General features: G+C 63.1%; 48 protein-coding genes (2 of these 48 running past the window's edge). 22 read left to right on the top strand and 26 right to left on the bottom strand.

From position 1 onward, the window contains the following. From BLW71_RS02280 to BLW71_RS02265, 4 genes are all read right to left on the bottom strand, one after another. Positions 1-781: the 5' portion of a competence/damage-inducible protein A gene (locus BLW71_RS02280; protein WP_091792859.1), read on the bottom strand. The gene continues 56 nt to the left of window position 1, outside the view; the window shows 781 of its 837 coding nt (coding positions 1-781); it begins with the start codon at positions 779-781; its stop codon lies off the left edge, out of view. A gap of 30 nt (positions 782-811) precedes the next feature. Continuing rightward, the gene (locus tag BLW71_RS02275; RefSeq protein ID WP_091792858.1) at positions 812-1,645 is read right to left on the bottom strand and encodes an EI24 domain-containing protein; all 834 of its coding nucleotides are present in this window, start codon (positions 1,643-1,645) and stop codon (positions 812-814) included. 201 nt (positions 1,646-1,846) lie between these two features. Continuing rightward, the gene (locus tag BLW71_RS02270) at positions 1,847-2,845 is read right to left on the bottom strand and encodes a sterol desaturase family protein (protein WP_091792857.1); all 999 of its coding nucleotides are present in this window, start codon (positions 2,843-2,845) and stop codon (positions 1,847-1,849) included. Positions 2,846-2,903: 58 nt separating this feature from the next. Further along, positions 2,904-3,923 carry a YVTN family beta-propeller repeat protein gene (locus BLW71_RS02265; RefSeq protein ID WP_091792856.1) on the bottom strand — a complete coding sequence of 340 codons (1,020 nt, stop codon included), beginning with the start codon at positions 3,921-3,923 and terminating at the stop codon, positions 2,904-2,906. Between the two features lie 592 nt (positions 3,924-4,515). Between BLW71_RS02265 and BLW71_RS02260 the strand changes: the two genes are divergently transcribed. Next, entirely contained in the window at positions 4,516-7,287 is a 2,772-nt protein-coding gene (locus BLW71_RS02260; protein ID WP_091792855.1) for a YadA family autotransporter adhesin, read from the top strand. A 260-nt stretch (positions 7,288-7,547) separates the two neighbouring features. Here the strand turns inward: BLW71_RS02260 and hrpA are convergent, their stop codons facing one another. Beyond that, positions 7,548-11,942 (bottom strand): ATP-dependent RNA helicase HrpA, encoded by a 4,395-nt coding sequence (gene hrpA / locus BLW71_RS02255; protein ID WP_091792854.1) that lies wholly within the window; start codon positions 11,940-11,942, stop codon positions 7,548-7,550. A 23-nt stretch (positions 11,943-11,965) separates the two neighbouring features. On the opposite strand from hrpA, the gene argA reads away from it, so the two are divergent. The 3 genes from argA to proP all read left to right on the top strand — a co-directional run bounded on the left by argA (position 11,966) and on the right by proP (position 15,966). Next, on the top strand, positions 11,966-13,354 hold the full coding sequence (argA, locus tag BLW71_RS02250) for an amino-acid N-acetyltransferase (RefSeq protein WP_091792853.1): 1,389 nt from the start codon (positions 11,966-11,968) through the stop codon (positions 13,352-13,354). A 109-nt stretch (positions 13,355-13,463) separates the two neighbouring features. Continuing rightward, positions 13,464-13,736: an oxidative damage protection protein gene (locus tag BLW71_RS02245; RefSeq protein WP_007181244.1), complete on the top strand. Its 273-nt coding sequence runs from the start codon at positions 13,464-13,466 to the stop codon at positions 13,734-13,736. A gap of 727 nt (positions 13,737-14,463) precedes the next feature. Further along, positions 14,464-15,966: a glycine betaine/L-proline transporter ProP gene (gene proP, locus BLW71_RS02240; protein WP_286162033.1), complete on the top strand. Its 1,503-nt coding sequence runs from the start codon at positions 14,464-14,466 to the stop codon at positions 15,964-15,966. 72 nt (positions 15,967-16,038) lie between these two features. Here proP and BLW71_RS02235 read toward each other — a convergent pair whose 3' ends face one another. From BLW71_RS02235 to BLW71_RS02220, 4 genes are all read right to left on the bottom strand, one after another. Next, positions 16,039-16,527: a metallophosphoesterase family protein gene (locus tag BLW71_RS02235; protein WP_091792852.1), complete on the bottom strand. Its 489-nt coding sequence runs from the start codon at positions 16,525-16,527 to the stop codon at positions 16,039-16,041. A 138-nt stretch (positions 16,528-16,665) separates the two neighbouring features. Next, on the bottom strand, positions 16,666-17,475 hold the full coding sequence (locus tag BLW71_RS02230; RefSeq protein ID WP_177204953.1) for a hypothetical protein: 810 nt from the start codon (positions 17,473-17,475) through the stop codon (positions 16,666-16,668). Positions 17,476-17,681: 206 nt separating this feature from the next. After that, entirely contained in the window at positions 17,682-18,098 is a 417-nt protein-coding gene (locus BLW71_RS02225) for a VOC family protein (RefSeq protein ID WP_091792851.1), read from the bottom strand. Next, positions 18,095-18,637 (bottom strand): helix-turn-helix domain-containing protein, encoded by a 543-nt coding sequence (locus tag BLW71_RS02220; RefSeq protein WP_091792850.1) that lies wholly within the window; start codon positions 18,635-18,637, stop codon positions 18,095-18,097. Before BLW71_RS02220 ends, BLW71_RS02225 begins: the two co-directional genes overlap by 4 nt. Before the next feature lie 489 nt (positions 18,638-19,126). On the opposite strand from BLW71_RS02220, the gene BLW71_RS02215 reads away from it, so the two are divergent. After that, entirely contained in the window at positions 19,127-21,547 is a 2,421-nt protein-coding gene (locus tag BLW71_RS02215; RefSeq protein WP_091792849.1) for a glucose/quinate/shikimate family membrane-bound PQQ-dependent dehydrogenase, read from the top strand. Between the two features lie 358 nt (positions 21,548-21,905). Beyond that, complete coding sequence (locus BLW71_RS02210) at positions 21,906-22,079, top strand: hypothetical protein (protein WP_286161915.1); 174 nt, start codon at positions 21,906-21,908, stop codon at positions 22,077-22,079. Positions 22,080-22,220: 141 nt separating this feature from the next. Here the strand turns inward: BLW71_RS02210 and BLW71_RS02205 are convergent, their stop codons facing one another. From BLW71_RS02205 to BLW71_RS02195, 3 genes are all read right to left on the bottom strand, one after another. After that, entirely contained in the window at positions 22,221-22,754 is a 534-nt protein-coding gene (locus BLW71_RS02205; protein WP_091792847.1) for a hypothetical protein, read from the bottom strand. A 102-nt stretch (positions 22,755-22,856) separates the two neighbouring features. After that, positions 22,857-24,008, bottom strand: a complete 1,152-nt coding sequence (locus BLW71_RS02200) for a branched-chain amino acid ABC transporter substrate-binding protein (protein WP_091792846.1) — start codon at positions 24,006-24,008, stop codon at positions 22,857-22,859. A 124-nt stretch (positions 24,009-24,132) separates the two neighbouring features. Beyond that, complete coding sequence (locus BLW71_RS02195; RefSeq protein WP_091792845.1) at positions 24,133-25,380, bottom strand: NAD(P)/FAD-dependent oxidoreductase; 1,248 nt, start codon at positions 25,378-25,380, stop codon at positions 24,133-24,135. Between the two features lie 343 nt (positions 25,381-25,723). Here BLW71_RS02195 and BLW71_RS02190 point away from each other — a divergent pair, with 343 nt between their 5' ends. The 9 genes from BLW71_RS02190 (at position 25,724) to BLW71_RS02150 (ending at position 35,645) form a co-directional block, all read left to right on the top strand. Further along, positions 25,724-27,136, top strand: a complete 1,413-nt coding sequence (locus tag BLW71_RS02190) for an aminotransferase-like domain-containing protein (protein ID WP_091792844.1) — start codon at positions 25,724-25,726, stop codon at positions 27,134-27,136. Between the two features lie 206 nt (positions 27,137-27,342). Then, positions 27,343-27,651 carry an EthD family reductase gene (locus BLW71_RS02185; protein WP_091792843.1) on the top strand — a complete coding sequence of 103 codons (309 nt, stop codon included), beginning with the start codon at positions 27,343-27,345 and terminating at the stop codon, positions 27,649-27,651. A gap of 392 nt (positions 27,652-28,043) precedes the next feature. Next, a complete protein-coding gene (locus BLW71_RS02180) occupies positions 28,044-28,760 on the top strand; it encodes a FadR/GntR family transcriptional regulator (RefSeq protein WP_091792842.1) in 717 nt (238 codons plus the stop codon). 50 nt (positions 28,761-28,810) lie between these two features. Continuing rightward, positions 28,811-30,523 (top strand): IlvD/Edd family dehydratase, encoded by a 1,713-nt coding sequence (locus BLW71_RS02175; RefSeq protein WP_091792841.1) that lies wholly within the window; start codon positions 28,811-28,813, stop codon positions 30,521-30,523. A gap of 26 nt (positions 30,524-30,549) precedes the next feature. Further along, on the top strand, positions 30,550-31,458 hold the full coding sequence (locus BLW71_RS02170; protein WP_177204952.1) for a dihydrodipicolinate synthase family protein: 909 nt from the start codon (positions 30,550-30,552) through the stop codon (positions 31,456-31,458). A gap of 341 nt (positions 31,459-31,799) precedes the next feature. Beyond that, positions 31,800-32,639 (top strand): ABC transporter permease subunit, encoded by an 840-nt coding sequence (locus BLW71_RS02165; protein WP_091792840.1) that lies wholly within the window; start codon positions 31,800-31,802, stop codon positions 32,637-32,639. After that, entirely contained in the window at positions 32,636-33,379 is a 744-nt protein-coding gene (locus BLW71_RS02160) for an ABC transporter ATP-binding protein (RefSeq protein ID WP_091792839.1), read from the top strand. The genes BLW71_RS02165 and BLW71_RS02160 overlap by 4 nt, the downstream gene beginning before the upstream one ends. A gap of 35 nt (positions 33,380-33,414) precedes the next feature. Continuing rightward, positions 33,415-34,419 carry an NrtA/SsuA/CpmA family ABC transporter substrate-binding protein gene (locus BLW71_RS02155; RefSeq protein ID WP_091792838.1) on the top strand — a complete coding sequence of 335 codons (1,005 nt, stop codon included), beginning with the start codon at positions 33,415-33,417 and terminating at the stop codon, positions 34,417-34,419. A gap of 11 nt (positions 34,420-34,430) precedes the next feature. After that, positions 34,431-35,645: an acyl-CoA dehydrogenase family protein gene (locus BLW71_RS02150; RefSeq protein WP_091792837.1), complete on the top strand. Its 1,215-nt coding sequence runs from the start codon at positions 34,431-34,433 to the stop codon at positions 35,643-35,645. Positions 35,646-35,693: 48 nt separating this feature from the next. On the opposite strand, the gene BLW71_RS02145 is transcribed toward BLW71_RS02150, so the two are convergent. Further along, on the bottom strand, positions 35,694-36,755 hold the full coding sequence (locus BLW71_RS02145; RefSeq protein ID WP_091792836.1) for an LLM class flavin-dependent oxidoreductase: 1,062 nt from the start codon (positions 36,753-36,755) through the stop codon (positions 35,694-35,696). 419 nt (positions 36,756-37,174) lie between these two features. Here BLW71_RS02145 and BLW71_RS02140 point away from each other — a divergent pair, with 419 nt between their 5' ends. Continuing rightward, entirely contained in the window at positions 37,175-38,431 is a 1,257-nt protein-coding gene (locus BLW71_RS02140) for a cation:proton antiporter domain-containing protein (protein WP_091792835.1), read from the top strand. Positions 38,432-38,519: 88 nt separating this feature from the next. Here the strand turns inward: BLW71_RS02140 and phoU are convergent, their stop codons facing one another. After that, positions 38,520-39,227 carry a phosphate signaling complex protein PhoU gene (gene phoU, locus BLW71_RS02135; RefSeq protein WP_091800274.1) on the bottom strand — a complete coding sequence of 236 codons (708 nt, stop codon included), beginning with the start codon at positions 39,225-39,227 and terminating at the stop codon, positions 38,520-38,522. 68 nt (positions 39,228-39,295) lie between these two features. Next, complete coding sequence (locus BLW71_RS02130) at positions 39,296-39,736, bottom strand: hypothetical protein (protein WP_091792834.1); 441 nt, start codon at positions 39,734-39,736, stop codon at positions 39,296-39,298. A 402-nt stretch (positions 39,737-40,138) separates the two neighbouring features. Here BLW71_RS02130 and BLW71_RS02125 point away from each other — a divergent pair, with 402 nt between their 5' ends. Continuing rightward, entirely contained in the window at positions 40,139-40,336 is a 198-nt protein-coding gene (locus BLW71_RS02125; RefSeq protein ID WP_091792833.1) for a DUF3562 domain-containing protein, read from the top strand. Between the two features lie 156 nt (positions 40,337-40,492). On the opposite strand, the gene BLW71_RS02120 is transcribed toward BLW71_RS02125, so the two are convergent. Further along, entirely contained in the window at positions 40,493-41,416 is a 924-nt protein-coding gene (locus tag BLW71_RS02120) for a LysR family transcriptional regulator (protein WP_091800272.1), read from the bottom strand. Positions 41,417-41,520: 104 nt separating this feature from the next. Between BLW71_RS02120 and BLW71_RS02115 the strand changes: the two genes are divergently transcribed. Then, the gene (locus BLW71_RS02115; RefSeq protein WP_091792832.1) at positions 41,521-42,264 is read left to right on the top strand and encodes an SDR family oxidoreductase; all 744 of its coding nucleotides are present in this window, start codon (positions 41,521-41,523) and stop codon (positions 42,262-42,264) included. A gap of 61 nt (positions 42,265-42,325) precedes the next feature. Here BLW71_RS02115 and BLW71_RS02110 read toward each other — a convergent pair whose 3' ends face one another. Beyond that, positions 42,326-44,077, bottom strand: a complete 1,752-nt coding sequence (locus BLW71_RS02110) for an IlvD/Edd family dehydratase (RefSeq protein WP_091792831.1) — start codon at positions 44,075-44,077, stop codon at positions 42,326-42,328. Positions 44,078-44,377: 300 nt separating this feature from the next. On the opposite strand from BLW71_RS02110, the gene BLW71_RS02105 reads away from it, so the two are divergent. The 4 genes from BLW71_RS02105 (at position 44,378) to arsH (ending at position 47,108) form a co-directional block, all read left to right on the top strand. Further along, a complete protein-coding gene (locus BLW71_RS02105; RefSeq protein WP_091792830.1) occupies positions 44,378-44,710 on the top strand; it encodes an ArsR/SmtB family transcription factor in 333 nt (110 codons plus the stop codon). Positions 44,711-44,839: 129 nt separating this feature from the next. Further along, a complete protein-coding gene (gene arsB / locus BLW71_RS02100; RefSeq protein WP_091792829.1) occupies positions 44,840-45,925 on the top strand; it encodes an ACR3 family arsenite efflux transporter in 1,086 nt (361 codons plus the stop codon). Further along, on the top strand, positions 45,922-46,344 hold the full coding sequence (arsC, locus tag BLW71_RS02095; RefSeq protein WP_091792828.1) for an arsenate reductase (glutaredoxin): 423 nt from the start codon (positions 45,922-45,924) through the stop codon (positions 46,342-46,344). The genes arsB and arsC overlap by 4 nt, the downstream gene beginning before the upstream one ends. Further along, positions 46,344-47,108: an arsenical resistance protein ArsH gene (gene arsH / locus BLW71_RS02090; protein WP_091792827.1), complete on the top strand. Its 765-nt coding sequence runs from the start codon at positions 46,344-46,346 to the stop codon at positions 47,106-47,108. The genes arsC and arsH overlap by 1 nt, the downstream gene beginning before the upstream one ends. An 89-nt stretch (positions 47,109-47,197) precedes the next feature. Here arsH and BLW71_RS02085 read toward each other — a convergent pair whose 3' ends face one another. From BLW71_RS02085 to BLW71_RS02045, 9 genes are all read right to left on the bottom strand, one after another. Further along, the gene (locus tag BLW71_RS02085) at positions 47,198-48,424 is read right to left on the bottom strand and encodes an HlyD family secretion protein (RefSeq protein WP_091792826.1); all 1,227 of its coding nucleotides are present in this window, start codon (positions 48,422-48,424) and stop codon (positions 47,198-47,200) included. Further along, positions 48,425-49,945 carry an efflux transporter outer membrane subunit gene (locus tag BLW71_RS02080; RefSeq protein WP_091800270.1) on the bottom strand — a complete coding sequence of 507 codons (1,521 nt, stop codon included), beginning with the start codon at positions 49,943-49,945 and terminating at the stop codon, positions 48,425-48,427. 56 nt (positions 49,946-50,001) lie between these two features. Further along, positions 50,002-50,988 carry a glycosyltransferase family 2 protein gene (locus tag BLW71_RS02075; RefSeq protein WP_091792825.1) on the bottom strand — a complete coding sequence of 329 codons (987 nt, stop codon included), beginning with the start codon at positions 50,986-50,988 and terminating at the stop codon, positions 50,002-50,004. 10 nt (positions 50,989-50,998) lie between these two features. Then, the gene (locus BLW71_RS02070) at positions 50,999-52,519 is read right to left on the bottom strand and encodes a DHA2 family efflux MFS transporter permease subunit (protein WP_091800267.1); all 1,521 of its coding nucleotides are present in this window, start codon (positions 52,517-52,519) and stop codon (positions 50,999-51,001) included. A 134-nt stretch (positions 52,520-52,653) separates the two neighbouring features. Next, on the bottom strand, positions 52,654-53,985 hold the full coding sequence (locus BLW71_RS02065) for a glycosyltransferase (protein WP_091792824.1): 1,332 nt from the start codon (positions 53,983-53,985) through the stop codon (positions 52,654-52,656). 10 nt (positions 53,986-53,995) lie between these two features. Continuing rightward, positions 53,996-54,565 (bottom strand): methyltransferase family protein, encoded by a 570-nt coding sequence (locus BLW71_RS02060; RefSeq protein ID WP_091792823.1) that lies wholly within the window; start codon positions 54,563-54,565, stop codon positions 53,996-53,998. Between the two features lie 14 nt (positions 54,566-54,579). Continuing rightward, entirely contained in the window at positions 54,580-55,542 is a 963-nt protein-coding gene (locus tag BLW71_RS02055; RefSeq protein WP_091792822.1) for an alpha/beta fold hydrolase, read from the bottom strand. A 433-nt stretch (positions 55,543-55,975) separates the two neighbouring features. Continuing rightward, positions 55,976-57,145 carry an acetylornithine deacetylase gene (gene argE, locus BLW71_RS02050; protein WP_091792821.1) on the bottom strand — a complete coding sequence of 390 codons (1,170 nt, stop codon included), beginning with the start codon at positions 57,143-57,145 and terminating at the stop codon, positions 55,976-55,978. Further along, a protein-coding gene (locus BLW71_RS02045) for a DUF1028 domain-containing protein (RefSeq protein ID WP_091792820.1) crosses the window boundary here: on the bottom strand, positions 57,138-57,671 show its 3' portion. 144 nt of this gene lie beyond the right edge of the window; only the last 534 of its 678 coding nucleotides appear in the window; its start codon lies off the right edge, out of view; the stop codon is at positions 57,138-57,140. The genes argE and BLW71_RS02045 overlap by 8 nt, the downstream gene beginning before the upstream one ends.

Below are 57,671 nucleotides of genomic sequence, written 5' to 3'. Positions count from 1 at the left end.
CCAGCAGGTGCACCCCCTCGCGCAGCTTGACGAACGCCGCCGCTACCGCCTCGGGCTCGCCCTTCACACCCAGATCGATGTGATGCCGCGCGTACACGCCGCCGCGTTCCGCATCGCCCACGCTCGGCAGGCTGAAGACGCGCACGCCCGGGAAATCGTGTTCGATCTTTTCCATCAGCGGCGTGACGCGCGACTCCGGCAACTCGAACACCAGTAGCGACTTCTCCGCGTGCGGCATGGCGTGATGCAGATGCGCGTACTGCGTATCCAGCACCCATTCGATCATCGGCCACGCCATGACCGGAAAGCCCGGTACGAAGTGATGCTGGCGAATCGAAAAGCCCGGGATCTTGTTGTAGCCGTTCGGAATGATCGACGCGCCCTGCGGATAAGTGCCCATATTCAGACGATGCAGGTTCTCCGGCGACTGCAGATCGAGCGGCGCCGCCGAGTTAGCCGGATGCATGTCGCGGATGCGCTCCTGAATCAGCCTCGCGGCCTCCGGGTGCAGTTCGAGCGGCACACCGAGCGCGGCCGCCGCGCATTGGCGCGTGTGGTCGTCCGGCGTGGCACCGATGCCGCCCGTGGAGAACACGATATCGCCCGAAGCGAACGTGCGCCGCAGCGTCGCCGTGATGCGCTCGGGGTCGTCGCCGATGTATTCCGCCCAGCCGAGCGACAGCCCACGCGCGCCGAGCAATTCGATGACCTTCGGCAGATGCTTGTCGATACGCCTGCCGGACAGGATTTCATCGCCGATGATGATGACGCCAAATGCCATTGCCGCCTCTTCTGCTTAGTCAGTAATTCATCAGTAAGGAACCGGCGCCGCGTGCCGCACGCCGCCGTGCTCTTCCGCGCGCATGCGTTGCAGCGCGCGCAAACAGTAGTAGCCGAACCACAGCGCCGAGAACACGAGGATGAACGCATAGATCCAGATCGTCACGGCCGTGATCACCGGGAACAGCACGATCAGCCAGACCGACGACGCCCACAGCAGCGTGGGCAGCGAACCCAGCAAACCGCTCGCAATGCCGATCAGCAGCAGCGGCAGGCGGAATCGCCGCACCAGCGCGCGCCGCTCGTCGCGCGTGGCATGCAGCGCGAGCGCGTCGTAGGTCATCACACGATACGTGAGCCAGCCCCACAGCAGCGGCGGAATCAGTGCGAAGAACGGCGGCACGAGCCACAGCGGCAGCGTGACGATCAGCAGCACCAGACAGACCAGCGTGGTCCATAACGCCTGAGCGAGGCTACCGTACCACGTTCCGCCGCGACGCATTTCCAGGCTGGGGAATTGGCGCGCGGACAGGAAGCGGATCACCGAGGGCATCGACAGCGTGGCGATCAGCAGCAGCACGGTGACGACGATCAGCGGAATCGCCATCGCGATCACGATAAACGGCGCGATTGCCGTGTGCAGCGCCGCAAAACCCAGCCAGTCGAACAGATGATAAAGCGTGAGCGTGAACGACCAGCCTTCGAGCCAGGTGCGGGTCGCGCCGATCAGCGTCTGCCAGGAAAACCACAGGATCACGCCCCACCCGACCGTTGCCGCGAGAAACGGCATGAAGGTCAGCCAGAGCATGCGCGGGTGGAGCGCGCTTGCGAGCGCGCGCCCGAACGAGCGCAACAGATCATTCATGCGAGCCAGTGCCGGTGAGCGAAACAGTGGAACAAAGAGAACCGCGCGACGAACCGGCCATGCGGCCCGCCGCTCGCCCCACGCAGGGACATCCCGTGGCGCGGCCCTCGAGGGGATTTACCGCGGGACGTGCGCAAACGTGAACAGGATAAACCACGTGACGCGCCGCCGGGGAAACCGGCGGCGTGGGAGGAGGCGCGCTCAAACGGCGGCGGCGTCGTTACTTTCGGTGCGGCGCTTCGGCGAAAGGCGCCCGGCGATGCGCACAAAGGCGAGCCAGTGCTGCGCCCAGAAACCGTCGCCATAGCGGCGGCCTTCGAGCTGATCGCTGATGCCGGTCGGCTCCATCTCGCGGCTCCAGGACACGCTGCGAAACAGCATGTCCCACCACGGAAACAGCACGCCGAAGTTGCAACCGTATTTCAAGCCTTCATGACCGTAGCCGATGGCATGGTGACGGCGATGGAAGGTCGGACTGACCAGCAGACGCTCGCCGAGCCAGCCGAAATACAGACGGATATTCGCATGCTGGACGCTCTGCGCGAGATTCGTGATGGCCACCAGCACGACGAACTGCGACGGCGGCACGCCGATCACCAGCGCGATCACCGCGAAGAACGAGGCCTGCAGCAGACCGTCGAGCAGATGGTTACGGTCGTCGGACCACAGCGACATCTGCTGCTGGCTGTGGTGCACCGCGTGCAGTTCCCACCACACGCCGATCCGGTGTTCCCAGCGGTGATACCAGTAACCGGCGAAGTCGAGCACGAGCAGATACATCACGAACGTGACGAGCGGCTGCGTGGTGACGCCCGGCCACAGATTGTCGAACTCGATATTCGAGATGTTGTGCAGCCGCAGCCACGCCTGCACGTTGTCGAAGAACGGCTGCAGCGCGAAGAAAAAGAACAGGTTGAGAATGCCGAGCTTGGCGATCCACGTGTAGATCACGTCGACGCGCACCGCCTTGCGGCTCTCCCACTGCTCCACCGGACGCAGCGCTTCGAGCGGGCGCAGGATCGCGTACATGGCCAGCACTTCGAAAACGCCCACGATCACCCAATACAGGCTGTCGTAAGTGTCTTCGTCGTAGTCCATCAGGTTGAAGCGGAACAGCAGCGGCTGCACCACGTCGACGTACAGCAACGTCTGCACGGCCGAGACGAAGCTGTCGAGAGAAGAAAAAATCAGATGGAACATGGTGCTGGCCTGTTACTTCATCCGTGTCGGTTCGCCTGGTGCAGCGTGAGCCCCTGCATCAGGCGCCGTTCGGCGCCATGATCGGCGCGCGATTGAAGAAATAGATGCCGTGCGGCGAGCGGCCTACGGCAATCGTCTGGATCAGCTTACGCGTTGTCAGGTCGATGATGCCGACGTGCTTGGCGAAGCGGAACGTAACCCACAGATAGCGTTTGTCGGCGGAAAGTTCCATGTCGTCGGGTCCGGGCATCAAGCCGGTGATGTCGCCGACGTTGGTAAGCGAGTCTTCGTCGATGATGCTGATGGTGCTCGCCACGCGGTTCGACACCGCGACGTGCTTGCCGTCGGCCAGCGAACGGAAGTTATGCGCGCCGTTGCCCGTGTGGATCGTCTTGACGATCTTCTGGTTGCGCCAGTCGACTACCGCGACGTAATCCGCGCCGGTCATACCGATCAGCAGGTATTTCTCGCCCGGCGTCATCCACAGGCCCGCCGGCACCTTGCCGACCTTCATCTTCCACTTGACGGTTTGCGTGGCAAGGTCGATCGCGGCCAGTTCGCCCGAAACCTGCAGCGTGACGAAGACCGTCTTGCTGTCGGCCGTGAACGCCATATGGCTCGGCATGACCGCGAGCGGCAGGCGCGAGGCCAGCGTCATCTGGTTCTTCTGGCCGTCGTAGTGATAGATATCGAGACGGTCCAGACGCAGGCCGGTAGTGACCAGCCATTTGCGGTCAGGCGAGAAGCCGATCTGATAGGGATCTTCGATGTTTTCGACCCAACGCTGCACCTGGCCGGTTTTCGGATCGACGAACATCAGATTGTTCGACACCGAATTCGCGACGATTAGCGACGAATTGTCCGGCGTGGCCATCAGGTGATGCGGCTCCTTGCCCGTGGGCACGGTGCCGATGACCTGGCGGCTGGTCTCGTCGATCAGGCTCAGCGTGGCTTCGCCGGAGTTGAGCACGATCACGTTGTTGGCGTGGGCCGCCGGAGAAAAAAAACCTGCGGCAGCGACCAGCGCCGTAGCCGCGGCGAACGTGGCAGTCAAGCCGGGAAGAAAAAATTTGCGCATGAAAACTCACTTCGGAGAACAGCCATCATTGTAGAACGTTTGCCAGGGCCAGCGGTTGACGTAGGTCGCTATCCGCGCACAAGAGAAATCGGGGACGCGATGCCGCCTACCGCCGCTCGCCGGGCGCCATCGCGATGGGCGCTCAAGTCATTCTGAAACGATCGTCAATGAGCAGCGCGCTTGAGATTTCGAATCTCACGAAAGACGTATAAATACAAGAACACACTCAGATTATAAAAATAATTATCAGATCGAATGCGACCATTCCTTGTTTAATTTATTTTCCCACACCAGCGAATCGAGCGTTAAACACACAAAAGGATTTTTCCTCGCTGCCTTCGGATTTAACTGAATTCTCGCCGCACCGCCGGATTAGACAATCCCGCAGCCTCATCGCCCACGCAATCAGCCCGGTGGACGCGCAGGCATGTCGCGGGCGTTTCGTGCGCGCAAAAACTCAAGGCATTGCCAGGAAAACCGAAACCTGCGGGCCTTTATTTTTTGTGCAATTTATCAGGGCGATGAATCCTTAATTGGCTCCCCCGCGTTGATGCGCCGTCCACTTACGCAATACCGCGGAGTTTCTAAAACAATGAATTGCAATAACCCATTGACCTGGTGTGACGCGACGCAAACGTCGCTGGCGGCACCGGCGCCGGCAAGATCCAAGACAAAGCGAGTAACGTCCCGGAAGAAAGCGATTGCCCAGGCAGTACTGCTGCTGACGGTATTGGCAGCGGGCGCGCCGGCGGCGCATGCCGCCACCATCTATTTCGCGGCGGCGCCGTTCAATCCCGCTACGGACACGAATGCGATGGCCATCGGTGCAGGCTCGATTGCAGCGGGTATCGCGGCACAGTCGGTGGGCCCCTATTCCATTGCCTACGGCATGCAGGCGAACGCGGGCGGCAGCCATTCGGTAGCACTCGGCGCGGGCTCGCAAGCGCTGAACGAAAGCTCGATTGCAATGGGCTTTCAGGCCACGGCGGCAGCCACCTTCTCGATTGCAACGGGCGTGCAGTCGAACGCGCTGGGCTTCGGCTCGATTGCGACAGGCGTGCAAGCGAGTGCGCTGGGCGACAAATCGAGCGCGATAGGCCTTCAGGCCGACGCCGAGGGCGACAGTTCCGTCGCGACAGGCGCGCAAGCGAGGGCGATCGGTACGAGTTCTGTCGCGATCGGCTACCTGTCGACCGCGCTCGGCACGAGTGCCTTCGCGGGCGGCAATCTGGCGCTGGCGGCGGCTGACTACAGCACGGCGATCGGCAATCAGGCCTTCGCGAACGGCGTGGGGGCGATGGCATTGGGCGCGTTCGCGCAAGCGACCGGCGAGAACGCCACGGCGCTCGGCGCCAGTTCGAGTGCCTCGGGAACCGGCTCAGCTGCGCTCGGGGTTAATGCCTCTGCCTCAGGAGCAGGCTCGGCCGCGCTCGGCGCCAATTCCTCTGCCTCAGGACCAGGCTCAGCTGCGCTCGGGGTTAATTCCTCTGCCTCAGGAGCAGGCTCGGCCGCGCTCGGCGCCAGTTCCTCTGCCTCAGGAGCAGGCGCGGCAGCACTCGGCGCCAATTCCGCAGCCGCGGGAACAGGCGCGGCCGCGCTCGGCTCCTACGCATCCGCAGCGTCGGCCGGCAGCATCGCGATTGGTTACGCCGCCGTTGCCAACAACGCCGACTCGATTGCGCTCGGCCGTGACGCGCATGCGTCGGCGGACGGTTCGGTCGCCTTGGGCCAGGGTTCGCTGGCCGACCGCGCCAATACCGTCTCAGTCGGCTCCGCAGGCAACGAACGGCAGGTCACGAACGTCGCAGCCGGCACCCAGGCGACCGACGCCGTCAACCTGAGCCAACTGCAAGCCGTTAGCGCAAACGCGTCACGCTATTTCAAGGCAAACGGCCTGAACGACGGAACCGACGACGCATCGGCCACCGGCGCCAACGCAGTCGCCATCGGCAGTGCGGGGCTCGCCGCGGGACAAGCGAGTGTTGCCGTCGGCACCGGTTCGCAGGCAAACGGCGATTTCAGCACGGCAATCGGCGGCTTCGCCACCGCTCAGGCGGACGGTTCCACTTCTATTGGCAATCAGGCGAGCGCAATGGCGGCCAACTCCAGCGCGCTTGGGTATCAAGCCACGGCCTCAGCAGTCAATTCCACCGCGCTCGGTTATCAAGCCACCGCCTCAGCCACCAACTCCACCGCACTTGGCTATCAAGCCACCGCCTCAGCCGCGAATTCCACCGCGCTCGGCTATCAATCCAGCGCGGTAGCCGCCAACTCCGTCGCAGTCGGCCAGGGCTCGATAGCCGACCGGGCGCGCACCGTCTCCGTGGGCGCCGCCGGCCAGGAGCGCCAGATTACGAACGTCGCGGCGGGTGCCGCCGACACCGACGCCGTCAATGTCGCGCAATTGAAAGCCGTGAGCGCCCAAGGCGCGGCCACCGCCGCGAAGCTCGACGGCGCGGTGATGTACGACAAGAACCCCGACGGCAGCGTGAACCGCAACAGCGTCACCCTCGGCGGCGACAACTCGGGCGGCGGCACCGTGCCCACCAGCTTCGCGGCAGGTCTGAACGCGGCGAGCGGCGGCACCATGATTCACAACCTCGCGGCGGGCGTCGCCGGGACCGACGCGGTCAACGTGGATCAGCTGAACGCGGCCATCTCGGGCGCCGTCAACAACGCCGTGGTCGAAGCCGCCGATCCGTTCTTCAGCGCGCAAGGCAATCGCGATACCGAAGCCGCCGTGTCATCCGGCGCGCACGCCGTCGCCATGGGTGCGAGCGCGCAGGCCACCGGCTCCAACGCCATCGCCATGGGTGCGAGCGCTCAGGCCACCGGCTCCAACGCCATCGCCATCGGCGCAAGCTCGGTTGCCAACGGCAACAACGCCACCGCGCTCGGCGCGGCGGCGAATGCCGGCGCCGACAACTCCGTCGCGCTAGGCCAGGGCTCGGTCGCCGATCGGGCGAACACGGTGTCGGTCGGCGCGGCGGGGCAAGAGCGTCAGATCACCCAGGTCGCAGCCGGCGTGCAAGCGACCGACGCCGTCAACGTCAGCCAGTTGCAGCAAAGCACCAGTGGCGCGGTCAGCCAGGCGAACAGCTATACCGACGACCAGATCCGCTCGGCGCGCCGCGACGCCTACGGCGGCACGGCATCCGCCATGGCCATGGCCGGCTTGCCGCAGGCTGTGCTACCGGGTCACGGCATGGTCGCCATGGCCGGCGGCACCTATGCCGGCCAGTCGGCGTTCGCCATTGGCGTATCGCAGCTCTCGGAAACGGGCAAGTGGGTATACAAGCTGCAAGGCACCACGGATTCGCGCGGCCAGTTCGGCGCGTCGATCGGCGCCGGCATGCACTGGTAGGCCAAACCGGCAGGACGAGTCCGGTCAAAGCTCATGGCGGCCATGGGCCGGGGATCGATCTAGCGGGTGTCTCAGGCGCGGGTCCGAACAAAGGCCCGCGCCTTTTGCGCGTGACGTCATTCTCAAAAGGCATGGCGTCGCGCGCCTTTTTATCCGTGCCGCGACCGCGTGCCGGCGCCACGTGAGCCGCCACCTCAGCCGCCCGCGAGACGTCCGCGAGGCGGAGCAGGCATGGCGCCCCGCCCCGCTAGTCGCGGCGATCAGCGCTGCATCGACTCCCACACCTTATGAAGGCGCTTCACCGACACCGGCATCGGCGTGCGCAATTCCTGAGCAAACAGGGAGATGCGCAACTCCTCCAACAGCCAGCGGAATTCCGACAGACGCGGATCCAGCACGCCGCCACGCTGCGCCACCGCGCGCTGATAGTTCTGCAACAGCGGCTGGAACTCGGCGAACTGACGGGCGTCGCGCGCGGGGTCCGCTTTCAGCTTGTCGATGCGCAGCGCAATCCCTTTCAGGTAGCGCGGGAAATGCGCCAGTTGCGTGTACGGCGTATCGACCACGAAGCGCTTGCCGATCAGTCCGTCGAGCTGATTGTGCAGGTCCGCATGCGCCGCCGTGAACGACTTCGCCTGCACCAGCTTCTTGGTCACCGTCGCGTATTCGCCGAGAATCTGTCCGACCAGCCGGGCAATTTCCTGAGCCAGCAATGTCAGGCGGCTGCGGCCCTCGTCACGGCGCGTGTGGAAAGTGACGTCGTCGTCGGGCAACGGGTCTTGCAGGCAGGCACGGTCGAGCGCGGTGTCGATCAACTGATCGCGCAACTCTTCCTGGGTGCCGCGCGGCATGAACTGCATCGCCATTTCGCGCAAGCCCGGCAGATTCTTTTCCAGATACTTGATCGGTTCCTTCAACTGCAACGCGAACAACCGGCGCAATCCCGCGCGATGGATCCGCGCGGCTTCGTCGGGTGAATCGAACACTTCCACGTCGCAATGCGTGGCGCGATCCACCAGCGCCGGATAGCCGAATAGCGTCTGGCCGCCGCGACGGATTTCAAGCAGCTCGGGGAGCTTGCCGAAGTTCCAGGTCGTCAGCTTTTCATACAGCGCCGTGCCCTGCGCACCGTCTTGCGGCGCGGTCTGCGGACCCGACGCCGGAGCGCCCTTGCCGCGCTGCGCCGCGGCGTTTGCCAGGCCAGACGCTTGCGACGGCGTCGCGACACTGCCGCCGCCCGCGTCCGCCAACGCCGCGCCCGCCGCGCTCGAAGCGATCTTCTGGAAATGCTGCTGCGCCTGGCCGCCGAGTTCGGCGCGCAGTTGCGACAGATTGCGGCCCATCGAGAGCTGACGCCCATGCTCGTCGACGACCTTGAAGTTCATGAACAGATGCGGCGGCAAGGTCTCCAGCTTGAAGTCCGATTGCTTCATCGCGACCTGGGTCTGCTCGCGAATATCGGCGATCAGGGACTCGAGCAAGCCGCCCGCGCCGAAGCGCGGACCACTATGCCGTTCGACGAAGCCCGCCGCGAACTCAGGCAGCGGCACGCAATGACGGCGCAGTTTCTGCGGCAGGGATTTCAGCAGCAGCTGCGCCTTCTCCTTCAGCATGCCGGGCACGAGCCATTCGCAGCGGCGCGCGTCGACCTGGTTCAGCGCATACAGCGGCACGGCGAGCGTGACGCCGTCGCGCGGCGAACCCGGTTCGAAGTGATAGGTGAGCGCCATCTCGACGCCCGCCATCGTCATCCGTTTCGGGAACAGGTCGGTGGTCACGCCGGCGGCTTCGTGCCGCATCAGATCGTCGCGAGACAGGTACAGCAGGCGCAACTTGTCTTCCGGCTGACCGCTCTTTTTCACCTCGTCGCGATACCAGCGCTCGAACGACGCGCCGGTGTAGATGCCCTTCGGCAGCGCCTGATCGTAGTAGGCAAAAATCAGCTCGTCGTCGACCAGCACGTCCTGACGGCGCGACTTGTGTTCGAGCTGCTCGATATCGGCGAGCAGCTTGCGGTTGTGCGCGAAGAACGCGAGCTTTGTATCGAACTCGCCTTCCACCAGCGCGCCGCGAATGAATAGTTCGCGGGCGCGTGCCGGATCCTGTTTGCCGAAGCTCACGCGCCGCCGGTGATAGATCGGCAGGCCATACAGCACCGCGCGCTCGAATGCCGAGACCTGCGCCGCGCGCTTTTCCCAATGCGGCTCGGAAAGCGACTTCTTCAACAGATGCGAGCCGATCTTCTCGATCCACTCCGGCTCGATCTTCGCGATGCAACGCGCGTACAGCCGGCTCGTCTCGACCAGTTCGGCGGCCATCACCCACTTGCCGGCTTTCTTCACCAGCGCCGAGCCCGGCCACAGATAAAACTTGATGCTGCGCGCGCCGAGGTAATACGGTTCGTCGTCGGCTTTCAGGCCGATGTTGCCGAGCAAACCGGTCAGCAGCGCGAGATGGATCTGCTCGAAGGTCGCTTCCGCTTCGTTCAAGCGCCAGCCGTGCTCACGCACCACTGTGAGCAGTTGCGAGTGCACATCGCGCCACTCGCGAAGACGCAGCTGCGACAGGAAGTTCTTGCGGCACTCCTCGTGCAACTGTTTGTTCGACTTCTTGTGCGCGATCGCTTCTTCGAACCAGTTCCAGATTTTCAGCCATTGCAGGAATTCCGAACGCTCGTCGGCGAACCGGCGATGCGCCTGATCGGCCTGCTCCTGCGCTTCGATCGGCCGGTCGCGCGGATCCTGCACGGACAAGGCGCTGGCGATGATCAACACTTCCTTCAGCGCCTGCTGGTCGCGGGCGGCCAGAATCATCCGGCCGACGCGCGGGTCGAGCGGCAAGCGCGCGAGTTCGCGGCCGAGCGGCGTGAGCTGGTTGTCGTCGTCGACGGCGCCGAGTTCGTTGAGCAGCTGATAACCGTCGGCGATGGCACGGCCCGGCGGCGGTTCGATGAACGGGAACGTCTCGATCGCCGTCAGATGCAGCGACTTCATCCGCAGAATCACCGAGGCCAGAGACGAGCGCAGAATTTCCGGATCCGTGAAACGCACGCGGCCCTGGTAGTCGCTTTCTTCGTACAGGCGAATGCAGATGCCGTCGGCGACCCGGCCGCAACGCCCGGCCCGCTGATTGGCGGCGGCCTGCGAGATCGACTCGACCTGCAACTGCTCGACCTTGTTGCGATACGAGTAGCGCTTCACCCGCGCGAGCCCGGTGTCGACCACGTAGCGAATGCCCGGCACCGTCAGCGAGGTTTCGGCGACGTTGGTGGCCAGCACGATACGCCGCGCGTTCGACGTGCGGAACACGCGCTCCTGTTCGGCCGCGGAAAGACGGGCGAACAGCGGCAGAATTTCTGTATGCGGCGGATGGTGCTTGCGCAGCGCCTCGGCGGCGTCGCGAATTTCGCGCTCGCCGGGCAGGAACACGAGCACGTCGCCCGGACCTTCGCGGCAGAGTTCGTCGACGGCGTCGACGATGGCTTCCATCAGATCGCGATCGGTTTCGCGCTGGGTTTTCGGCCGCTCGCCTCGCGAGGCGGAAGACGGCGCGCTGCCTTCCGCGGCTTTCACGGCGGGGCTGTCTTCCGCGACGGGGCGGTAGCGCACCTCGACCGGATAAAGCCGCCCGCTCACCTCGATCACCGGCGCGGGCTTCTCTTCGCTGCCGAAGTGGCGCGCGAAACGGTCCGCGTCGATCGTCGCCGAGGTCACGATCAGCTTCAGATCGGGACGCTTGACGAGGATTTCCTTCAGATAGCCGAGCAGAAAGTCGATGTTCAGGCTGCGCTCGTGCGCCTCGTCGATGATCAGCGTGTCATACGCTTTCAGCAACGGATCGGTCTGCGTTTCGGCGAGCAGGATACCGTCGGTCATCAGCTTGACGGAGGCGCCCGGCGACAGATTGTCGGTAAAGCGCACCTTGTAGCCGACCACCTCGCCGAACGGCGTGCCGAGTTCTTCGGCGATGCGGCGGCCCGTCGCCGAAGCGGCGATCCGGCGCGGCTGCGTGTGGCCGATCAGACCGGAGCCGCCCGCACCGAGCCCGCGGCCGAGTTCGAGGCAGATCTTCGGCAGCTGGGTGGTTTTGCCGGAGCCGGTCTCGCCGCAGACGATCACGACCTGATTCTGTGCGATCGCCTTGGCGATTTCCTCACGGCGGCCCGATACGGGCAACGCTTCCGGATAGGTGATCGGCGGAATCGGATTGGGCTCGACGACACGCGCTGCGCGCGCGGCGCGGGGCGGCGCTTGCTCGCGGCGCGACCCGCCGTCTCGCGAGTCCGCTTGACGTGGCTGATCGCCACGAGCGGCGCTTTTCTGCTGGTTCGCGCCAGACGCGCTCTGCTGCCGCGCACGCCCGGGGTTGTGGTCTGACCTTCGGCCTTCCCTGCCCTCACGCGGCTGCGGCTCGCCACTTCCAGTGGGTTTTGCCACCTCGCCACTTTCATGATTGCGGGCTTCGCGGCGCGGATGATTTCTCTGCGCTGACGCTTGCGCATTTTCTGCGGCGCGCCGCGGCTCGCGCGCCGTGTGCGGCGCGTTCGGTTGAGCGTCCGGTGCTGTGCGGCGTGCGGCGTCGCCGGCCTTCGGTTGATCGGCGGCCGGCGCCGGATTCTCGTTCGCCGCAGCGGGACTTTTGGGTACATTCGACATGGGGGCGCATTATAATCCCCGGCATGAATTCCCAAACCGACCTCGTCCCCGCGCCCGCGAGCGCTCCGGCCCCCGCCGGAGCAACGGAAAACCTCGCACAGCACGCGCAATTCGTCGACTGGATGCGCTCAGTCGCCCCTTACATCCATGCATTCCGTAACAAGACGTTTGTTGTCGGTTTCGGCGGCGAGGTGGTGCATCAGGGGCTCCTGAATGCGCTCGTGTCCGATATCGCGCTGCTGCAGGCCATGGGCATCCAGATCGTACTGGTGCATGGCTCGCGGCCGCAGGTCGAAGAGCAGATGAGCCTGCACGGCGTGGAGTCCGAGTTTTCGCACGGCATGCGCATTACCGACGCGCGCGCATTGGAGTCCGCAAAAGAGGCGGCAGGCGAAGTGCGTCTGGATATCGAGGCCGCGATCAGCCAGGGTCTGCCGAATACGCCCATGGCGCACGCGCACATCAGCGTGGTGTCGGGCAACTTCGTGACGGCGCGGCCGGTCGGCATTCTGGACGGTGTCGATTTCGCCCACACCGGTGTGGTGCGCAAGATCGACGCCGATTCGATCCGTCACTCGCTCGCGAGCCGCAAGCTGGTGCTGCTCTCGCCGCTCGGCTTCTCGCCCACCGGCGAGGCCTTCAATCTGGCCATGGAAGACGTCGCGTCCGCCGCGGCGATCGCGCTGCGCGCCGACAAGATCGTGTTTCTGACCGAGACGCCGGGCCTGATGGAAGCCGGCGAAGACGGCCCCGTACTGGTGCGCGAACTCTCGCTCGACGACGCCTACAAGCTGCATGAAAGCGGCGAGGTCACCGGCGACGCCGGCTTCTATCTGAAGCACTCGATTCGCGCCTGTCGCGGCGGCGTGGCGCGGGCGCACATCATCCCTTACGCGCTCGACGGCAGCCTGCTGCTCGAACTGTTCCTGCATGACGGCGTGGGCACGATGATCTCGTACGAGAATCTGGAAAGCCTGCGCGAAGCCACGCCGGACGACGTCGGCGGCATTCTCGCGCTGATCGAGCCGCTCGAATCGGACGGCACGCTGGTGCGGCGCGGCCGTCATCAGATCGAGCGCGACATCGACCATTTCTCGGTGATCGAGCACGATGGCGTGCTGTTCGGCTGCGCGGCGTTGTATCCGTACACGTCAGAGCGCATCGGCGAAATGGCGTGCCTCACGGTCTCGCCCGAAGCGCAAGGCACCGGCGACGGCGAGCGCCTGTTGAAGCGCATCGAGCAGCGCGCGCGGGCGCGCGGCCTGACGCGCATTTTCGTGCTCACCACGCGTACCGAGCACTGGTTCCTCAAGCGCGGTTTCGTCAAGGTCACCGTCGACGATTTGCCGGAAGACCGCCGCAGACTCTATAACTGGCAGCGCAAGTCGCTCGTGCTGATGAAACAGCTCTGAGCGGCCCTATATAGCAACTGCCTGTCCCGGCATCGACACATCAACCCATTTTTACGGGACCGGAGTCAGTGCTGAAGCACTCACCCGGTCGACAAAGGAGAAGCACAGCATGACTCGTATGGTTCAATGCGCGAAGCTCGGCAAGGAAGCCGAAGGCCTCGATTTCCCGCCGCTGCCGGGCGAACTCGGCAAGCGGATCTACGAAAGCATTTCGAAGGAAGCCTGGCAGGCCTGGTTGAAGCAGCAAACCATGCTGATCAACGAAAACCGCCTGAACATGGCTGATCCGCGCGCACGCCAATACCTGATGAAGCAGACCGAAAAGTTCTTTTTCGGCGAAGGCGCGGATACAGCGCAAGGTTACGTGCCGCCTTCGGCCTAATCGCGCTCTTTCGCGCTTCAGGCCGCATCACCGAAATCCGCGCCACGGGCGCGGATTTTTTTCGTCCGCGCCGCTGCAAATCTGCTCCATCACGCAACGTTTGTTTGATCGCTCGAACGAAGCGGCAAAATTCTCCAAACGGTACATTTCAGGCCATTTTTAAGCCGCTTCTTCAGACCGCCAGGATCCGCGCAATCCCCCGCCCCGCAAGGGATTGAATGCCCCCACCGAGGTCCCTCGCGGACACCCGGTTTGCACGATCCTCCGTTATCGTGCTATTATGTGCATCGTTCCAACAGCATTTCACCTTCATTCACGTTCTCTTCAATCTGGCGCGCAGTGCGTACATAGTGCGCATGGCAATGTGTTGCCACTCCGAATTGAACAGTTTTTATACAAGAAGGCTTGTCGGTCGTTTCCCGTCCCATGCCTCGGCATGAGCGGCGAATACAGCACCGGCCTTTTTCGTTTCAAGCCTTCCAGCGGCGCGTGGGCCAGCTTTCAGCCACCCAGCGTCCTCATGCATCTGCCCCCCTTCCACGGCCACGCAGGTGCAACAGTCAGCACAATCTAGACGAGTGTTTTTTCGCGACCTGTCTCGCGAGGCACGGGCGTTGTGTTTTTTTCGCGCCCAACTCTGTTGCCCTTCGACGGTGACGAAGACGCCTTTCGCCTTGCTCGCGACACTTCACTTCCCAGCAACCGTGGCGGAACGTTCATGCGCATCATGAGTTTCGTCGCAGTCATTGGAGTTTTCACCTTGACCGCTTCCAGCAACGGCTTCTGGCGACATCACAAAGAAGAACAACGCCTCTCTCTGGACGACATCACCGTCGTCGACAAATCTCTCCTCAAGCGGGCCGTCGGCGCCATGGCGCTCGGCAACGCGATGGAATGGTTCGATTTCGGCGTGTACAGCTATATCGCTGTCACGCTCGGCAAAGTGTTCTTTCCGTCGGCGAGCCCCGCGGCGCAGTTGATCGCCACCTTCGGCACGTTCGCCGCGGCGTTCCTCGTGCGGCCGGTCGGCGGCATGGTGTTCGGGCCGCTCGGCGATCGCATCGGCCGACAACGCGTGCTGGCGATGACCATGATCATGATGGCACTCGGCACCTTCGCGATCGGCCTGATCCCCAGCTACACGAGTATCGGCATTTTCGCGCCGGTGCTGCTCTTGGTGGCGCGTCTGGTGCAAGGCTTCTCGACCGGCGGCGAGTACGGCGGCGCGGCGACCTTCATCGCCGAATTCTCGACGGACAAGCGCCGCGGCTTCATGGGCAGCTTCCTCGAGTTCGGCACGCTGATCGGCTACGTGCTCGGCGCGGGCACGGTGGCCGTGCTGACCGCGACGCTCTCCAACGAGGCGCTGCTCTCATGGGGCTGGCGTGTGCCGTTCCTGATCGCGGGTCCGCTGGGTCTGGTGGGTCTGTACATCCGGATGAAGCTCGAAGAAACGCCTGCGTTCAAGAAGCAGGCGGAACAACGCGAAGCCGAAGACAAGGCGCTGCCCAAGCAGTCGTTTCGCGAATTGCTCATGCAGCAATGGAAGCCGCTTCTGCTGTGCGTTGGCCTCGTGCTGATCTTCAACGTCACTGATTACATGGCGCTTTCGTATCTGCCGAGCTATCTGTCGGCCACGCTGCACTTCAACGAAACGCATGGCCTGTTCCTCGTGCTGCTCGTCATGGTGCTGATGATGCCGATGACGCTCGCCGCCGGCCGCCTGTCCGACACGATCGGCCGCAAGCCGGTCATGCTGTTCGGTTGCGTGGGTCTGTTCGCGCTGTCGATTCCCGCCCTGCTGCTGATCCGCATGGGCACGGTGCTGCCGGTGTTCGGCGGCCTGATGATTCTCGGCGTGCTGCTGTCGTGCTTTACCGGCGTGATGCCGTCGGCGCTGCCGGCGCTGTTCCCGACCAGGATCCGCTACGGCGCGCTCGCGATCGGCTTCAATGTTTCGGTGTCGCTGTTCGGCGGGACGACGCCGCTCGTTACGGCGTGGCTGGTGAACAGCACCGGCAATCTGATGATGCCCGCGTACTATCTGATGGGCGCTTCGCTGATCGGTGTCGTCTCGGTGCTCGCGCTGCGCGAGACCGCCCGTAAGCCGCTGCTCGGCTCGGGCCCGTGCGTGGCGACGCGTGCGGAAGCGCATGCCGTGCTGCGTGGCGAGCGTGAAGCCGCGGAGATCGACGAAGGCTATGCGGCAACCGCCACGGCGCGTGCCTGAGCACGCGGTGCGCCCCGGTTAGCGCAAACTGAGTTGTGAGAACGGGCCGGCAAATCTTTGCCGGCCCGTTTTTTATGGCACCAGCGAATCGAAGCTCGCGCTTGCGCTCGCCCCTTCGACGATCAGGATTGCGGCCGAAACCGGCAGTTTGAAACGCCGTGGCCCGGCGCTGCCCGGATTGACGAACAGCACGCCGTCGCGCTCGCTGATCGACGGTTTGTGCGAATGGCCCGTCACCACCACGCCGATTCCCCGGCTGCGCGGATCGGCACCCACATCGGCGATGTCGTGCACGACGAGAATCGCCACCTGCTGCACGGTGAGCGTGACGTGAGTCGGCAGCGACACGGCCCAGCCGCCGGTGTCGTTGTTGCCGCGCACGGCCGTGACCGGCGCAATTTGCGTTAGCGCTTCGAGCACGGCCGGGTTGCAGATATCGCCCGCGTGGATGATCGCGTCGCAACCGGCAAGATAGTGCAATGCCTCCGGGCGTACGAGGTTGTGCGTATCGGAAATCAGGCCGATTCTTGTGCGGGTGGAGGGTCGATCGCGCGAAGTCATGTTGGCAGTATCGGGCAAATGGGTGAGACGTGTGCGCGGTCGTTTTGCTCATGCGGAGGTGGGCCTTGAACCGCTCCGAACGCAACGAGCGGCTAAGAACTGCGATGACCCGCCGCAAGTCTCGGCGAACCCTCGCGCTCAATCCGCCGCCTGCCGCTCCACGATCTCACGCGCCGCAACCTGCGCCGGCCGCGTCGCGTTGAGCATCCGCCTCGTCGCGCCATGCACGAGGATCGAAACCACCGCCGCGCACAGAAAGCTCAGCCACACGCCGTACCGCGGCAGCATGCTCGCGGTCACGGCGAAGAATGTCGCGAACGACGCACGGCCGATTACCATGCCGCGCATCAGCAACGCGACGAAGTCCGCGCCGTGCGCGCGCTGCGCCGAGACCGCGAGCACGATGCCGAGCAAAGGAAACACTGAGAGCAGTCCGCTCCATGTCGCGCCCATCGACGCGGACAGGGTGGTCACCGCGACCGTCAGCAGCGCGCCGGCGAGCATGCGCACAGCGAGGTCGCCGAGTCCGAGGCGCGCCGCCGGTACGTGACCGTTCACGCGCGGCAAGCCGCTTTGCGACACCGCCACGGCCACGCAGGCCGCCACCGCCGCGCATGCGAGGCCGGCGGGAAGCTGCGTCAGCAAACTTGCCACGCCGACCCAACCCACCATCCCGACAACCAGCGCGAGGGGCCACGCAAAGCGCCGGCAGGTCCACGCGTAGGCGAAATTGAACGCTTCCGACGCGGCGATCGCCGCAATCGAGGCCGCCGACGCCTGCGCCGCGAACGTCGAGCCGCGCTCCAGCGCAAGCAGCAAAACGATCGGCCCGGCAACGACCGGCAGCCCCGCGAGCCACCCCGCCACCGTCGGCCCCCATATGCGTCCCGCCACCGTCAGCGCGGCGAGAAACGCGGGCACCAGCACGAGTTTGAGCGCGAGCAGCATGCCTATGCTTCCTGCTTGTAGTCGATGCTTCCAGATAAGCAGGGCAAGCTAATTCCCATCACGACATTCCCTCTCAAAGACAATCGCCTGCTCATGCGAGTCGGCAGCACAGGCTCGTTCCCGGCGAATAACGGTGCCGCCGCTTATCCGCCAGCGCAACGCCGTTGGATACCCGGCCACCCGAAACGACGATCCCGCTACTGGCGTCACGTCGAGTTCCTCGGTGCCTGGATCATCTTCCAGCCATTGCCGGCAGGGTCGCGAAAACCGGCATCGACGCTGCCGAAGCGGTCCACCGGCTCCTGGGTGAATTCCACGCCGCGCGCTTTCAGGCGGGCGTAGCTCGCACGGCAGTCGTCCACGGAGAGAACCAGAGGCGGCATCGCCCCTTTGGCGACCATGGCGCGCAAGGTTTGCGCGGTGGCTTCGTCGTGGATGGGCGGGCCGGGTGTGAACAGCCCGAGCTGAAACGCGGGCTGATCGGGATGCTGGACCGTGAGCCAGCGATAAGCGCCGTTGCGCACGTCCGTGTGGACACGAAATCCGAGCTTGTCGACGTAGAAAGTGAGCGCTTCGTCCTGGTTGTCGACGTACAGGCCCACCACATTGATACCCTCGTTCATGACACCTCCCTGGTTGATGGCCAGACTGTATCGTCGGCCGCGCGGCGGCGCTTCTCCGAAACTGCGGTGGTGAGATCGGGGCGCTGCGCGGCCTTCGCCACGCAGGCGGGCATGAGCTCGAGTCGCGGCATGTTGGCCTGGCTCTCGACGCGCATGGCGCTGGGGCTTTTCCCGGTGATGTCGTGGAAGATTCTGCCGAAGGTCCCCAGGCTCTCCCAGCCGGTGGCAAAGGCAATTTCCGTGATGCTGAGCCCGGTGTCGCGCAACAGGGTGACGGCCTGCTCGATGCGGCGCGTCAGCAGGTAGCGGTGCGGCGGGACCCCGAAGGCCCGTTTGAAGGAGCGCGCGAAATGAGCTTCAGTGACGCCGCTCACCTCGGCAAGGCGCTTGACGGGCCAAGCCTCGTGCGACGCGGCGTCCATGCGGTCCTTGGCGCGCAGCAGCCGGCGCAGCAGGACCGGATCTTGCAACGCGTCAGCGCCGCCCGGTGCGGGGGACGAGGCAAGCGGCCGGGCGCGAGGGTCTTTGCGAGGAGGCATGAGTCCGGGAGGGCTGACGGAATGCGTAGTTTAGGCTCGCGCGAGCGCTTCGTGGGCGCGAACTTGGGCGCGTGCAGAAGTGCTGGAGCCACGGCGTCGGCTGCATTCGGGCAGGAAGCGGCGGCGCATCGCCATGCCGAGTCGGCCACGTGATGCTTGATGCACTTCGCCGCCTACAACCTACAATTTGAACGCGCGCCCCTCCTTGTGCGGTACGGTTGCATAAATTGAAAGACGGCAGTTGAAAGACGGCGGGCACCGCACCTTCGCGGCATCCGCGGCCCTGTCGGAATCAAACCGGGCCGCCTGCGGATCGCGGGCCGTCCAACATTGGGGTAACGCAGGTGTTGGCGTGACTGTTTTACCGCCTTGTACGAGCGCGGCGCACCGGCCGGATGCCGCGCTTGCGTTCGCGTCGGCGTATGAGCGCTGCGGGCATCGCGTAACAGGCGATGCAAGCAGCACCTTAAGAAAAAGATTGAGGTCACCATGTACAGACAATCGACATCGCCGGGTTTCATCGCCGTCATCACGTTGCTGTTCACTGCGCTCACCGCGCTCTATCTGCTGATAGGCGGGGCATGGCTGCTCTCGCTCGGCGGCTCCGCGTATTACGTCGTGACCGGCATCGTGCTGCTCGGTGTGAGCTGGCTGCTGTACCGTCGCAGCGCCGCGGCGCTCGCGCTCTACGCGCTTGTGCTAGTCGGCACTGCGGTCTGGGCGCTGTGGGAGTCGGGCCCCGACTTCTGGGCGCTCGCGCCGCGCTCCGGCGTGCTCGTCGTGTTCGGCGTGTGGCTGTTGCTGCTCGTGAGCCGGCGCCTCGACGCGCCGCGCAAGCTCGGCGTGACGTCGCTCATCGGCGCGCTCGTGATCTGGGCCGGCGTGCTCGTCTATGCGAGCTTCAACGATCCGCAGACGCTCAACGGCACGCTGAGCGCGGCGGCCACGACGCCCGCGGCCAACCCGAACGGTATCGATCCGTCCGACTGGCCCGCGTATGGCCGCACCCAGGAAGGCACGCGCTATTCGCCGCTGCAGCAGATCACGCCCGAGAACGTCAAGAACCTGCAGGTGGCCTGGACCTTCCGCACCGGCGACATGAAAGGTCCGAACGACCCCGTCGAAATCACCAATGAAGTCACGCCGATCAAGATCGGCAATCTGCTGTATCTGTGCTCGCCCCACCAGATCCTGTTCGCGCTCGATGCAAAGACGGGCGAGCAGAAATGGAAGTTCGATCCGAAGCTGCGGGCCGACCCGTCGTTCCAGCACGTGACCTGCCGCGGCGTGTCGTATCTCGATCTCTCGGCAAGCGCCGCGACCGCGCAGCCCGCCACGCCCACGAGCGACGCCGCCGCGGCAGCCACGGTGGCGTCCACGGCCAATGGCGCGTGTACGCGCCGCATCTATCTGCCTGTCAACGACGGCCACCTGTACGCGCTCGATGCGCAGACGGGCGAGCGCTGCGCGGGCTTCGGCAACAACGGCGACCTCGATCTGCAACACGCGCAGCCGGTCAAGACGCCGGGCATGTACGAGCCGACCTCGCCACCGATCGTGACGAACACGGCAATCATCGTGGCGGGCGCGGTGGAAGACAACTTCTCGACGCGCGAGCCTTCCGGCGTGATCCGCGGCTTCGACGTGCGCACCGGCCAGTTGCTGTGGGCATTCGATCCGGGCGCGCAAGACCCGAACAAGATTCCGGGCGCGGGCGAAAACTACACCATCAATTCGCCGAACTCGTGGGCGCCCTCCGCCTACGACGCGAAACTCGACCTCATCTATTTGCCGATGGGCGTGACGACGCCGGACATCTGGGGTGGCAACCGCACGGCCTTGCAGGAGCGCTATGCGAGCGGCCTGCTGGCGCTGCATGCATCGACAGGCAAGCTGGCGTGGTTCTACCAGACCGCGCACCACGATCTGTGGGACATGGACCAGCCCTCGCAGCCCACGCTCGCCGATATCACCGGCAAGGACGGCAAGACGGTGCCCGTCGTGTATGCGCCCGCCAAGACCGGCAACCTGTTCGTGCTGGACCGCCGTACCGGCGCGCTGGTCGTGCCCGCGCCCGAAACGCCGGTGCCGCAGGGCGCCGCACCCGGCGATCATGTTTCGCCCACGCAGCCGTTTTCCGATCTCACGTTCCGTCCAAAGAACCTGCTCACCGACGCCGACATGTGGGGCGCGACGATGTTCGACCAGCTTGTATGCCGCGTGATGTTCCACAAGCTGCGGTATGAAGGCACGTTCACGCCGCCTTCGCTACAAGGCACGCTGGTGTTTCCAGGCAACCTCGGCATGTTCGAATGGGGCGGCATTGCCGTCGACACCGATCGTCAGCTCGCCATCGCCAATCCGATCGCCCTGCCCTTCGTCTCCCGTCTGATCCCGCGCGGCCCCGGCAATCCGACGGAGCCGGAACCGGGCGCAAAAGGCAGCGGCACGGAAGCGGGCATCCAGCCGCAATATGGCTTGCCGTACGGCGTGACGCTGAACCCGTTCCTCTCGCCGCTCGGTCTGCCATGCAAACAGCCGGCGTGGGGCTATATTTCGGCGATCGATCTGAAGACCAACGAGATCGTGTGGAAGAAGCGCATCGGCACAGTGCGCGACAGTTCGCCGATTCCGCTGCCGTTCAAGATGGGCATGCCGATGCTCGGCGGGCCGATCGTGACGGCGGGCGGCGTCGCGTTCATCGGTGCGACCGCGGACAACTATATCCGCGGGTTCGATGTCAACAACGGCAAGGAAGTCTGGCGCGCGCGTCTGCCCGCGGGCGGCCAGGCCACGCCGATGAGCTATTCGATCGATGGCCGCCAGTACATCCTGATCGCCGCGGGTGGCCACGGGTCGTTCGGCACCAAGCTTGGCGATTATGTGATCGCGTACGCGCTGCCGCAGTAGCACAGGAGGTCGGGCGCGGGTCAGAATCGCGATCCGCGCCCTTTGAAGAAGGCTTTTGGAACGCTACGGAGGATATCGTAAGGAGTCCATGATCCCCGCCAATCATCGCAAAATGGTCATTCGTGAAGACGCGTAACCTCACATCATGCCTTTGCGCTGACAGGCAAATATCTACCCGGCAAGAAAGCTTTAGTAAGCGCTTCGCCTTAAGGCTATCTAATCCCGTTTTGGCAACCGGGACTCGAGCTCTAACATGCGCAGCAAGGCTGCTTTGTCGTTTTGATATTAAGAGTGGGACAAGAAAGGAAACCAGAACATGAATCGTCGCGTACGCCAAATCCCGGTATCAGGAGCAAACGTGAGGTGGCTGCTGTTGATCGCCGCGCTCGCGGGAACCAGCGGATTGCAAGGTTGCTCGACTACGCTCGAAACGTTTGGATTAGGGGCTGGATTGGGCATCGGCGTAGGCGTGATTGGCGCTGTCGGCACGATCGCGTGCGCGATCGGTTGTGAGCGCAACCACGGGTTTTGACGGGTCTCGCGAGGATCCAACGCGAGCGGACCATGCCGAAGCATCCGGCAGGGCCGCTCTCCGAAGTACTCATCCAGGCGGTTAATGACCACGCCCTTCACCTGGCCGTTAGTGGACTATCGCATCACCTTCTGATCTTCTTTACTGGCTACGCGCAAGATTCCTCGCAACCTCCTCAACTGCCCGGATGTTCGGGGCGCTTCGCACCAGCAGATCGAGTGGACACCATGGATAAGGAAGTGAGCTTACCCATCCCAGGATCGAATCTCCGAGTTCACCTGGCAGCGTTTTCATCTCTTCAATGGTGATTTCAAGCTTCGCAACCAGTCCAGAATCATCTCGACTCAACCATGCGTAGCTCCCGAAACCCAAACGCACTGCGCCCGAAACTTTTTCCGTCATGCAAACGAGCCACTTGCAACTAAATGCGCTCGCGTGGTCCGGCGGAACCTCCATGCAAAAGGTATAGATATTTTCGTAACGTTGCGCGAACTGACTTACCAGCGTCTCCGATATGCCCTTCAGGCCTTTCACCGTTGAAGGAAACGATATCTCGTCAGTCTTGACCTCCATCACGAGCTCCGCATCGGCAGCGAATGCGCGGGACATGAGATGCGGGCGGTTGCCGTCCTTCGCAAGAAGGTAAGTTTCGATCGACTGCCGTAACAGGGTCATCCTGGATCCATGGAGCAAAGTTGTTTCGCGCCGAGTCTACGCGATGCTTCTGCCCGGATAGTGATGACCCTACGTTGCGCATGGACGCCGTGCTCGCGAAAATCAGGCGCCGCTCCCTCCAACCGTCTTCATACTCTTCCACTGACCTTGCTGAACCTGAAACAGCGTGTACGGCGGCTTGATCAGATCGCCGTAAGGGTCGAACGTGATCTGTCCCGTCACGCCCGTGACGCTGACCTTGGACAGACTATCGACGATCTTCGCGCGGTCCAGTGAATTCGCCGTGTGGATCGCCTTGAGCATGGCGAGCGCTGCGTCGTACGCAAACGGCGCATACAGTTCCACGTCCTGATTGAAGCGCGCCTTGTAGCGCTTGCCGAACTCCACGGCCGCGGGCAGCTTGTCGAGCGCGGGGCCCGGCTCCAGATCCTGCGTGCCGTCGCCCGCCGTACCCGCGATCTGCAGGAACGCATTGCTCTTCAACGCGCCCGCGCCGAACAGTTGAGCCGTCATGCCGAGCGAGCGCATCTGTTTGATCAGCATCGCCCCCTGTTCATCCAGGCCGCCGAAGAAAATCAGATCGACGTTCTTACTCTTCAGCGTCGTGAGGACGGCGCGAAAATCGACCGCCTTGTCGTTGGTGAACTCGCGATCGACGATGTTGCCGTTCGCTTCTTTCGCGCCTTTTTCGAATGCATCCGCCAGTCCTTGTCCGAACGCCGTGCGGTCGTCGATGATACCGATGCGCTTCGCCTTCATCTGCTCGACCACGAAGTGCCCCGCCACCACGCCGCCGATACCGTCGTGACCCATCGTGCGAAACACGTTCTTGTAGCCCTGCTTGGTCAATTGCGGATTGGTCGAACCGGGCGTAATCATCGCGACGTTAGCCTGGTGATACACCGTCGAGGCCGGAATGCTGCAACCCGAGTTGTAATGGCCGATCACGCCGACCACGCCGTCGTCGACCAGCTTCTGTGCCACCTGAATCGCCACGCGCGGATCGGCCTGGTCGTCCTGCACGTCGAGCACAAATTTCACCGGCTTACCATCGACAGTGGGATGCCGCGCGTTTTCTTCATCGAGCGCCAGTTGCGCGCCGTACTGCAGGTCTTTCCCCACGCGTGCAACGGGACCCGTCAACGGTCCGACAAAGCCGATCCTGACGACTTCAGGGTCGGCTGCCCACGCGAACGGTGCGTGCGCACCGATCAGACAAACGGTAAAACTCAACAGCCAATTGCGGCGATTCATGATGCGCTCCTTGCGAGTTGTCACGTCGCGCGTTATGTCGAATGAGCGGCTCGATGCGCGACGCGTCGAAACCGTCCTACGTAGAGGTGGATGAAACTAAAACCTGGTGCCACGATGTTCGCCGTTATGCCTTTCGCCCAGCGCCGAAACGCGTCGCCGCGTACGGCGCGAGATCGAGCGCAGGCGCGCGCCGTGCGACCAGATCCGCGACGATGCGCGCGCTTATGCCGGCGAGCGTCACCCCGAGATGCTGGTGACCGAATGCATAGATCACGCGTTCGCTCGCGCGTGAACGCGCGAGCACCGGCACGCCGTCCGGCAAGGTCGGGCGAAATCCGAGCCAACTGCTGTCGGGCGTAGTGAGCGCGGGCAACGCGCGTCTGGATGAAAACGTCAGCAAGTCGATCAGCGAGCGGTTGCGCGAGTCGCTAAAGCCGCCCAGTTCGACCGTTCCCGCAACGCGGATACCGTCGCTCATCGGCGTCATGTAAAAGCCTCGCTCGGCCCAGCCGACCGGCCGTGAAATCAGTTGCTGCGCGCCCGGATAACGCACGTGATAGCCACGCTCGGTGTCGAGCGGCACGCTGTCGCCGCATTGCCGCGCAAACTGCGCAGAACGCGCGCCCGTCGCGACGATCACATGGCCAAAGCGCCGCGTAACGCCGTCGGCTGTCACACTCGCGCCATCGGCCGCAGGCTGCACCGCGCTGACCGTCGATCGCTGCAGCGTCAGCCCTTGCGCCACGAGCTGCTCGTAAAGCGTTTGCAGGAAGCCTTGCGGATCGGAGAAATGCCAACTGTCGCTGAACAGCACGCCGCGCTCGAATATCGGCGCCAGCGACGGTTCGAGCGTGCGAATGTCGTTGGCGCCCAGCACGTCGAACGCGACGCCGAGTTGCTTGCGCAAACCGAGTGCGGGGCTCGCCGCGTCGAACGACGCCGCGCTCGAATAGAGATAGAGACACTCGCGCCGCCGTACAAAACGTGCCAGGCCGGCGTTTGCCAGCAACGGCGCGTAACCCTCCTGCGCTTGCGCGAGCAATGCAGCGAGTGCGCCGGCACTGGCCTTGTAATTGCGCGGCAGCGAACTCATCATGAAGCGCGCGAGCCATGGCACGAGGTGCGGCAGATACTGATAGCGCAGCCTGAATGGACTCTCGCCAGAAAACAGGTAGCGCGGCAAGTCGCGGAACACAGACGGGTTGTTCACCGGAATGCACGCGTAGTGAGCAAACGTTCCCGCGTTGCCGAACGACGCGCCCTGTCCGACGCCGGACGGATCGAACAGCGTGACCCGATGCCCGTCGCGCATCAACGACGCCGCGCTGGCGAGGCCGATGAATCCCGCTCCGACGATAGCGATCTCCGACATTACTTGCGCCCTTCCATCGCATACGACAGCCACGAAGACAAAACGCGCATTGCAACACTCCCACTGACAGATTCCTGGGCACTGCCCGGCGTCGTTGCTGCATGTCCGCCACCAGACAAACTCTGGCATCTAGAATCACACAATAAATTTTTGTGTGCAATCAAAAAACATATTGTGTGGTCATAGCATTTTCCCTGGAGGGTCCCAGGCATGCTCTTCGCCACCTGCCGGCGGTTCAGCGGGAAACTCGCGGAAGCCTCGCAGTCGCACGGGCGTGGTATAGAATCGCCACACCTCCGCACAATTGCGGACAAAGCCAGTTTGTATGGAGACAGTTGATCTTATGGCTTCTGGCAAAGACGCAACCCGCGCCGCCAACGGCACGCCGGATCCGGCGAAGCGCTCGACTTACATCGAGGTGTCCAGTTCGATCGAGAAGGACATCCGCAGCGGCATCTATCCGCCCGGCAGCCGACTGCCGCCGCAGCGGCAACTGGCGACTGCTCTGGGCATCAACGTATCGACGGTGTCGCGCGCGTACAAGGAATTGCAGTTGCGCGGGCTGGTGATCGGCAGCAAACGGCGCGGGTCGCTCGTGACGGGCGGGGCGATGCCGAGTGTCGAACCGGCGCAATCCGCGCAATCGGCAAGCAATGGCTTGATCGACCTCACCGTGAACCGGCCGGCGACGGGCGAATTTCTCGCGTGTCTGGCACGTACGTTGGCCGAGTTGCCGCGAGATCCGCGCTTTGCGCAATTGCAGGAATACCAGCCGCCGCAGGGCCCCGAATGGGCGCGCGCCGCCGGCGCCCGCTGGATGGCCGCGCCCGGCTTCACGCCGGACGCCGGCCAGGTGGTCGTGACGAGCGGCGCGCAGCACGGTTTGTATGCGGTGCTGAACAGCCTGATCGGCACGGACGGCGTGATCCTCGCCGACCGCCTCACCTACTATGGGTTGAAAGCGCTCGCGCCCGTGTTTCAGTTCGAGATCGTCGGCATTCCGAGCGACGGCGATGGACTGCTGACCGATGAAGTCGACGCCGCGTGCCGGCGCATGCCCGTGAAGGCGATCTTCACGGTGCCCAATCTGCAGAATCCGACTGTCACGACAATGAGTCTCGAACGCCGCATGGCGCTCGTGGATATCGCTCGCCGGCACGGCGTCGCGATCATCGAGGATGACGTGTATGGGCCGCTGGTATCGCAGCGTTTGCCGACGATCGCAAGTCTTTGTCCGGAACTGACTTTCCATATCGCGGCGACCTCGAAGATTCTCGCGCCTGGGCTGCGGCTCGGCTACCTGTCGAGTCCGCCGGACAGTTCGGCGCTGTGCGCGGAGGCCGTGCGCACGACCGCCTGGATGCCTGCGCCAATGTCGATGCTGATCGCGTCGATCTGGATCGAGGACGGCACTGCGCGCCACATCATGGACGCGCAACTCGCCGAGATTCGCGCGCGCCACGCGCTCGCACGGGAGTTGTTGCCGCAGGCGTTACTGCGCTCCGATCCGGCGTGCATGTTCGTCTGGCTCAAGTTGCCGCCGCCCTGGCGCGCCGATGATTTCGCCGCCAATGCAAAGGCGCGCGGGGTGGTGGTGATGCCTTCTTCGGCGTTCGCGGTGGATCGCTCGGAGATCGAGCACGGCGTGCGGATCAACCTTGCTTGCGCGTCGAGCCGCGATCAGCTTGTTAGTGCGTTGCGCTTGCTGGCTGGAACATTGAAGGATCGGCCGAGGGCGTTGTTCGGGACGATCTGAGGCGGGTCATCAATGCGAAGACACGTGAAAGCTTCGATGCGAATTCACAGCCGGCGTAGAATCCAAGCTGCATTCTCGACCGGGTAAAGTGGTTGTACACCCGACTCCGTATCAGTCTGACACGATCCCGGCCGCCGGCGGGTTGAAGCGCGAGACGCTCATTCCGCCGTGCACCGATCTTGCCGGGTGCACAAGGAGACATGACCATGGCAAAGCTCGTCGCGCTATACAAGACGCCGTCAAACACCGAGGCATTCGACGCACACTACTTCTCGAAACATGTGCCTCTGGCCAAGACGCTATCCGGACTTCAGCGCTATGAAGTGAGTACCGGGCCGGTCGCGACCCCGCAAGGCGGCTCCCCGTATCATCTCGCGGCAATCCTGAGTTTTGATTCGATGGAATCCCTGCAACAGGCACTCAGTTCACCTGAAGGTAGAGCGACAGCGGGCGATCTGGCCAATTTTGCACAAGCCGGTGTCGAGCTTCTCGTATTCGACACTAAAGACGTTTAAACACGGGCCGGTGAGCAGGCTGCGCGCGAAGCATCGCGGCCAGCATGAATTTTGGCAAAGCGCGGCGGTGGATGAGCACTGCCGTCGCTAGCTAACCGCAGGCGCCCTCGGGACGACGCTCGATTAGCAGGACTCGCCGTCCTCGCCGGATTATCCATCGCTGGCGATTCAAACACCGAACCACGCTGGCGGCTGTCATTCGACACTGGTCACTGCACGTCCGCCTATCCTTTGCCCAAGTCCGATGCGCTGCCATCGGCGATATCAAACCCCACCTTTCGGCCTGAATATGTATGTCAATTAAATGCCAAATAGTGGCATAACCAAGGTCAATTTGAACGGTTCGCCATTTTGTGCCAGGATATGTAATACATATCTAGCATGGAAAGAAGATGCTGAAGCTTCATGAGCCGATCGTGACGGAAATGATCGAGGCCATCGTGTCAGGGCGGCACGCGCCGGGCGCCTCCCTACCGAACGAGATCGATCTGGCCCAGGCGCGAGGGGTCAGCCGCACTGCAGCCCGTGAAGCCATGCAAAAGCTGCAGTCCCTCGGCCTGATCGAAGTGCGTCGACGCAAGGGGGCCAGCGTGCTGCCACGCAGCAACTGGAATCTGCTGGACCCGACCGTACTCGACGCGGCGATTGCATATGCTACGGACGTCGACTTTTTCCAGTCCCTCATCGAGGTACGCCTGCTGATTGAACCGCGTGCCGCGGAACTCGCCGCACAACGCGCGAACGATCGGGATCTCGAACGGATCGGAGCCGCACTCGCTTCAATGGAGGCCGAAGCCGAAGGAACGCGGGGTCCTGGTTGGCGGATTGCGGATCTGGCGTTCCACACCTCAATCATCGACGCAACGGGGAACTGGGTTTTGCGGCAACTGATCGTGACAATCGGAGCTGCGCTTGCCGCCGAGATCCGCGTGACGGGTCAGTACGCGGCGTCCCCTAAGGAATCCTTGCAACTGCACCGGAACGTCTTTGAAGCGATTCGCAGGCATCAGCCCACCGAGGCGCATGCCGCGATGACCTGGCTGCTCATCTCGACACAGCGCGAGCTTGACGCATTGAATCGCGACGGCAAATTCCTCCCGAGACAATAAGCGGCTAACTGAATATCAAACGGCACCCAACAAATGGATAGGGAGACGACATGCGCAAACTCCGCTCGCAAAGCTGGTTCGGCAGAAACGACAAGGATAGTTTCATACACCGTTCATGGATGAAGAACCAGGGCATTCCGCACGACGAATTCGACGGACGTCCGGTCATCGGCATCTGTAATACGTGGTCCGAACTGACGCCTTGCAATGCGCACTTTCGTGAGCTGGCGGAGTACGTGAAAAAGGGCGTGCATGAAGCGGGCGGCCTGCCGCTGGAATTCCCGGTGATGTCGCTCGGCGAATCGAATCTGCGGCCCACCGCAATGCTGTTTCGCAACCTCGCTTCCATGGATGTCGAGGAATCGATTCGCGGCAATCCGATGGACGGCGTGATCCTGCTGGTCGGCTGCGACAAGACCACGCCGGCCCTGCTGATGGGCGCGGCGTCGTGCAATCTACCCGCATTGGCGGTTTCCGGCGGACCGATGTTGAACGGCCGCTTTCGCGGCAAGAACATCGGCTCCGGCACGGGCGTATGGCAGATGTCCGAGGAAGTACGCGCCGGTACGATGACGCAGGAAGAATTCACCGAGGCCGAGTCGTGCATGAACCGCTCGCGCGGCCACTGCATGACGATGGGCACGGCGTCGACCATGGCCTCGATGGTCGAATCGCTCGGCATGGGCTTGCCGCACAACGCGGCGATTCCCGCCGTCGATGCGCGCCGTCAGGTGCTCGCGCATCTCGCGGGCCGGCGCATTGTCGACATGGTTCGCGAGGATCTGACGATGGACAAGATCCTCACGCGTCAGGCGTTTGAAAACGCGATCCGCACGAACGCCGCGATCGGCGGCTCGACCAATGCAGTCGTTCACCTTATCGCGCTCGCGAAGCGCATTGGCGTGGAGTTGTCGCTGGAGGATTGGGAGCTCGGTTCGAACGTGCCGTGTCTCGTGAATCTGCAACCGTCCGGCGAGTATCTGATGGAGGATTTTTACTACGCGGGCGGCTTGCCGGCCGTGTTGAAGCAACTCGGCGAACAGGGATTGCTGCATAAAGAAGCGCTGACCGTGAACGGCAAGACGCTCTGGGACAACGTGCGCAACGCGCCGAATCACGACGAGAAGGTCATCACGACGTTCGCCGAGCCGTTCAAGCCGAAGGCCGGCATTGCGGTGCTCAAGGGCAATCTGGCGCCGAATGGCGCGGTGATCAAACCGTCGGCGGCGACCGCGGCGTTGCTCAAGCATCGTGGCCGCGCGGTCGTGTTCGAGAACATCGAGGAGTTGCACGCGAAGATCGACGACGATTCGCTCGACATCGACGAGCATTGCATCATGGTGCTCAAGGGCGCGGGGCCGAAGGGTTATCCGGGCTTTGCGGAAGTCGGCAACATGCCGCTGCCCAAGAAGGTGCTGCAAAAAGGCATTACGGACATGGTGCGCATTTCGGATGGCCGCATGAGCGGCACGGCTTACGGTGCGGTGGTGCTGCACGTATCGCCGGAAGCGGCCGCGGGCGGCCCGCTCGCGTTCGTGCAAACCGGCGACATGATCGAGCTGGACGTCGAGGCAAGGCGCCTGCATCTGGACGTCACCGACGAGGAACTCGCGCTCCGGCGCGCAGCATGGCAGGCGCCGGAAGCGCCCAAACGCGGCTACTACAAACTCTACGTCGAACACGTGCTGCAAGCCGACCAGGGCGCGGATCTGGATTTCCTGGTGGGATCGAGCGGTGCGCCGGTGCCGCGCGACTCGCACTGATCCTGAACTGGCAGCGGATGCTATCCATGACACCTGACACCCATTCTTCACCGAGCGGAATCTGGCCTGTCCTTTACGCATTCTTCGACTCCCGCAACCAGTTGGATCGCGAAGCGCAAAGAATTCAGATCAACGCGACGATCGCGGCGGGCGCGCGGAGCATCGTCATACTCGGTCTCGCGACCGAGGTAAACCGGTTGTCGCTCGAAGAGAAACATCGTCTGATCGACTGGGCCAGCGAAGACATCGCGGCACGTGCCCCGCTCGTCGTGACGATCACGGGCGACACCGTGGACGCGCAAGTCGCGCTGGCTAACTACGCCGTTGAGCGCGGCGCTTCCTGGCTGATCCTTCAGCCTCCGTCGATGCGCGACAAACCGGAGTCGTTCTATTTCGACTTCTTTGCCGCGGTGATGCAGCGCACACACGCCCCCGCAGGCATTCAGAACGCACCGGAATATCTGGGCGTCGGCCTGTCAGCGGAATCGATTGTGATGCTTGCGAATCAATGCCCCAATTTCCGCCTGCTTAAAGGCGAGGGACCGGCGACAACGATTCAGCAAACCGTCGACCGGCTGCGCGGGCTCGGTCACACGTTACCGGTCTTCAATGGCAGAGGTGGGCAAGAACTTGTCGACAACCTGCGAGCCGGATGTGCGGGACTGATCGTAGCGCCAGACACCTTCGACCGGCAGGTCGCGATACACCGGGCATTCGCTAACGGACTCGAACAGGAAGCCGAAGCACTGTATGCCCAAACGTTGCCGGCTATCGTCTTTGTGATGCAGTCGCTCGACGCGCTCACGTGCTACGGCAAACGGATCGCCGCGTGGCGCATGGGCTTCGACGTGCAGCACGATCGCGGCGTCGCGCCGACGGCGTTTGGGCTGGAATGCGCGCGGCGCTTCGCCATGCAGCTCGGTCCCTTCGGCTAACGAAAAACCGCACACGCCGGCTAGAAACGCCAACCTTCCGCCACTTACACCCGTGCCGCGCAAACCTGCGCGGGCCCTCGGCAACGGCGTCATCACGCGCCAGGCATTGCCGCCCTCGAGCAATGCTTCAGAACTGAAAAGCAAAGCATAAATAACTGTTTGTCATCGCCATGCGAATCGGCCTTTAATAACAAACTCGCCTTCGCGAGGCACCGCCTTTTGCCGATACAAATTCGCCGTCCGGATCGCTGGGCAAAATGAATCCGCCCTGAGGTGTGTTGACCCGTACTGGCTCCATCTCGGAGCAGTCCTTTTTCACGGCTTATCTGGGACCAACCGACATGGCTGATGTCACCTATTCACGCAACGGCTATGCCGCTTCGCCCCGGTTTTACCGGGGCGTTTCGAAACGCACGCTCTACAGGTGGCTTTCGTGGGCCGTTCCAGCACTCGTGCTCGTGCTGTGGCAAGTCGCGGCGCGCATTGGACTGATTGCGCCACAGGTTCTCCCGGCTCCGAGCAGCGTAGCCGCAAGCGCGTTGGATCTGGCCAGAAACGGTGATCTCTTCATTCACCTCGGCGTGTCGCTTTTGCGTGCCGCTACGGGATTTGCAATCGGTGGAACGATCGGACTCGCGCTCGGCATTCTGGTCGGCTTCTCGCCGCTTGCGCAGGCGCTGCTGGATCGTTCAATCCAGATGGTGCGCGCAATTCCTTTTCTGGCGATGCTGCCGCTCGTCATCGTCTGGTTCGGCGTGGGCGAGGCGGCGAAAATCTTTCTGGTCGCGCTTGCCGTGCTCTTCCCCATCTACATCAACACCATGCTGGGCATTCGCCAGATTGATCCGAAGCTGATGGAACTCGCGAAGGTGATCGGCTTGAACCGGAGCGCGGTCGTGCGGCGCATCATTCTGCCTGGCGCGATGCCGTCGATCCTGACGGGCGTGCGTTACGCACTCGCCCATGCCTGGCTCGCGCTCGTCATTGCGGAAACGCTTGCGACAACGAAAGGCATCGGCTTTCTGGCCATGGATGCCCGCGAATTCCTTCAGACCAACGTCATTCTGTTGACCATCATCATCTACGCGATCGTCGGCGTCGTGGCGGACGCGCTGGTGCGGTTGCTCGAAGCGCGCTTCCTCTCATGGCATGCGAATTACGCCAAAGGAGCACGCCAGTGAGCCTCGATCTTGCACTGCCCCAGGATGCCGCCGTTCAGGCGCTCAATGAGGAACGGGTGAACCGCTCGCCGCTCGCCGTATCGGTGCGCGGTCTGCAACGCAGCTACGGCACGCGTGTCGTCATCGATGCGCTGGATCTCGATATCCGCGAAGGTGAATTTGTCGCGCTGCTCGGAGAAAGCGGTTGTGGCAAGACCACCCTGTTGCGTGCGCTGGCCGGGCTCGATCTACCCGACGCCGGCCAGATCCGTGCGCCCGAACGGCCTTCCGTCGTGTTCCAGGAGCACCGCCTGCTGCCTTGGGCGACGCTGTGGGAGAACGTCGCGCTCGGTCATGAAACGACGATCGGCCGTGCGGGAGCGGCGCGTGCGTTGGCCGAAGTCGGGCTCTCCGGCCGGGAAGACGACTGGCCGCGCAATCTCTCCGGCGGTCAGGCGCAACGCGTGGCGCTGGCGCGCGGCCTCGTGCGCGATCCCGCGCTGCTGCTGCTCGATGAACCGTTCGCGGCGCTCGACGCGCTCACGCGCATCAAGATGCACGGACTCGTCAAGGAACTCGTCGCGCGCCATCACCCTGGCGTGCTGCTCGTCACGCATGACGTCGACGAGGCGCTCACGCTCGCCGACAGGATTCTTGTCATGCGCGCGGGGCGCATCGCGGCGTCCTTCCAACCCAACAACCAGACGCCGCAGGCACTGCGGCCAATCCTGCTCGACGAGCTCGGCGTTCAGTCTCACTAAGCGCTTTTCCGCATGACTCCAAGGACCTGACAAGGATGAACGATTCTTTACTGAGCCGCCGCCAGTTGTTGCGCGCGGCGGGTGGCCTGCTGGCCGGCGCCGCCGCCGGCGGACTGTTTCCGGCTCGCGCCGCCGAGCCGCGCAAGCTGACCCGCAACACCGATACGGTTCGCGTCGGCTGGGGCTACGGCGCCCTGCCGGACATCGCCAAACAGCGCGGTGTGTTCGAAAAGACACTGGCTGCAAAGGGCATCAAGGTCGAATGGGTCGGGCCGTTCCCCAACCATGCGCCGTCGATTCAAGCGGTCGTCGGCGGCAGCGCGGATTTCGGCTTCTGGGGATCGACGACGCCGGCGCTGGCCGCGATGCTGGCCGGCTCCCCTCTCGTCTTCAACGCGTTCGACATCTATTCGCCGCGCTCGACCGCGATCATCGTGAAGAAATCGAGCGGTATCAATTCGGTCGCCGATCTCGTGGGCCGCAAGGTCGCGGTCAATCGTTCCGGACTGGGCGAATTCCTGTTGATTGCCGCGCTGGAGAAGCATCACATCGACCGCAGCAAGGTCGAGTTCGTCTACCTGAATCCGCCCGATGCCGCGCCGGCGTTTGCGCAAGGCGTAGTGGACGCGTGGTCGATGTGGTCGCCGGCCGTGGACATCGCACGCCATGCCAACGACGCGAAGGACATTTTCAACGAAGGACGCGACCTCGATTTCCTGATCGATTACAGCTCGCTCGTGACACGCCGAAAATTTACCGAAGAGAATTCCGAGTTGATTCGCGCAGTGATCGATGCGTACTACGTCGAAGGAGCGTGGCAGTCGGCGCATTCCGCAGAATCCGAGCAGCTCGTGCAGCAGGAAGCCAAATATCCGGATCAGGTGCGCGACTATCTGACGAGCCTGAAGCGCGTGAACCAATTCCACGAACCGGACGACGCCGCGTTCATCGCGCAGTTCCAACGTGCCGCCGATTGGCTCGCGGAACGCAAGATCATCAAGTCGCGAATCAAGGTCGCGGACTACAGCGTGAAGGTTTGATAGGACATACGATGGCAACCAGGCTCGTCTCACCCTTGTCCGCCACACTCGGTTTCGCCGATGCGCTAACCCATATCGCAGCGACCGCGGTCGAGCGGGAACGCAATCACCGTTTGCCGCATGAGGAGATCGCGACACTCAAGGCGCTCGGCTTCGGCGCGCTGCGCCTGCCAGCGGAGGCCGGCGGCCGCGGTGTGTCGTTGAGCGAACTTTTCATCGTGGCGCGCGACGTTGCGGCAGCGGATTCGAACATTGCTCACGCGTTCCGCAATCATCTGTGGCAAGTCGAAGCGGCGCTCAGACGCCGGGATCACCCGTTCCATGCACACGTTCTCGATCTGACCGGCAAGAACAAAACCGTTGGCCTCAGCTTCACCGACAGCGACGCCGTGGCGGCGGGCGCGCGTCCGAGCCAGGTGCTGAGCCGGCTCGAATGGGACGAAGCGCGCCGCGCGTATATCGGCTCTGGCGAGAAGGTCTACGCGACCGGCAACCTCTACAACGACGCATTTGTTGGACTCGCGGTGGAAAGCCGTGAGGGCCGAACCGTGCAATACGTGCTCGACCGTGGCCAGGGTGTCGGCAACGACGACGACTGGCAGGGATTTGGTCAGCGCCTGACGGGCTCGGGCACGGCGAAGTTTCATGCCGTGACGGTGCCCGCGGCGCATGTCTATCCGACAGACCCACCGCGAGGCGAAGAAGCGGCGCCGTGGGGCTACACCTTTCATCAGGTCTATCTGACCAACAGCATTGCAGGCATCGTGCGGCGGGTCGCGTTGGACGCCGTCGAGGTGTTGCGCGCACGCGGGCGCAACTTCTATCACGGCGACGCGGCGCATCCCAGCGACGAGCCGGTACTGCAAACGCTGCTTGGCCGGATTCGCGCCTACGCCGCCAGCGTCGAGGCAACCGCCGATCGTGCCGTAGCGGCGCTTCAGCGCACCTGGGACAGCTATGGCACAGCCGACGAATATGACACCACGCTCGCCGCAACGCTCTCGGCGGCGGAAGCCAAGGTCGTGATCGACGATCTCGCCCCGCAGATCGCCAGTTGGCTGATCGACCTCGGGTCGGGCTCGGTGGTATCTCGCGTGGGCGCGCTGGACCGGCATTGGCGCAACATCAAGGTGATTGCTTCGCACAATCCGCGCCTATACAAGGAGCGGTTGCTTGGGCAGAACCTCTTGACCGGACAGCTTCCGCCCACCGGCGCGTTCTTCTGATCGCACACCGGATCGCCCGCGTCGCGCACGATCCGGAAACGGTTGCGCTCAGCTCGAAAGAAGCCGGTGAACGCGCGGCACGACCTCTTCCGCAAAGCTGCGCATGTCGGCTTCGAAAGGCTGGAACTGCAGCATGAAGAGTTCGATGCCCGCGCGGTGAAACGCGGCAACGCGCTGCGCGACGGTGTCGTAATCGCCGACCAGCCCCGCGGCCGTGCCGCCATTCGAGCCGACACGCGGCGATTGCGCGAAGGTCTGGTGCATCACCGCTTTCGGATCGATATTGGCTTTCTGCCGCTCGCGCAGCGGCTTGTCCAACTCGGCCAGCGCGAACAGATGCGCGAGATGCGCCTCTGCCTGCGCCTGTGTCTCGCGTGCGATCACGAAGGCCGACAGACCGAAACGCAATGCAGCCTGCGCGGCGGGACGCGGACGGGCGGATACATCGGCGATCAGACGCGCGACCTCGTCGTGCGGCTGACCGTTGATGAACCACACGTCGCCGTGCGCCGCCACCAGTTCGCGCGCCGGCTCCGACTCGCCGCCGACATAGATGCGCGGACGCGCGCGAAACGGATCAGCGGGACGCAACTGATATTCGTCGATACGAAAGTTGTCGCCGTGATGATTCACGACTTCGCCGCGCAACAGCGCCGCCACGACCTCGATCCATTCGCGGCCGTACGCGTAGCGTTCATCGTGCTCTGGAAAGCCAATGCCGGCACGTTCCAGCTCTGGACGATTCCACGCGTTCACCAGGTTGATCGCAAAGCGCCCGCCGCTGATGTGCTCGATCTGCTGAGCCATCTTCGCGAGCACGACCGGATGATAGAGATAAGGCTTGATCGCCGTGATGATCTCGATGCGCGACGTGAGCGCCGCCAATGCAGCAGACGCGGTCCATGCCTCGAGCTGGTCGAGCGAAGGATCATGCGGATTGACCGTGTGTTGAGCGACGAGCACCGAGTCGTAGCCGAGCCGCTCGGCCTCGAGTACAAGAGCCTTGTTGCGTTCCCATGAAGCATCATAAGGTTCGGCTGGATCCTGCAACGCGGCACGGCTACCGTGCACGAGCGCCCAAACGCCGAAGCGTGGAAGTTTGACTGACATCGCTTTGATATGCGGGAAGGCGGAAGAGCAAAACGCCCATGCTAACCCTGCCCGCGCGCGCGGCCTTCCAATTTCTATCGATATGGAAGTGACGGAAAGGCATTAAGAAAGCGAGGCGCCTCGCTGCTGGCCAGGAAAACTCGGTTGCGATTGCATGGAGGCGGGACGCAACACGCCATCAGGTCAACCCCAGGACGCCGGCTACAAGTCGCTGCTCTCTACGCACTACCGCGCATTCCTTGATCTCTGGCAAATAACTGCGGCGTAAGCTGCCTAGGCTTATACACAGGATGGGATTGCGTCGCCCGTCCATGCAGCGATGCAGCGACAGCGGGTGCGCTTCCTGCCGACGAATACACCATGTTTGAAACGCGAAACCCGGATGGCGGCACATCATCGGGTATTCGAAGGATTGGCCAATGTTACTGATCGCCGCGTTCATTTCGCTCGTGTTCCTTTACAGTCTGGTGTCGCGAAGACTGGAGAGTACGGCTATCACCGCACCGATCCTGTTCACCGCAGCCGGCGCCCTGCTCGCGATTTTTCCTGAAGCAGCAACCGAGCTAGTGCTCGACCGTAAAGGCTTGCTCCTCGTTGCGGAGCTGGGGCTTGTCATGACGCTCTTCACGGACGCCTCACGCGTCAGCCCGGGGATGTTGAAGGGCCATACGAACCTGCCAGTCCGCCTACTGAGCATCGGCATGCTGCTAACGATCGTGCTCGGCGCACTATGCGCCATGGTCGTTTTCCGAACGATTTCCTGGTGGGAGGCCGGCATTCTCGGCGCGATTCTCGCACCGACCGATGCCGGGCTTGGTCAGGTGATCGTCAACAGCGAGCTGGTGCCACAACGGATCCGTCAGGCGCTGAATGTCGAGGCAGGGCTCAATGACGGGCTCGCAGTCCCCTTCATGATGTTTTTCATTGCACTGGCGGTGGCACAAGAGAACCACACTGGCGGCGCCGTGTTCGTCAGATTTGTCGTTGAGCAGCTCGGCTACGGAGCGCTTGATGGACTCGTTATCGGGCTTCTAGGTGGCTGGCTGCTAGGCCTTTCGCGCCGCAAGAAGTGGATGGCCGAGCCGCTGGCCCAACTCGGTGTGGTGACGCTGCCACTCGCTTGCGTGCTGGCTTCGGACGCCGTCGGCGCGAGTATGTTCATCGCGGCTTTCGTGGCAGGACTCGCCACTCAAGTGGGCTTTAACGAGGTTGGCAAACATAGCGTCGAGTTCGCAGAAGACTGGGGCCAACTCTTCAACCTGTTCGTATTCTTTCTCTTCGGTCTGGTCGTTAGCCGGGTGTGGGCGCACTTCAGTCTCGTCGTGGTGATCTACGGCGTACTGAGCCTGACATTGATTCGCATGGTGCCGGTAGCGATTGCGCTGATAGGCACGCACCTCAGCCGTCCGACCGTCTTGTTCATGGGTTGGTTCGGTCCGAGGGGGCTTGCGTCGATCGTCCTTGCACTGGTTTATCTCGAAGGAGAATTGAATCTGCCGGCCGAATCCATTATCAAACAAGCCGTCATGGCGACCGTGCTGATCAGCATTTTTGCCCACGGGATCACAGCGCTAGTGGGCACGCGACGCTACGCGAACGCAATTACTCCTTTGAGCAGCAGTGCGCCGGAGCATGAGACGGTCGCGCCCGCTGTGGAGTATGTTGAGGATGCCTGAGGCATCTAAGGCATAACCCGACAGCCAGATTGAATTGTCGAGCAAACGCATGATGGTTGAATCCAGCCCGACTATCAGCATCTCCGCCTTATCTGCCGTAGATTTCGTGCCCACGCTGCTTCCTATGCTCGTGGCGAATGTCGGTACCCCGAACGACATAGACGACGGATTCCGCGATGTTGGTGGCATGGTCGCCGATACGCTCGATGGATTTCGCAATCAACAGGTAGTCGAGCCCAATCCGGACTGTCCGGGGGTCTTCCTTCATGGAGGTGACAAGCTTGACTACGCCGGCCCGAAATTCGGCGTCGATGGCTTCGTCGTCGCGGACAATCTGTGCGGCCGCCGTTGCATCCATGCGCGCAAATGCGTTTAGCGCTCTGCGAAGCATCTGCGTGGCCATTTCCCCAGAAGTCTTGATTTCAGCGATATTGAGTTTCCACGCGCCCGCATCCACGGCGACGCGGCGAGTTCGCTTCGCTATCTTGCGTGCCTCGTCGCCAACACGCTCGAGGTTGGCCGCGCACTTCAACGTCGCCATCAGAAGGCGCAAGTCGGAGGCTGCCGGCTGCCGGCGGGCAATCACGTTGACCACTTCGTCGTCGATCTCTATTTCCATGAGATTGAGCCGGCGTTCAGCATCGCCAACATGCTCGATAAGCGCCAGATCGAACGATTTCAGCGCTTCCAGCACGCACGCTATCTGTGACTCGACCAGCCCGCCCATTTCGAGCAGCTTCGTGGAGACCCGAGCGAGTTCGGTATCAAACCTGCTTGAAAGATGCTTGTCTGGCATGATCTGCTCGACTAGGAGTGGCACATGCTGTGCCGGCGAGGGTTGCCCGCAGCACAGCAAGCGCCGCGTTACGATTTTGCGGGCCTACCGGTTTTGACTGTTTCGACAGCCGAAATCGCCTCAAGCAGGCGTTTCATTGATGCCGTCTCGAGCAGAACCAAGCCCGCTCGCAGAAGCTCACTCTTCTTCACCGACACGCCCGCGCCCAGACACTTCTGTTTCAGTGCCGCAATTTTTTCATAGTCGGACTTCGGCATTGTGAAGCTGTCACGTACGACCTTCTCCTTCTTTTGACGCTGCGCTTTTTCCTCTACGGCTATCTCGATTGGTGTGGCTTCCTGCGGCACCACACGCTTTTGTTTCTTCGCCTTTGTCGGAGCAGCCCGAGTATCGGCGGCTACCGCTTCCGGCGCTTCCGCCTGCCTCTCCTCGGGTAGCGCATGGCCATTGGCATGCTTCGGAAAGTGAGAGGCCTTCTTCGTCGCCTTCCTGACGCGGGGTTCAATCATGGTCAACTCCAGATTTAACAAACGATATAAACAGTATATACCGTTTAAGGAATCTTTCCTGGCAGCAGGATGAATGGTCCCGACGCGCCGCACGAGCCGAAAACTGTCCACAGAGTCTGTTCGCAAGGCTGTGGACAACACATGGGCAAGCTCGACAAGTCGTTGATAGGACAGCTTTTGTGTGACGCGCGCTATACGCGGGCGAGGATCAGGCCCGGATGACTTTTTTACTATGGAGTAGGCACACCGCGTACTGGAAGATTGCTCAGTATGTTCAGACAAGTCGACGACAACTGACATGCGTCAACCATAGGCCGATTCAATTTGCGCGCAGGCCGGCAACGTCGTCTAATCGACTTCCCGCTGGCTTGCATCCCTCTCTTTGAACGCCAGGAGCACGTAATGGCCGACCTCAACTTTGACGACGTCGTCAAGGCAATTGCATCTGACACCAACACCCCGACCGAGACCGTATCGAGGATGTACGCTGAGACGTGGGCCCAATACAGTGACGGGGCGCGCGTGCTGGATTATCTGACGGTTCTCGTCGCTAAACGCGTCCGCGAAAATCTGCGCGGAATCTCGCAAGACAGGCACTAGCCGACGGCCACAAGGCCTATCTAAGCGTTTTGCGGCGCCCGGCTTCCACAGGTGGTCTGTTGTTGAAGAAGACAGACCAGTTCGGCTCGACCGACTCTCGAAGTCTTTCGGCCGCCTGTCGGCATACCGTCATTCTGATTGATCAGTTTTCCTCTATTAACGCGCGTCGAACTTCGACGCGTACTTCTGCCTTTTAAACGCGGCCACCACGAACTCAATGAACACCCGCGTCTTTGCCGGAAGCAGTTTCTTGTTCGGGTAATAGAGCGAAATCGGACCCTGCTCGGCGTACCAGGCCGGCAGCAAACGCACCAGCGCGCCGCTCGATAGCCAGCGGAACGCGTGGGGCATCGGCAGGAATGCGACGCCGTAGCCGAGAATTGCCGCGTGCGCGATCGCCTCAGGGTCATCCAGGATGATGCGCGTTCGACACTCCGCCTGGCATTGTTCGCCAACCTGGTTCTTGAGCGTCCACACCCTGAGGCGTCCGGTCTCGGCCGAGCGACGCACGATCCCATCGAATTGGCTGAGTTCCGACGGGTGTTTCGGCATCGTGCGGCTCGACATGTACGCAGGAGACGCGGCGACGATCACATGCGTGCGCGCAAGTTCACGCGCTACGATCCCCGGTGTCAGTTCTATTCCGCCGCCGATAGCCACGTCGAAGCCACCGGCAATCAGATCGACAGGCCGGTTGTCAAAATGCCAGTCCGGTACGATCGCTGGATATAAATCGAGGAATTCGCCGAGCAGCGGCACCAGATACTCACGGCCGAATGCGAGTCCCAGGCTAACCTTGAGCGTCCCGGCCGGTTTTCCGTCTTGCGTGACGACATTGGCGAACGCATCCTGCAAGGCCGTAAAAGGCTGGGTGACGTCACTCAGAAACTGCTCGCCGGCTGCGGTCAGCGTGAGACTGCGTGTGCTGCGCTGGAACAGCCGCAGTCCAAGCGTCGCCTCCAGTCTCGCCACGTTTTTGCTGACCGCGGCCGGCGTCAGACCCAGTCGACGAGCCGCCGCGGAGAAACTTCCGTGCTCTGCGCTGAGAAGAAACGATTCGACCAGGTTGAGCGCTTCCATGATCATTTGATACAAGTGGTTGAAAGAGATAGTCTAGATCACCCGCTACTCAAGCTTGAATGTCAGGACGATACTCCTTTCATCAACTCTTCTGGGAACACAACATGACTTCGAATCTGACTGGCAAAGTGGCGTTCGTGACCGGCGGCGGCCGTGGGATTGGCGCGGCTATCGTGCGGCGCCTCGCGCAAGACGGCGCAGCCGTGGCCTTCACCTACAAAGGCTCGGCGGCCACCGCCAATGCACTTGCTCAAAGCATTGCGGACCAAGGCGGACGAGCCATTGCGCTGCAGGCGGACGCCGGCGACGCCAGCGCTTTGACCCGCGCCATCGACGAGGCCGCTGCGAAGTTCGGCAAGATCGATATCCTCGTCAACAACGCAGGCGTTCTTTTGATGGGCCCGGTGGACACCTTCTCGGTGGAAGACTTCGACACCACGCTTCAGGTCAACGTCCGGGCGGTGTTCGTCGCCATCAAGGCCGTTCTGCCGCATATGGGCACTGGCGGCCGTATTGTGAACATCGGTAGCTGCAATGCCGAGCGCATGCCGTTCGCCGGCGGCGCGGCCTATGCGATGAGCAAGTCCGCCCTGCAAGGGCTGGTTCAAGGGTTGGCCCGCGATCTCGGGCCGCGGGGAATTACGGTCAACAACGTTCAGCCGGGCCCGACCGATACGGATATGAATCCCGAGTCCGGCGACTTCGCCACTGCGCTGCACGGCCTGATGGCGATCCAGCGCCACGCGCATCCCGACGAAATCGCCGGCATGGTTGCCTATGTGACCAGCCCGGAAGCGGGATTCGTCACCGGCGCGAGCCTGACCATTGATGGCGGCTTCAACGCCTAAGCGCACGAGGTGTTGCGCAACGAGCCGCCCCGCCCGTGTCCTACGGTGAGGGGCGGACTCGTTAGCCCTTCGGCGTCGTGCCGACACGCCTCGGCGCGCGCAAGAAATTGAAATCGACGCCCTGGTCGGCCTGTAACACGGTGTCGAGGAACAGCTTCTGATAGCCGCGCTCGGCAGTCGGCACGTCGATGGGCGCGGCGGCAGCGCGGCGCGCCAGTTCGGTGTCCGATACGAGCAGCGCAATTTCACGGGCGGGCACGTTCAGCCGGATGCAGTCGCCGTTCTGCACATGCGCCAACGGGCCGCCGACGGCCGCCTCGGGCGTCACGTGCAGCACGATGGTGCCGAAGGCGGTGCCGCTCATGCGCCCGTCGGATATCCGCACGATGTCCTTCACACCCGCGCGCGCGAGCTTCTTCGGGATGGGAATGTAGCCGGCTTCAGGCATCCCCGGTGCGCCCTTCGGGCCGATGTTCTTCAGTACCAGAATGTCGTCCGCCGTGACATCGAGATCGTCCGAGTCGATACGCTCAGCCATGTCCTTGACGTTCTCGAACACGACCGCGCGTCCCTCGTGCTGCATGAGCCGGGCATTGGCGGCCGATTGCTTGATGATCGCGCCGCGAGGCGCGAGGTTGCCCGTCAGAACGGCAATGCCGCCTTGCGGATAAATCGGGTCGGCGATGGTGCGCACCACGTTCTGCTCGAAGCCGGGGCCGGCCAGTTCGATCTCCTCGCCCAGTGTGCGGCCAGTCACCGTCATCGCATCGAGCTTGAGCAGCGGCTTGAGTTCGCGCAGCAACGTCGCCATGCCGCCGGCATGATGAAAGTCTTCCATGTAGTGCTGGCCGGATGGTTTCAGGTCCAGCAACACCGGCGTTTCGCGGCCCATGCGGTCCAGTGCCTGCAGATCGACATCCAGTCCCATGCGTCCCGCTATGGCGCTCAGGTGAACGATCGCGTTGGTCGAGCCGCCGATCGCCAACAACACGCGTATGGCGTTCTCGAATGCATCGGCGGTGAGGATCCTGTCGATGGTCAGGCCGCTCCGCGCCATCCGCACGGCCTGGGCGCCCGTCTCCTCCGCGATGCGGATACGGTCCGCGGTCACTGCCGGCGGCGATGCGCCGCCCGGCACGGTCATCCCCAACGCTTCGGCCACGCAAGCCATGGTGCTGGCGGTACCCATCACCGAACAGGTGCCCACGCTGGCCACCAGCTGATTGTTCACGGCGGCGATTTCCTGGCTATCGATCTCGTCCGCGCGAAATTGTCCCCAGTAGCGCCGGCAATCGGTGCACGCTCCGACGCGCTCGCCACGGTGGGAGCCAGTCAGCATGGAACCCGTGATCAGTTGGATGGCGGGAATGTTCGCCGATGCAGCACCCATTAACTGCGCCGGCACGGTCTTGTCGCAACCGCCGATCAGTACGACCGCGTCCATCGGCTGGGCGCGGATCATCTCCTCGGTATCCATCGACATCAGGTTGCGCAGGTACATGCTGGTCGGCTGCGAAAAACTCTCATGGATGGAAATGGTCGGAAAATCCATCGGCAAGCCGCCGGCCAGCATCACGCCGCGTTTGACCGCCTCGATCAATTGCGGCGCGTTGCCGTGGCACGGGTTGTAGGCGCTGCCGGTGTTGGAGATGCCGACTACCGGTCGATCCAGCGCATCGTCCGTGTAACCGGCCCCTTTGATGAAGGCTTTGCGCAAGAACAGCGAGAAGCCGCTGTCGCCATAGTTCGTGAGACCTTTGCGGATTCCGGTGGCCGGTGCGGTGAGCGATTCTTCTGGTTTGGTCTTGGACATGGGGATACCCGGCGAAAGAATGAGTGGCAAAGGGGCCAGGCAGGTGCGGGAAGCGATGCTGCGCACCCGCGTGGCGGGACAACATTCACATTCATTATCGAAAATGCGGGACAACACAAGAACGCACTGTTGATATTTTCAAACAACAAAGATTTTTCTGGTCGGCGCGAGCGCTGCATCGAACCAGCGGTCCGCCACCGAGCGGGGTTGACCGCTCGCCTATCGAGCACCGCCACATCCCGCCTCATCGTCATTTCAACAATACTTGAAATGTAGAAACAAAACCTCTATCGTTCGGGTATGGACTCAAACCTCGTTGTACGCGCCTTGAGCGCGCTTGCCCATGAATCGCGCCTCGCGATCTTCCGGCTGCTGGTCGTAGCCGGCCCGGACGGCATGGCTGCCGGCGAAATCGCCCAGCAGCTCGGGCTTTCCCCTTCCAGCCTTTCGTTTCACCTGAAGGATCTGTCACATGCGGATCTGGTGACGCCGCGACAGGACGGACGGTTCGTCATCTACACGGCGAACTTTGACGCCATGACCGGTTTGATCGGCTTCCTGACCGAGAACTGTTGCGCGGGAGAGACCTGCGCGGCGAGCACTCTTCCAGTCTGCTGCGCAGACAAAGCATGAAGCGTCGCCGCAGCCCTATCGCGGTTGCGAATCTGAGCGACAACAGCCGGCTTTACCTTGCCCTGTTCGATCACAACGCGATTCAGACAGCAATCCCTGACGTTGGCGCAAGCCGTGTAGAGGAATTTAATGAGCAGCACTAATACAGCGGCCGGCGGCGAACGACCGGCTATCGGTTTTTTCGAGCGTTACCTGACGGTCTGGGTCGCGCTCTGCATCGTTGGTGGCATCCTCCTTGGCCAACTGCTTCCCCTGCTCTTCCAGGCAATCGCCCGCATGGAAGTGGCGCAGGTCAATCTGCCGGTCGGCGCGCTGATCTGGGTGATGATCATCCCGATGCTGGTCAAGATCGACTTTGCGGCGATGTCCCAGGTCAAGAGCCAGTGGCGCGGCATTGGTGTCACGCTGTTCGTGAACTGGTTCGTCAAACCATTCTCAATGGCGCTGCTCGGCTGGATTTTCATCCGCCATGTGTTTGCGCCGTGGCTTCCCGCCGATCAACTCGACAGCTATATCGCAGGCCTGATCCTGCTGGCCGCCGCGCCCTGCACGGCGATGGTGTTCGTCTGGTCGCAACTCTGCAAGGGCGATCCGTATTTCACGCTTTCGCAAGTCGCCCTGAACGACTCCATCATGATCGTAGCTTTTGCGCCGCTTGTTGCGCTGTTGCTCGGCCTGTCCGCGATCACGGTGCCGTGGGATACGCTGCTCATGTCGGTCGGACTCTACATCGTGATCCCCGTGGTGCTTGCCCAGTTTCTGCGCCGGCATCTGCTGGCCGGGGGCGACGCGCATTTCCGCCAGGCGGTCGCACGCATGGGCCCCTATTCGATCAGCGCCTTGCTCGCGACACTCGTGCTGCTGTTTGCGTTTCAGGGGCAAGCGATCATCCGGGAGCCGCTCGTTATCGCCATGCTCGCGGTGCCGATCCTCATTCAGGTGTTCTTCAACTCCGGCCTTGCGTACCTGTTGAACCGCCGGCTCGGCGTCGCGCATTGTGTTGCGGGGCCGTCCAGTCTGATCGGCGCCAGCAATTTCTTCGAACTGGCCGTCGCCACGGCAATCAGCCTGTTCGGGTTTCATTCCGGCGCGGCGCTCGCCACGGTGGTCGGTGTGCTGATCGAGGTGCCGGTGATGCTGTTCGTCGTCGGCATTGTCAACCGTTCTCAGCACTGGTACGAAGCGAAACACATCAGCAATGGGGAACCGCTATGAACGTCACGATCTATCACAATCCCGACTGCGGCACGTCGCGCAACACGCTAGCCATGATCCGCAATGCCGGGATCGAGCCGGAAATAATCGAGTATCTGAAGACCCCGCCTGAGCGGGAGACACTGAAGCAGCTCATTGCTCGCGCCGGCTTGACCGTACGCGCTGCGCTGCGCGAAAAGGGCACGCCCTACGCTGAACTGGGTCTGGGCGATGCATCCCTGAGCGATGAGCAGTTGCTCGACGCCATGCTGGAACATCCGATCCTGATCAACCGTCCGTTTGTGATTACGCCACTTGGTGTGCGCCTGTGCCGGCCGTCCGAGGCGGTGCTCGATATCCTGCCCGCCGCGCAGCAGGGCTCATTCGCGAAAGAAGACGGCGAGCAGGTTGTCGATAGCGAAGGACGGAGGCTCCTTTAATGACGCAGGATCTCCCCAACGTCAGCGCGCCGCACCTCGACACGCCGGATCTGCGCAAGCTCGAACCGGGCACGGTTTCACAACATGCTCCACGAATCCTGCTGCTGTACGGTTCGTTGCGCGCAACCTCATACAGCCGGCTTCTCACATTCGAAGCCGAACGCATCCTGCGCCATTTCGGCGCGGAAACCCGGGTTTTCGATCCACACGGTTTGCCACTGGTGGACAGCGTGCCGGCCGACCATCCGAAGGTGGTCGAACTGCGCGAACTCTCGGAATGGTCGGAAGGACAGGTCTGGTGCAGCCCGGAACGTCACGGCACGCTGACGGCCGTATTCAAGAACCAGATCGACTGGCTACCGCTCGAAAGCGGCGGCGTTCGCCCAACACAAGGCCGTACGCTCGCGGTGATGCAGGTGTGCGGCGGCTCGCAGTCATTCAACGCCGTGAACGCGTTGCGCATTCTCGGCAGGTGGATGCGTATGGTGACCATTCCGAATCAGTCGTCGGTGGCGAAGGCCTGGAAGGAATTCGACGCAAGCGGCCGGATGAAGCCCTCGGCGTACTACGACCGCGTGGTCGACGTGATGGAGGAACTGTACAAGTTCACGCTGCTGGTGCGTGACAGGTCGGACTATCTGACAGATCGCTACAGCGAGCGGAAGGAAACACACCCGGAGCTTGCCACGACACTCGCAGCCGCCGCCATGAATCAGGAAGCAGCGACCGCCAATGCGGACACCGACGACAATGAAACGGAGTGATCGCGACGCCGGTCGGCGAGCTACGCGGCCTGGGCGCTGGCCGTTGCGCAGTTCAGTCGTGGTGCGGAAAACCGTGACGCCGCGGATCGCTAACTGTCACCGCCGCGGCCGCTATTCTCCCGAATGATCTTCTCGATCAACGCGTCCGCATCGCGCGACACGTTGTCATGCACGCGCGTACTTTGCGTCGGCGCCGGCGTATCGTTGCCGATCAGATGTCCGCTGCGCACATGCGTATCCACCGACACCTGCATCGACAAGCCGAGCCGCAACGGATGCGCGGCGAGATCAGCCGGGTCGAGCGAGATCACGATCGGCACGCGCTGCACGACCTTGATCCAGTTGCCCGCGGCGTTCTGCGACGGCAGCATCGAAAACGCGCTACCCGTGCCCGCCGAAAAGCCTTCGACGCGGCCGTGATACACCACCTGCGAGCCGTACACATCCGACACGATGCGCACCGCCTGCCCCACGCGCATGCTGCGGATCTGCCCTTCCTTGAAGTTGGCCTCGACCCACAACCGTTCGAGCGGAATGATCGACATCAGCGCGAGACCCGGCCCGACTTGCTGACCGATCTGTACCGAGCGCTGGCCGACCGTGCCGTCGACGGGCGACACGATAGTCGTGCGTTGCAGATTGCGATAGGCAAGGCGCAATTGCGCCGCAGCTTGCAGAACGGGTGGGCTCGCCTCGACCGGGAATTTGCCGCCGAGCGCGCGCGCGGCGTCCAGCTGAACCTGCGCCGAAGCCAGATTCGCCTGCGCCACGGCCACCGCCTCGCGGGCGCGCGCCAGTTCTTCCGGCGACACGACTTCGACTGACGCGTGGTCGCGCGCCGCCAGCGCGCGCTGCGCCAATGCCAGTTCGGCACGGCGCGCGTCGATGGATTGCACGTACAGCTTGCGCGAAATCGTTGCGTTCGCCACCTGCCGCACGGCCAGCGTCAGTTGCGCGCGCGCCTGGGCGAACGCCGCGGCCGCTTCGGCATCGTCGAGCCTGACGAGCGGCTGGCCCGCGCGCACCTGGCGCGTGTTGTCCACCAGAATATCGGTGACAGTACCCGGTATCTGCGCGGCGATCTGGACGATGTTGCCGGCGACGTAGGCGTCGTCGGTCTCCTCAAAGAAGCGCGCGCTCAACCCCCACCACGTCGCCCATGCGGCGCCGGCGAGCGCCACCATGCCGAAGAAAATGGCGAAGCGACGCCGGCGCGTCGCCCGGATGCGATCGCGCGCGCCGTGCGCTACGTTTGCCGCGTTGACCTGTTCCTCGGTCCAGCCGGCGGCATCATGTGCCTGTTTATCGTTGTGCATTCAATCGAAGTGCGTATCCGTAATGCGCGCGTGAGAGGGAAAAGTAGTCTGATAATGCGAGAGCGGTGCGCCGGCCACCTTGCGTTCGTCGAAGCCGCCGCCGAGCGCGCCGACCAGCGCAACCTGCAACAGCCGGCGGCGGCCCTGCAGATCGACCTGCTGCGCGCGTTCGTCGAGCAGCGAGAGATCGGCGAGCGTCACGTCCTTCTGCATGCCGATACCGCGCCGGTGCCGCTCCTCGGCAATCGCGACGATGCGAGCGGCCGCATCTACCGCGCGAGTCTGCTCGTTCGTGAGCGTGTCCACCGTGCGCAATGAAGTGAGCTGACGCGCGACCTCGCCGAGCGCTTCGTCGACGGTCTTGTTGTAGAGGCTCACCGTCGCGTCGACATTCGCATAGTCGCCGCCGAGTTGCGCGCGCAGGCGGGTCCGGTCGAACACCGGCAACGAGATGGCCGGGCCGATCGAGCCGGTCATCGCCGCGCGCGAGAACAGCGCGGCAGGCGTCAACGCAGTCAAGCCGGCAAACGCCACGAGATTCACGTCGGGATAGAACTGCGCACGCGTGACATCGACGCTCGCGAGCGCCGCTTCGGCGCGTAACCGCGCCGCCACGATATCGGGGCGACGTCCCAGCAGATCGACAGGCAATTGCGCCGGCATCGGCGCGTCGGCCGCCGCGGCCAGTTGCGGCCGATGAAGCGACAAACCGCGCTCCGGCCCGCGCCCCGTCATGACGCCGATCTGCAACTCAGTGAGCGTGATGCGCTCGTCGTTGAGCGCCTGCTGCGCGGCGAGCCGGCTTTGCTTGAGCGTTGCATCCGCGGCGTCGTAGGCGTTATCGAGGCCGCGCGCGCTACGTTCACGCAACACCGCATCGACCCGCTCCGCCGCCTGCTGCTTCTGCCGCAGAATGTCCTGCATCGCGAACGCGCGGTCGAGTTCGCAGTAGAGCGTCACCAGCGCGACTGTCAGCGTGAGCCGCACCTGCTCGGCATCGATCCGTGCCGCGTCGCGCGACGAGAGCAGACCACGCGAGAGCGCCGCATTCCTGCCCCACAGATCGAGCTGATAGCTCAAGCCCGCGATCAGCGCGGCGGGCGACACCGTCGGGTCGTTGAACACCTGCACCGGAATCTGCTGGCCGCCGACTGAAACGTTGGCCACATCCGCCGGCTGAGGCAAGCGGGTTTTGCTCACGGTCGCCACCGCCGTGCCCGTGAGGCCCGTCAGCGACGCGAACTGTTCGAGCTGCGCCTGCGCGGCGCTCACGCGTGCCTTCGCGACCTGCAGGTCGGGATTATTCTGCAGGGCTTCGGCGACCAGTTCATCCAATTGCGAATCGCGATACCGGCCGACCCAGTCCGGCGCGGGCCACGCGCCGTGGGTGCCCGGACCGGCGGTTTGCGCGAGCGCATCGGCGGAGGGTTTGCGAGGCTGAACGTTCGCATGCAGACCCGCATCGCTGACGCAGCCGCTCAGTGCCGATGCAATCAGCAGCAAGGCGCACGAATGGCGCATGCGGTGGCGGATGAGGTGGCGAATGAGGTGGCGCATCAGGCGGCGCATCGGCTGCTTCATGAGTGGTGCGTGCGAGGCATCGCACCTTCAGTCGCCGCTGGCGCATTCACGGCCGCCGCCCTCGCCAGTCTGGCCGCGAGCCGAGGACGGGTTTCTCCAAGCGGCCCCATCCGGGCGAACAATCCATCTATAAGCCCCAGCGCAATCGCATTCAGTTTGTCGAGCTTGTGTTTCTCCAGCAGCACGATCTGCACGATCTGCCATAGCGTCAACAGGTTCGGTACGACCGCGACCGGCAGACGCAGTCCATATTGCAGCGCCAGCTGCATCGCGTTACGCGCGCTGTAGTAGCGGCGCAATGCAGGGTGATTCATCGTCGTCACTTCGAAGGGGCCTAATTGATGGCGGTGGCGCGTGCCGATCCGATGCGACAGCACCAGCGACGGCACGACATAGACAGGCACATTGCGCAGCAGCGCACGCAGGCAATACTCGGTGTCCACGTGATCGATGAACAGCGATTCGTCGAAGCGGCCGAGCCGCGCGAACGCTTCACGCGAAATCACGCAACCCGACGAGATCAGGAACGCGCAGCGCTGCAAGCCAGCATCCATGCGCAACGACAATCTTTCGACACCCAGACCGCTGGTCGACAGTTCCGGCAGAAAGCGTTGATCGTTTTCATCGAAGATGCGCGGGCCGGCCATGAACGCAGTACCGTTCACCGACGCACACCGGTCGCGCATCACGTCGAAATAGCCGGACGGCGCTTCGGAATCCTGGTCGAACAGCGCGACCGCATCCGCGCCCCGCTCGAACAGCACACGCAGGCCGCAGTTGAATGCACCGGCAATGCCGTGGCGATTGCCGTGATGCAGCAGCTCGATCCCTGCTTCGCCCAGTACCAGGGCCGCGCGACTGTCCGGCTGCGGAGAATTGTCGACCACCAGCAGGCGGTCGCACTCGTCGCGCATCGCCACGGCTTGCATCAACTGCGCCTCGCCCGGATGAAACAGGATGATCAACGCGCCCAGGATCGTCATGACTCTGCTCCTAGTGACCTAAGGTCATCGCGGCGCCGCGTTTGGGACGCGTCAGCCACATCATCGCGGCGAGCACGAGGCAGGTGATGCTCGCCATGTAGAACATGTCGCCGGTCGCCATCATGTACGCCTGTTGCTGCACGATATGGTGCAACGTGCTCAGTTCGCGCGCGCCGTCGATACCCATGCCGTGCAGGATCTGAACGAAGCGCTGCGTGTTGCCGGACGACTTCGCCACCGACTGCGCAACCACGTCGTAGTGATACAGCGCGCGGTTGTCCCACAGCGTCACGCTCATCGCCGTACCGAAGGCCGCCGACAGCGTGCGTAGAAAGTTCGACAGACTGGAAGCGGCGGCGAGTTTGTCGTCGGACACGCGTGAGAGCGTCGCGGCGGTCAACGGAATAAAAAAGCACGGCAGGCCGATGCCCTGAATCAGGCCAGGCGTAATGATCTGCGTAAAGGTCATCGTCAGCGTGAAGTGCGCGTCCCACCACAGCACGCCCGCAAAGATCAGAAAGCCGAACGTGGCGAGCACGCGCGCGTCGAAACGCGCCGAGAAAATGCCGACGAGAATCGAGAACACCAGCGCGAGTATGCCGAGCGGAGCAGTGGCGAGCCCGGCCTGAAACGCGGTGTAGCCCATCACGGCCTGGAGCCACAACGGGAAGATCACGCCGACTACCGAGAAACTCATCATCCCGAGTGAAATGATCAGCACGCAAAACGAGAACGTGCGGTCGCGAAACAGGCTGAGATCGATCACCGGATCCTTCTCGCCCGCTTCCCAGATCAGCAGCGACACGATCGCAAGCGCGGCGACGATGGCGAGCGTCAGGATCAGCGGCGAATCGAACCAGCCCCGGTCATGGCCGAGATCGAGCACGGCCTGCAACGACCCGACGCCGACGATCAGCAGCACGATGCCCGGCAGATCGACCGGCGCGGCTTTCGCACCGTGCGCGTTGCGGGTATCGGGACGCAGCAGTGTCATGCACACCGCGAACGAAAAGATGCCGATCGGCAGATTGATCAGGAAGATCCACGGCCACGAGAAACTGTCGATAATCCAGCCGCCGACCACGGGCCCCAGGATCGGCGCGAGCAGCACGGTCATCGCCCACAGCGCAAGAGCCACCACGCGCTTGTCGGGTGGGAACGTACGCAACAGGATGGTTTGCGAGAGCGGCACCATCGGCCCGGAAAAAAGGCCCTGCAATGCGCGGCACACGACCAGCAGATGAAAGTCGCCGGCCACGCCGCAGAGCAGCGACGTCAGCGTGAAAAGAATCACCGCCGCGAGAAAGAGGCGGGTTTCGCCGACCCGTCTGGATAACCAGCCTGTCAGCGGCACCGCGATGGCGGCCGCGACGGAGTAGGAACTGATCACCCACGTGCCTTGGCTATTGGACACGCCGAGGCCACCCGAAATGGCGGGTACCGCGACGTTGGTCACCGTCGAGTCGAGCACCTCGATGAACGTTGCGAGCGAAAGCGCAAAGGTGAGCAACGCGAGGCGAGCGCCGCGCATGGTTCGGTTGTCGCGCTGGTTGTGCTCGTTGCGTTCTTCGTGCCCGCTGTCCACGCCGGCGCGCGCGTCACGGGCCGAGCCGCCTCGCGCGTCATCGCTTGACCCCGCGCCCTCCGGCATTCGCGCTGCGGCGCTCATACGCCCTGCCCGCTCAACGCCAACGCGGGCGACAACACGCGAACGTCGGCTGCCGCACGCACGCCCGTCTGCATGAATCCCCCGATCTCGCGCGCCGCCGCTTCGCATCCATCCGGCGACGCGGCGAGCCGGTCGTGCACGCGCCCACACTGCGTCGCGAGCGACGGACTCCCGAGCACCTGCCTGAGCGCGCGCGTCAACGTCCGCGCCTCAATCGGTCCATCCACCCGAACCCCGCACCCACTCGCGACGACGCGCTGCGCGTTGTCGAACTGATCGTGTGCGAATGGCGTCACGACTTGAGGGATACCGGCGGCATACGCCAGCGCCGCCGTGCCAATGCCGCCGTGATGCACCAGCGCGCGACAACGCGGCAACAGCGTCTGCAGCGGTACGTAGCGGCGCTCGATCCACGTGGAGAACGAACTCGCCTCATTCGCAGCGGCGCGATCCTCGACAGGCGCGTCGGGCCGCAAAAGAATGCCGCGCAGCCCGCTCTCGCGGAGCGTGTCGCGCACCGCTCGCGCATAACGCGCCTGATCGATCATCGTGGAGCCCGCCGTGAAAACCACGGGCCGTTCGCCCGCGGCGAGAAACGCATCGAGTTGCGGATCGGGTGCGCACGCAACGGTGTCGTTGAACAGCGGAAAGCCGCTCATGCAATACGGAGCCGGCCAGTCGGGCTGCGGCTGCGCGAACCAGTCGGGAAAAAGACAGAGCACGCGATCGGTCGAATGCAACCATTGGCCGAAGATGCGCGTGGCCGGTTCGAGACCCAGCTCCGCGCGCAACGCGTTCAGCGCCGGACCGCACACCTTGTCGAGCGCGTACCGTTCGATCGAACGCATCAGCGCTGCCTTTACCGCGAGCGGCAAACGTCGTGGAATGGTGAGCCGCGGATGGGTCGGCGGAGCGTGCGCGGAAAGCAAGGTGGACGGCGACACTTGCACGGATACGAACGGGACCCGGTATAGCTCCTGCATCAGCCGGGCGGAAAAAGCCCATAACGTGCCCACCAGCACCGTGTCGGGAGTGGTCAGTGATGCCAGCGTGTCGAAATGCGCTCGCAGGGTCGGCGCAATGACCGCCCACAAGGTGCGAAACGACGTGCGCGGATTCCATAGCGCCGGATTCGCCATCGCGTCGGCGTAGTCGGCCGCCGTGCCGATCGGCACGAACATGAAGCCGCGGCGCGTCGCCGCTTCCGCGAACGGCGGATGCGTGCAGAACACGATCTCGTGTCCGCGCGCCGCGAGTGCCGCGCCGATGCCGAGCAGCGGATGCACGTCGCCCGCGGAGCCGATTGCGGTGATGATGACTCTTGTCATGCCCGGCGGCTCAGAAGAGACCCGGGATCAACGCAGCGACGTCGCGGCGATACTGCGAATAGGCGCGGCCGAAGTGGCCGGTCAGCCAGCTCTCCTCCACCCGCACCTTGTACGCGAGCGAAGCGAAAATCAGTAGCAAGCCGAGCGCGCCGCGCCATTGCATGCCGATCAGCACGCCGCCCGCGAGCGCCAGCAGGCAACCGGTGTAGATCGGGTGCCGTACGAGCCCGTACGGGCCGCTGCGCACCAGTTCATGATCTTCTTTCAGCGTGACCGACACGCTCCAGTTGGTGCCGAGATGCAGGCGCGCCCACACTGAAAACGCGAGGCCGGCAAGCAGCACGGCAAGGCCGGCGAATTGCAGCGCACCGATCGAATGCGAATCGAACGACCACGCCGCGGCATTGAAGTCCGGCAACACGATTAGCGCGCCGCCGGCGATCAACGGAATCGACTGCAAGGTGCGCGACACGGACGCCTCTTTTCGCGCGGTCTCCTTGACCTGGTTCGACGTGGCGATCCAGTACAGCAGCCACACTGTCCACGGTACGACGATGGCGATGCTCTGAGCGATATTCACGATGGTTCGACCTGTTAGAACGAGTGATCGGCAGCGGCCTGCAACGCGGGAGTTGCGACGTTCGCGATGGCGGGTTCGGGCACGAGCGGGAGCGATGCGCGGCCGCTCGGCGCGTCGAAGCAGTCGAGCGCGCGCACGGGTTGCTGAACCGGCGCGGCGCCGAAGTAATCCATAATCGCCGTGCGCACCTGACGCAGCGCGGCGCGCCCTTCCAGATCGAGGAAATGCCCGGCCTGATCGATGGTCGCGAACTCCGCACGCTTCAGATGATGGCCGAGCGAGCGGACGTCGTCGGGCGTGGTGTACGCATCGAGCTCGCCGTTGATGAACTTCAGCCCGCAGTCTATGTTGCTGAATTCGTGCAGATACTGCTCCGGGCGAATCGCCAGAATCTGGTCGACATGAAACGCCACCTGGTGCTGCTCGTCACGCGGCAGCGTCGACAGATAGCGGTAGTTGTAGAGCTTCATGATCCGCGGCAGATGACAGCCGACGGTGTCGTTGAGCAGTTGCGCGGCCTTCAGGTTTTCGCCCGCGGCGATGTAGTCGCGCGCCGCGGTCACGTACGCGGTCATGGCCTCGTTGAGCAGCGGCGAGAACGACGCGATCACCGCGCGGCGCACGCTCGTGCGCGCTCGCGAGAGCGCAAGCAGCGACGCCACGCCGCCCCAGGACACCGATAACAGAAAGCCCGGCTCGAATAAGCCGATGAGATACAACAGAATGTCGACTTCATCGTCTTTGGTAAGAATGAAGCCGCATTCGTTATGCGCTTTCGATTGCCCCGCATAGGGCAAATCGAAACAGATTGGGTTATAGCGTTCGCCGAGGTATTTGATTGTCTGTCCAAACGACGCCGTGGTGGCTAACGCGCCGTTGATCAGAATGACACTCTCGAAGGCCGGATCGAATACGTGACGTTCAACGTAGACTTTCAGGCCCGCCGGTAGCGGAACAAGGAGTTTTTCGATGGGCATGGCGTATTCGCAGGCACTTGCCCGAGGCAAATGCGTACTGACACCGCGTCCGCGCGAGCGAACGCCTTGCGGCCGTACTACCGTGGATCAGGCCCATGCGACTTGCCATTACACCTTTACGCCGGCAAATCCGATCCGCGACGACCGCTGCTACACCGAACACACGCATCACCGGACATGATGCCTGCCCGCTCCCCGCAGCGCGCCTGACCTCAGGCCGCTTCAATCGAGCGTTCGATGCCTCGTGATATTTCTTATATTTAATTGAAAAGCATTACTTCAATCGCTACTGCTTGTCATTCGTCGACGCCAGTGTTGCCGCTTCGCGTGAAGCCTTGATGTCAACATACGATAACGGAATGCTTTTTAACATGTTTCAAAAATAAAAGCTAAAAAATCATTGAGCGAATGTTCGAAATCGGCAAGTGAAATATTATTGAAAGGATGCGCTCGAGAGGTAGTCCGCGAGGCGAATCAACATCGCATCGCAATCGCGCATTTGCTCGACGGTGACAAACTCGTCGGGCTTATGTCCCTGGTCCATACTGCCCGGGCCGCAGACCACCGTGGGAATGCCGGCCTGCTCGAAGAGCCCACCCTCGGTGCCGAATGCGACCGTGCCGAATTCAGTCGAGCCGCTGAGCAGCGCGAGAAGCCGCGCCGCTTCGCTATCGGGCGATGTCGCCAATCCCGGATAGGCGGAAAGCGGCTGAAGGCGGATGCCGGTGTCGGACTTCACGGCTCGCATCTTCGGCAGCAACTCGGCTTCGGCGTAAGTTTGCAACTGGTCGGCCACCGTGTGCGCATTAAAGCCCGGCAGCGCGCGCACTTCGAAGTCGAATTCGCATTCGGCCGGCACGATGTTGAGCGCACGGCCGCCTTTGATCACACCCGTCTGCACGGTCGAGAACGGCGGATCGAAGCGTTCGTCGTGATGCTCGGGTTGCGCCAGCTGTTCGCCGATTTCTTCAAGACGACTGATCATCCGCGCCGCGTATTGAATCGCGTTGACGCCATAAGGCGCGTAAGCCGAATGACAAGGCGCGCCTTTCACGTGACAGCGCATTGCCAGTTTTCCCTTGTGACCCAGCACCGGCTTGAGCCCGGTAGGCTCGCCGATCAGACACAGAGCCGGCTTGTGCGGCCGCTGCTCCAGGTCCGCCAGCATGGAACGCACGCCGAGGCATCCTACTTCCTCGTCGTACGAGAACGCGAGGTGCACCGGCAGCTTCAGTTCCCGTTCGATGAACATGGGCACCGCCGCCAGCACCGAAGCGATAAAGCCTTTCATGTCGGCCGTGCCGCGGCCATACAGCCGCCCTTCGCGTTCAGTGAGACGGAATGCATCGACGGTCCATGGCTGGCCGTCAACAGGCACCACGTCGGTGTGCCCGGACAGCACGACGCCGCCTCCCTCACGCGGGCCGATGGTCGCGAACAGATTCGCCTTGGTGCGCTCGGCGTTGTAGAACAGCTCGCACTCGACACCCAGTTCCTCGAGGTAAGTCCGAATGAACTCGATCATCTCCAGATTGGAGTCGCGGCTGACCGTGGCGAAACTGATCAGCCGCTCTAGCAGCGCACGGCTGGATCGGTCATTCATTGCCTGGCACTCCGTAGCTGGGCGCGGCGGTCGGATTCAACGCGCGAGTGATGTAGTCCTGCATCTGCGGCCGATAAGCCTGCCATAGACCGTCGAGCTGACCGATGGGATCTTCATTCGCCCAATCGACGCGCAAGTCGACGATCGGCCAACTCTGCCCGCCCACGATCTTGAGCGCCGCGGAATGCACGGGGCCTGCTTCGCCGCCGGCAGCCATCGCGGCATGCATGGCCGCGAGCAGGCGCTCGGCCAGCGTGCCGGCTGCCTGCTCGAAGGCAGGAACCATCGCCTCGATCACTTCGACACCGGCGAGCATGTTGCCCGCCGCGACGCATTGCGCGCCGGCAACAGCGTGATAGGTGCCCAGCGCTTCCTTGCCGCTGAAGAAAGCCGTGCGGCCCTGGCTATCGATCACCGTCACCTGCCTGTACTCGCTCCACTCGCTCCCGCCGAGCGCTTGCTCCAGTGCCGCGGCCGGATCCAACTGTCCGTTCTCCAGAAGATCGAGAACCTGCGGGCCGAGCGC

Origin of the sequence: Burkholderia sp. WP9 (assembly GCF_900104795.1) — a bacterium.
Lineage (GTDB): Bacteria > Pseudomonadota > Gammaproteobacteria > Burkholderiales > Burkholderiaceae > Paraburkholderia.
Note: the sequence above shows the minus strand (reverse complement) of the source record. Positions and strands in the feature narration are given on the sequence as shown.

Coding starts and splice junctions, on each gene's coding strand:
- BLW71_RS02075 (WP_091792825.1), bottom strand. CDS start 50,988: ATGACGATCCTGGGCGCGTTGATCATCCTGTTTCATCCGGGCGAGGCG.
- proP (WP_286162033.1), top strand. CDS start 14,464: ATGAGTTTCGTCGCAGTCATTGGAGTTTTCACCTTGACCGCTTCCAGC.
- BLW71_RS02200 (WP_091792846.1), bottom strand. CDS start 24,008: ATGAATCGCCGCAATTGGCTGTTGAGTTTTACCGTTTGTCTGATCGGT.
- BLW71_RS02065 (WP_091792824.1), bottom strand. CDS start 53,985: ATGACAAGAGTCATCATCACCGCAATCGGCTCCGCGGGCGACGTGCAT.
- BLW71_RS02260 (WP_091792855.1), top strand. CDS start 4,516: ATGAATTGCAATAACCCATTGACCTGGTGTGACGCGACGCAAACGTCG.
- arsC (WP_091792828.1), top strand. CDS start 45,922: ATGAACGTCACGATCTATCACAATCCCGACTGCGGCACGTCGCGCAAC.
- BLW71_RS02165 (WP_091792840.1), top strand. CDS start 31,800: ATGGCTGATGTCACCTATTCACGCAACGGCTATGCCGCTTCGCCCCGG.
- hrpA (WP_091792854.1), bottom strand. CDS start 11,942: ATGTCGAATGTACCCAAAAGTCCCGCTGCGGCGAACGAGAATCCGGCG.
- argA (WP_091792853.1), top strand. CDS start 11,966: ATGAATTCCCAAACCGACCTCGTCCCCGCGCCCGCGAGCGCTCCGGCC.
- BLW71_RS02215 (WP_091792849.1), top strand. CDS start 19,127: ATGTACAGACAATCGACATCGCCGGGTTTCATCGCCGTCATCACGTTG.
- BLW71_RS02245 (WP_007181244.1), top strand. CDS start 13,464: ATGACTCGTATGGTTCAATGCGCGAAGCTCGGCAAGGAAGCCGAAGGC.
- BLW71_RS02175 (WP_091792841.1), top strand. CDS start 28,811: ATGCGCAAACTCCGCTCGCAAAGCTGGTTCGGCAGAAACGACAAGGAT.
- BLW71_RS02225 (WP_091792851.1), bottom strand. CDS start 18,098: ATGAACGAGGGTATCAATGTGGTGGGCCTGTACGTCGACAACCAGGAC.
- BLW71_RS02080 (WP_091800270.1), bottom strand. CDS start 49,945: ATGCGCCATTCGTGCGCCTTGCTGCTGATTGCATCGGCACTGAGCGGC.
- arsB (WP_091792829.1), top strand. CDS start 44,840: ATGAGCAGCACTAATACAGCGGCCGGCGGCGAACGACCGGCTATCGGT.
- BLW71_RS02270 (WP_091792857.1), bottom strand. CDS start 2,845: ATGTTCCATCTGATTTTTTCTTCTCTCGACAGCTTCGTCTCGGCCGTG.
- phoU (WP_091800274.1), bottom strand. CDS start 39,227: ATGCCAGACAAGCATCTTTCAAGCAGGTTTGATACCGAACTCGCTCGG.
- BLW71_RS02265 (WP_091792856.1), bottom strand. CDS start 3,923: ATGCGCAAATTTTTTCTTCCCGGCTTGACTGCCACGTTCGCCGCGGCT.
- BLW71_RS02155 (WP_091792838.1), top strand. CDS start 33,415: ATGAACGATTCTTTACTGAGCCGCCGCCAGTTGTTGCGCGCGGCGGGT.
- BLW71_RS02110 (WP_091792831.1), bottom strand. CDS start 44,077: ATGTCCAAGACCAAACCAGAAGAATCGCTCACCGCACCGGCCACCGGA.
- BLW71_RS02235 (WP_091792852.1), bottom strand. CDS start 16,527: ATGACTTCGCGCGATCGACCCTCCACCCGCACAAGAATCGGCCTGATT.
- BLW71_RS02125 (WP_091792833.1), top strand. CDS start 40,139: ATGGCCGACCTCAACTTTGACGACGTCGTCAAGGCAATTGCATCTGAC.
- arsH (WP_091792827.1), top strand. CDS start 46,344: ATGACGCAGGATCTCCCCAACGTCAGCGCGCCGCACCTCGACACGCCG.
- BLW71_RS02185 (WP_091792843.1), top strand. CDS start 27,343: ATGGCAAAGCTCGTCGCGCTATACAAGACGCCGTCAAACACCGAGGCA.
- BLW71_RS02070 (WP_091800267.1), bottom strand. CDS start 52,519: ATGCGCGGCGCTCGCCTCGCGTTGCTCACCTTTGCGCTTTCGCTCGCA.
- BLW71_RS02145 (WP_091792836.1), bottom strand. CDS start 36,755: ATGTCAGTCAAACTTCCACGCTTCGGCGTTTGGGCGCTCGTGCACGGT.
- BLW71_RS02055 (WP_091792822.1), bottom strand. CDS start 55,542: ATGCCCATCGAAAAACTCCTTGTTCCGCTACCGGCGGGCCTGAAAGTC.
- BLW71_RS02105 (WP_091792830.1), top strand. CDS start 44,378: ATGGACTCAAACCTCGTTGTACGCGCCTTGAGCGCGCTTGCCCATGAA.
- BLW71_RS02275 (WP_091792858.1), bottom strand. CDS start 1,645: ATGAATGATCTGTTGCGCTCGTTCGGGCGCGCGCTCGCAAGCGCGCTC.
- BLW71_RS02085 (WP_091792826.1), bottom strand. CDS start 48,424: ATGCACAACGATAAACAGGCACATGATGCCGCCGGCTGGACCGAGGAA.
- BLW71_RS02190 (WP_091792844.1), top strand. CDS start 25,724: ATGGCTTCTGGCAAAGACGCAACCCGCGCCGCCAACGGCACGCCGGAT.
- argE (WP_091792821.1), bottom strand. CDS start 57,145: ATGAATGACCGATCCAGCCGTGCGCTGCTAGAGCGGCTGATCAGTTTC.
- BLW71_RS02150 (WP_091792837.1), top strand. CDS start 34,431: ATGGCAACCAGGCTCGTCTCACCCTTGTCCGCCACACTCGGTTTCGCC.
- BLW71_RS02170 (WP_177204952.1), top strand. CDS start 30,550: ATGACACCTGACACCCATTCTTCACCGAGCGGAATCTGGCCTGTCCTT.
- BLW71_RS02115 (WP_091792832.1), top strand. CDS start 41,521: ATGACTTCGAATCTGACTGGCAAAGTGGCGTTCGTGACCGGCGGCGGC.
- BLW71_RS02180 (WP_091792842.1), top strand. CDS start 28,044: ATGCTGAAGCTTCATGAGCCGATCGTGACGGAAATGATCGAGGCCATC.
- BLW71_RS02195 (WP_091792845.1), bottom strand. CDS start 25,380: ATGTCGGAGATCGCTATCGTCGGAGCGGGATTCATCGGCCTCGCCAGC.
- BLW71_RS02130 (WP_091792834.1), bottom strand. CDS start 39,736: ATGATTGAACCCCGCGTCAGGAAGGCGACGAAGAAGGCCTCTCACTTT.
- BLW71_RS02220 (WP_091792850.1), bottom strand. CDS start 18,637: ATGCCTCCTCGCAAAGACCCTCGCGCCCGGCCGCTTGCCTCGTCCCCC.
- BLW71_RS02230 (WP_177204953.1), bottom strand. CDS start 17,475: ATGCTGCTCGCGCTCAAACTCGTGCTGGTGCCCGCGTTTCTCGCCGCG.
- BLW71_RS02120 (WP_091800272.1), bottom strand. CDS start 41,416: ATGGAAGCGCTCAACCTGGTCGAATCGTTTCTTCTCAGCGCAGAGCAC.
- BLW71_RS02140 (WP_091792835.1), top strand. CDS start 37,175: ATGTTACTGATCGCCGCGTTCATTTCGCTCGTGTTCCTTTACAGTCTG.
- BLW71_RS02205 (WP_091792847.1), bottom strand. CDS start 22,754: ATGACCCTGTTACGGCAGTCGATCGAAACTTACCTTCTTGCGAAGGAC.